The organism is Blastococcus sp. Marseille-P5729, assembly GCF_900292035.1.
In the GTDB taxonomy this organism is placed as follows: Bacteria; Actinomycetota; Actinomycetes; order Mycobacteriales; family Antricoccaceae; genus Cumulibacter.
Genome location: NZ_OMPO01000002.1, coordinates 228,083 through 285,141 on the forward strand (window position 1 = coordinate 228,083; position 57,059 = coordinate 285,141).

At 70.2% G+C, this 57,059-nt stretch carries 55 protein-coding genes and 1 pseudogene (2 of these 56 running past the window's edge); 17 read left to right on the plus strand and 39 right to left on the minus strand.

Translation table 11 applies throughout. The features are described 5' to 3' along the window. On the plus strand, nt 1–677 hold the end of the coding sequence (locus DAA40_RS09645; RefSeq protein WP_106849527.1) for a zinc-dependent metalloprotease. 781 nt of this gene lie to the left of the window's left edge; 677 of the gene's 1,458 nt are visible here — the last part of the coding sequence; the start codon falls outside the window, past its left edge; the stop codon is at nt 675–677. 14 nt (nt 678–691) lie between these two features. Here DAA40_RS09645 and DAA40_RS09650 read toward each other — a convergent pair whose 3' ends face one another. After that, entirely contained in the window at nt 692–1,270 is a 579-nt protein-coding gene (locus DAA40_RS09650) for a M48 family metallopeptidase (protein ID WP_106849528.1), read from the minus strand. 318 nt (nt 1,271–1,588) lie between these two features. Here DAA40_RS09650 and DAA40_RS09655 point away from each other — a divergent pair, with 318 nt between their 5' ends. Together DAA40_RS09655 and DAA40_RS09660 are read left to right on the plus strand one after the other, a co-directional pair. After that, nucleotides 1,589–2,665: a hypothetical protein gene (locus tag DAA40_RS09655; protein WP_106849529.1), complete on the plus strand. Its 1,077-nt coding sequence runs from the start codon at nt 1,589–1,591 to the stop codon at nt 2,663–2,665. A gap of 16 nt (nt 2,666–2,681) precedes the next feature. Then, complete coding sequence (locus DAA40_RS09660) at nt 2,682–3,998, plus strand: AarF/ABC1/UbiB kinase family protein (protein ID WP_106850107.1); 1,317 nt, start codon at nt 2,682–2,684, stop codon at nt 3,996–3,998. Between the two features lie 72 nt (nt 3,999–4,070). Here the strand turns inward: DAA40_RS09660 and DAA40_RS09665 are convergent, their stop codons facing one another. The 3 genes from DAA40_RS09665 to DAA40_RS09670 all read right to left on the minus strand — a co-directional run bounded on the left by DAA40_RS09665 (nt 4,071) and on the right by DAA40_RS09670 (nt 6,917). Beyond that, nucleotides 4,071–4,379: a WhiB family transcriptional regulator gene (locus DAA40_RS09665; RefSeq protein WP_234356325.1), complete on the minus strand. Its 309-nt coding sequence runs from the start codon at nt 4,377–4,379 to the stop codon at nt 4,071–4,073. Between the two features lie 104 nt (nt 4,380–4,483). Next, on the minus strand, nt 4,484–4,642 hold the full coding sequence (locus DAA40_RS16195; protein WP_158716353.1) for a hypothetical protein: 159 nt from the start codon (nt 4,640–4,642) through the stop codon (nt 4,484–4,486). Between the two features lie 199 nt (nt 4,643–4,841). Then, on the minus strand, nt 4,842–6,917 hold the full coding sequence (locus DAA40_RS09670) for an ATP-dependent DNA helicase UvrD2 (RefSeq protein WP_234356326.1): 2,076 nt from the start codon (nt 6,915–6,917) through the stop codon (nt 4,842–4,844). Between the two features lie 59 nt (nt 6,918–6,976). On the opposite strand from DAA40_RS09670, the gene DAA40_RS09675 reads away from it, so the two are divergent. Continuing rightward, a complete protein-coding gene (locus tag DAA40_RS09675; RefSeq protein ID WP_106850110.1) occupies nt 6,977–7,222 on the plus strand; it encodes a mycoredoxin in 246 nt (81 codons plus the stop codon). Here the strand turns inward: DAA40_RS09675 and nudC are convergent. Genes nudC through DAA40_RS09695 form a run of 4 tightly spaced genes read right to left on the minus strand, consistent with a single transcriptional unit; the run spans nt 7,219 to nt 11,705 of the window. Then, nucleotides 7,219–8,124: an NAD(+) diphosphatase gene (gene nudC / locus DAA40_RS09680; protein ID WP_106849530.1), complete on the minus strand. Its 906-nt coding sequence runs from the start codon at nt 8,122–8,124 to the stop codon at nt 7,219–7,221. The two genes, DAA40_RS09675 and nudC, sit on opposite strands and share 4 nt — an antisense overlap. A 15-nt stretch (nt 8,125–8,139) precedes the next feature. Then, nucleotides 8,140–9,471: a pitrilysin family protein gene (locus DAA40_RS09685; RefSeq protein WP_106849531.1), complete on the minus strand. Its 1,332-nt coding sequence runs from the start codon at nt 9,469–9,471 to the stop codon at nt 8,140–8,142. Beyond that, nucleotides 9,468–10,772 carry a pitrilysin family protein gene (locus DAA40_RS09690; RefSeq protein ID WP_106849532.1) on the minus strand — a complete coding sequence of 435 codons (1,305 nt, stop codon included), beginning with the start codon at nt 10,770–10,772 and terminating at the stop codon, nt 9,468–9,470. The genes DAA40_RS09685 and DAA40_RS09690 overlap by 4 nt, the downstream gene beginning before the upstream one ends. A gap of 30 nt (nt 10,773–10,802) precedes the next feature. After that, nucleotides 10,803–11,705, minus strand: coding sequence for a hypothetical protein (locus DAA40_RS09695; protein ID WP_106849533.1), 903 nt, complete (start codon nt 11,703–11,705; stop codon nt 10,803–10,805). A 117-nt stretch (nt 11,706–11,822) separates the two neighbouring features. On the opposite strand from DAA40_RS09695, the gene DAA40_RS09700 reads away from it, so the two are divergent. Next, complete coding sequence (locus DAA40_RS09700) at nt 11,823–12,683, plus strand: alpha/beta fold hydrolase (RefSeq protein ID WP_106849534.1); 861 nt, start codon at nt 11,823–11,825, stop codon at nt 12,681–12,683. Nucleotides 12,684–12,696: 13 nt separating this feature from the next. Here DAA40_RS09700 and DAA40_RS09705 read toward each other — a convergent pair whose 3' ends face one another. The 6 genes from DAA40_RS09705 to DAA40_RS09730 all read right to left on the minus strand — a co-directional run bounded on the left by DAA40_RS09705 (nt 12,697) and on the right by DAA40_RS09730 (nt 22,441). Next, complete coding sequence (locus DAA40_RS09705) at nt 12,697–15,882, minus strand: ATP-dependent DNA helicase (protein WP_106849535.1); 3,186 nt, start codon at nt 15,880–15,882, stop codon at nt 12,697–12,699. Further along, the gene (locus tag DAA40_RS09710; RefSeq protein ID WP_106849536.1) at nt 15,879–18,992 is read right to left on the minus strand and encodes an ATP-dependent DNA helicase; all 3,114 of its coding nucleotides are present in this window, start codon (nt 18,990–18,992) and stop codon (nt 15,879–15,881) included. Before DAA40_RS09710 ends, DAA40_RS09705 begins: the two co-directional genes overlap by 4 nt. 81 nt (nt 18,993–19,073) lie before the next feature. After that, nucleotides 19,074–19,376, minus strand: a complete 303-nt coding sequence (locus DAA40_RS09715; protein ID WP_106849537.1) for an MGMT family protein — start codon at nt 19,374–19,376, stop codon at nt 19,074–19,076. Nucleotides 19,377–19,389: 13 nt separating this feature from the next. Further along, nucleotides 19,390–20,535, minus strand: a complete 1,146-nt coding sequence (gene moeB, locus DAA40_RS09720; RefSeq protein ID WP_106849538.1) for a molybdopterin-synthase adenylyltransferase MoeB — start codon at nt 20,533–20,535, stop codon at nt 19,390–19,392. Between the two features lie 15 nt (nt 20,536–20,550). Then, entirely contained in the window at nt 20,551–21,468 is a 918-nt protein-coding gene (locus DAA40_RS09725; RefSeq protein ID WP_106849539.1) for a DUF3152 domain-containing protein, read from the minus strand. 7 nt (nt 21,469–21,475) lie between these two features. Beyond that, nucleotides 21,476–22,441, minus strand: coding sequence for an alpha/beta fold hydrolase (locus tag DAA40_RS09730; protein WP_106849540.1), 966 nt, complete (start codon nt 22,439–22,441; stop codon nt 21,476–21,478). 237 nt (nt 22,442–22,678) lie between these two features. Between DAA40_RS09730 and DAA40_RS09735 the strand changes: the two genes are divergently transcribed. The 5 genes from DAA40_RS09735 (at nt 22,679) to DAA40_RS09760 (ending at nt 27,620) form a co-directional block, all read left to right on the plus strand. Further along, nucleotides 22,679–23,356: a TetR/AcrR family transcriptional regulator gene (locus DAA40_RS09735; protein WP_234356327.1), complete on the plus strand. Its 678-nt coding sequence runs from the start codon at nt 22,679–22,681 to the stop codon at nt 23,354–23,356. A gap of 42 nt (nt 23,357–23,398) precedes the next feature. Continuing rightward, complete coding sequence (locus tag DAA40_RS09740; RefSeq protein WP_106849542.1) at nt 23,399–23,629, plus strand: DUF3107 domain-containing protein; 231 nt, start codon at nt 23,399–23,401, stop codon at nt 23,627–23,629. Nucleotides 23,630–23,790: 161 nt separating this feature from the next. Further along, complete coding sequence (locus DAA40_RS09750; protein WP_234356328.1) at nt 23,791–25,512, plus strand: DEAD/DEAH box helicase; 1,722 nt, start codon at nt 23,791–23,793, stop codon at nt 25,510–25,512. A gap of 21 nt (nt 25,513–25,533) precedes the next feature. Then, nucleotides 25,534–26,730, plus strand: a complete 1,197-nt coding sequence (locus tag DAA40_RS09755; RefSeq protein ID WP_106849543.1) for a hypothetical protein — start codon at nt 25,534–25,536, stop codon at nt 26,728–26,730. A gap of 23 nt (nt 26,731–26,753) precedes the next feature. Beyond that, nucleotides 26,754–27,620, plus strand: coding sequence for an alpha/beta fold hydrolase (locus DAA40_RS09760; protein ID WP_158716354.1), 867 nt, complete (start codon nt 26,754–26,756; stop codon nt 27,618–27,620). Nucleotides 27,621–27,625: 5 nt separating this feature from the next. Here the strand turns inward: DAA40_RS09760 and DAA40_RS09765 are convergent, their stop codons facing one another. From DAA40_RS09765 to DAA40_RS16435, 5 genes are all read right to left on the minus strand, one after another. Beyond that, the gene (locus tag DAA40_RS09765) at nt 27,626–28,789 is read right to left on the minus strand and encodes a pyridoxal phosphate-dependent aminotransferase (protein ID WP_106849545.1); all 1,164 of its coding nucleotides are present in this window, start codon (nt 28,787–28,789) and stop codon (nt 27,626–27,628) included. Between the two features lie 9 nt (nt 28,790–28,798). After that, nucleotides 28,799–29,674 (minus strand): PD-(D/E)XK nuclease family protein, encoded by an 876-nt coding sequence (locus DAA40_RS09770; protein WP_199849689.1) that lies wholly within the window; start codon nt 29,672–29,674, stop codon nt 28,799–28,801. After that, a complete protein-coding gene (locus DAA40_RS09775; protein ID WP_106849546.1) occupies nt 29,671–30,753 on the minus strand; it encodes a hypothetical protein in 1,083 nt (360 codons plus the stop codon). Before DAA40_RS09775 ends, DAA40_RS09770 begins: the two co-directional genes overlap by 4 nt. Before the next feature lie 68 nt (nt 30,754–30,821). After that, entirely contained in the window at nt 30,822–31,664 is an 843-nt protein-coding gene (locus DAA40_RS09780) for a PH domain-containing protein (protein ID WP_106849547.1), read from the minus strand. Nucleotides 31,665–31,683: 19 nt separating this feature from the next. Next, on the minus strand, nt 31,684–31,845 hold the full coding sequence (locus DAA40_RS16435; protein ID WP_199849690.1) for a hypothetical protein: 162 nt from the start codon (nt 31,843–31,845) through the stop codon (nt 31,684–31,686). A gap of 260 nt (nt 31,846–32,105) precedes the next feature. Here DAA40_RS16435 and DAA40_RS09785 point away from each other — a divergent pair, with 260 nt between their 5' ends. Together DAA40_RS09785 and DAA40_RS16675 are read left to right on the plus strand one after the other, a co-directional pair. Next, nucleotides 32,106–32,579: a hypothetical protein gene (locus tag DAA40_RS09785; RefSeq protein ID WP_106849548.1), complete on the plus strand. Its 474-nt coding sequence runs from the start codon at nt 32,106–32,108 to the stop codon at nt 32,577–32,579. Next, on the plus strand, nt 32,576–33,589 hold the full coding sequence (locus tag DAA40_RS16675) for an MFS transporter permease (protein WP_234356329.1): 1,014 nt from the start codon (nt 32,576–32,578) through the stop codon (nt 33,587–33,589). Before DAA40_RS09785 ends, DAA40_RS16675 begins: the two co-directional genes overlap by 4 nt. Before the next feature lie 12 nt (nt 33,590–33,601). On the opposite strand, the pseudogene DAA40_RS17030 reads toward DAA40_RS16675, so the two are convergent. The 6 genes and pseudogenes from DAA40_RS17030 to DAA40_RS09815 form a co-directional block, all read right to left on the minus strand. Next, nucleotides 33,602–33,898: pseudogene (locus DAA40_RS17030) on the minus strand (thiol-disulfide oxidoreductase DCC family protein); the annotation flags it as partial. Next, nucleotides 33,891–35,027 carry a DUF2332 family protein gene (locus DAA40_RS09795; protein ID WP_106849550.1) on the minus strand — a complete coding sequence of 379 codons (1,137 nt, stop codon included), beginning with the start codon at nt 35,025–35,027 and terminating at the stop codon, nt 33,891–33,893. The pseudogene DAA40_RS17030 and the gene DAA40_RS09795, both read right to left, overlap by 8 nt. 13 nt (nt 35,028–35,040) lie before the next feature. Beyond that, a complete protein-coding gene (locus tag DAA40_RS09800; RefSeq protein ID WP_158716355.1) occupies nt 35,041–35,532 on the minus strand; it encodes a hypothetical protein in 492 nt (163 codons plus the stop codon). Beyond that, entirely contained in the window at nt 35,529–36,935 is a 1,407-nt protein-coding gene (locus DAA40_RS09805; protein WP_106849552.1) for a wax ester/triacylglycerol synthase family O-acyltransferase, read from the minus strand. The genes DAA40_RS09800 and DAA40_RS09805 overlap by 4 nt, the downstream gene beginning before the upstream one ends. Nucleotides 36,936–36,981: 46 nt before the next feature. After that, a complete protein-coding gene (locus DAA40_RS09810; RefSeq protein WP_158716356.1) occupies nt 36,982–38,229 on the minus strand; it encodes a chromosome partitioning protein in 1,248 nt (415 codons plus the stop codon). Next, nucleotides 38,229–38,921, minus strand: a complete 693-nt coding sequence (locus DAA40_RS09815) for an SAF domain-containing protein (protein ID WP_158716357.1) — start codon at nt 38,919–38,921, stop codon at nt 38,229–38,231. The genes DAA40_RS09810 and DAA40_RS09815 overlap by 1 nt, the downstream gene beginning before the upstream one ends. Before the next feature lie 149 nt (nt 38,922–39,070). On the opposite strand from DAA40_RS09815, the gene DAA40_RS09820 reads away from it, so the two are divergent. Next, nucleotides 39,071–39,301 (plus strand): helix-turn-helix domain-containing protein, encoded by a 231-nt coding sequence (locus DAA40_RS09820; RefSeq protein WP_106849555.1) that lies wholly within the window; start codon nt 39,071–39,073, stop codon nt 39,299–39,301. Here the strand turns inward: DAA40_RS09820 and DAA40_RS09825 are convergent, their stop codons facing one another. Continuing rightward, nucleotides 39,302–39,868 (minus strand): hypothetical protein, encoded by a 567-nt coding sequence (locus DAA40_RS09825; RefSeq protein ID WP_106849556.1) that lies wholly within the window; start codon nt 39,866–39,868, stop codon nt 39,302–39,304. 100 nt (nt 39,869–39,968) lie between these two features. Here DAA40_RS09825 and DAA40_RS09830 point away from each other — a divergent pair, with 100 nt between their 5' ends. Next, on the plus strand, nt 39,969–40,712 hold the full coding sequence (locus tag DAA40_RS09830) for a LysM peptidoglycan-binding domain-containing protein (protein WP_106849557.1): 744 nt from the start codon (nt 39,969–39,971) through the stop codon (nt 40,710–40,712). Between the two features lie 18 nt (nt 40,713–40,730). Further along, a complete protein-coding gene (locus tag DAA40_RS09835) occupies nt 40,731–41,237 on the plus strand; it encodes an Rv3235 family protein (protein ID WP_106849558.1) in 507 nt (168 codons plus the stop codon). 58 nt (nt 41,238–41,295) lie between these two features. Here DAA40_RS09835 and secA read toward each other — a convergent pair whose 3' ends face one another. The 12 genes from secA to DAA40_RS09895 all read right to left on the minus strand — a co-directional run bounded on the left by secA (nt 41,296) and on the right by DAA40_RS09895 (nt 55,841). After that, nucleotides 41,296–44,190: a preprotein translocase subunit SecA gene (secA, locus tag DAA40_RS09840; RefSeq protein ID WP_106849559.1), complete on the minus strand. Its 2,895-nt coding sequence runs from the start codon at nt 44,188–44,190 to the stop codon at nt 41,296–41,298. Between the two features lie 136 nt (nt 44,191–44,326). Continuing rightward, nucleotides 44,327–44,983 (minus strand): ribosome hibernation-promoting factor, HPF/YfiA family, encoded by a 657-nt coding sequence (hpf, locus tag DAA40_RS09845; protein ID WP_106849560.1) that lies wholly within the window; start codon nt 44,981–44,983, stop codon nt 44,327–44,329. Between the two features lie 90 nt (nt 44,984–45,073). Continuing rightward, complete coding sequence (locus DAA40_RS09850) at nt 45,074–45,727, minus strand: ComF family protein (protein WP_158716358.1); 654 nt, start codon at nt 45,725–45,727, stop codon at nt 45,074–45,076. Nucleotides 45,728–45,731: 4 nt separating this feature from the next. Further along, entirely contained in the window at nt 45,732–47,441 is a 1,710-nt protein-coding gene (locus DAA40_RS09855; RefSeq protein ID WP_106849562.1) for an LpqB family beta-propeller domain-containing protein, read from the minus strand. After that, entirely contained in the window at nt 47,438–49,060 is a 1,623-nt protein-coding gene (gene mtrB / locus DAA40_RS09860) for an MtrAB system histidine kinase MtrB (RefSeq protein WP_158716359.1), read from the minus strand. The genes DAA40_RS09855 and mtrB overlap by 4 nt, the downstream gene beginning before the upstream one ends. Nucleotides 49,061–49,182: 122 nt before the next feature. Continuing rightward, a complete protein-coding gene (gene mtrA, locus DAA40_RS09865) occupies nt 49,183–49,860 on the minus strand; it encodes an MtrAB system response regulator MtrA (protein WP_106849564.1) in 678 nt (225 codons plus the stop codon). Between the two features lie 119 nt (nt 49,861–49,979). Next, nucleotides 49,980–51,449 (minus strand): adenosylhomocysteinase, encoded by a 1,470-nt coding sequence (gene ahcY / locus DAA40_RS09870; protein WP_106849565.1) that lies wholly within the window; start codon nt 51,447–51,449, stop codon nt 49,980–49,982. 66 nt (nt 51,450–51,515) lie between these two features. Next, on the minus strand, nt 51,516–52,742 hold the full coding sequence (gene manA / locus DAA40_RS09875) for a mannose-6-phosphate isomerase, class I (protein WP_106849566.1): 1,227 nt from the start codon (nt 52,740–52,742) through the stop codon (nt 51,516–51,518). A 66-nt stretch (nt 52,743–52,808) separates the two neighbouring features. Then, on the minus strand, nt 52,809–53,813 hold the full coding sequence (locus DAA40_RS09880) for a hypothetical protein (RefSeq protein WP_106849567.1): 1,005 nt from the start codon (nt 53,811–53,813) through the stop codon (nt 52,809–52,811). Between the two features lie 4 nt (nt 53,814–53,817). After that, on the minus strand, nt 53,818–54,015 hold the full coding sequence (locus DAA40_RS09885) for a Trm112 family protein (protein ID WP_199849691.1): 198 nt from the start codon (nt 54,013–54,015) through the stop codon (nt 53,818–53,820). 36 nt (nt 54,016–54,051) lie between these two features. Further along, nucleotides 54,052–55,416, minus strand: coding sequence for a phosphomannomutase/phosphoglucomutase (locus DAA40_RS09890; protein ID WP_106849568.1), 1,365 nt, complete (start codon nt 55,414–55,416; stop codon nt 54,052–54,054). 53 nt (nt 55,417–55,469) lie between these two features. Further along, nucleotides 55,470–55,841 carry a DUF3499 domain-containing protein gene (locus DAA40_RS09895; protein WP_106849569.1) on the minus strand — a complete coding sequence of 124 codons (372 nt, stop codon included), beginning with the start codon at nt 55,839–55,841 and terminating at the stop codon, nt 55,470–55,472. 78 nt (nt 55,842–55,919) lie between these two features. Here DAA40_RS09895 and DAA40_RS09900 point away from each other — a divergent pair, with 78 nt between their 5' ends. Continuing rightward, complete coding sequence (locus tag DAA40_RS09900) at nt 55,920–56,381, plus strand: metallopeptidase family protein (RefSeq protein ID WP_106849570.1); 462 nt, start codon at nt 55,920–55,922, stop codon at nt 56,379–56,381. Nucleotides 56,382–56,481: 100 nt separating this feature from the next. Here DAA40_RS09900 and DAA40_RS09905 read toward each other — a convergent pair whose 3' ends face one another. After that, nucleotides 56,482–56,718, minus strand: coding sequence for a WhiB family transcriptional regulator (locus DAA40_RS09905; RefSeq protein ID WP_199849752.1), 237 nt, complete (start codon nt 56,716–56,718; stop codon nt 56,482–56,484). Between the two features lie 262 nt (nt 56,719–56,980). Here DAA40_RS09905 and cofD point away from each other — a divergent pair, with 262 nt between their 5' ends. Beyond that, a protein-coding gene (cofD, locus tag DAA40_RS09910; RefSeq protein ID WP_234356330.1) for a 2-phospho-L-lactate transferase crosses the window boundary here: on the plus strand, nt 56,981–57,059 show its 5' end (the start). It continues 932 nt past the right edge of the window; only the first 79 of its 1,011 coding nucleotides appear in the window; the start codon lies at nt 56,981–56,983; its stop codon lies beyond the right edge, outside the window.

A 57,059-nucleotide genomic window follows, 5' to 3' on the forward strand; every position in this document is an offset into this window, starting at 1 on the left:
ACGTCCCGTGGCTGCGCAAGAAGCTGTTGAGCACGATCGAGGCATACGCCTCGGGGATCACCATCGACCGCGACGCGATCGAACGTTCGCTGTCGGAGATCTCCCCCGAGGACTTCCAGGCGAACCCGCAGAAGATCCAGGAGATCATGTCCAGCGGGGTCTTCGAGCCGCAGCAGACCGAGGCCCAGAAGCAGCAGCTCACGGCGCTCGAGACGCTGCTCGCGCTCATCGAGGGGTGGGTCGACCGCGTGGTGACCACAGCGGCGGCCGACCGGCTGCCGGGGGCCGCGGGGCTCGGCGAGATGATGCGCCGCCGCCGCGCCTCCGGCGGGCCGGCCGAGCAGACCTTCGCAACCCTCGTGGGCCTCGAGCTGCGGCCCCGGCGGCTGCGCGACGCGGCCGCGATGTGGGAGCGGATCGAGGACGCCGAAGGCATCGAAGGGCGCGACCGGCTCTGGGAGCACCCCGACCTGCTGCCGACCTCGGACGACTTCAGCACCACCACTGAGCACCCCGAGGGCGAGCCGCAGCTCACCGAGGCTGATTTCGAGGCCTTGCTGGCCTCGGACGGCAGCGGCGGGCCCAGAGAGCATCTCGACGGCGGCATCGACGGACGCCCCGACGACGAGGACGAAGACGACCCGGACAAGGGCGGCCCGGCACCGGCCGGCGCCTAGGTTCTGCTGCGTCGCTACTCGGGCTGCTCGTCGTCCCACCCGATCGGCAGGCCGGCCGCGTATGCCGCACCCTCCAGGAACCCCTCGGCACGTGCGGTGTCCGGATAACGTGCGCACAACTCACGGAACCGGGGGCCGTGGCCGGGTTCCAGCAGGTGTACCAGCTCGTGCACGATGACATAGTCGATCACCCACGACGGCATCTGCTGCAGCCGGTGTGAGAGCCGGATCTGACCGGTCGACGGGGTGCATGACCCCCAACGGGTTCGTTGGTTGCTCACCCACCTGATGCCCGCCGGCCGAGCCCGCCCCTCGAGGTATCGCTCCGACAGCGCGCTGGCCCGGCTCGCCAGCTGCTCGTCGCTTCGCGGGGTCGCCTGCTGCCTCCGGTCCTCCTTGGCCAGCACCCGACCAACCATCCGGTCGACCCATCCCTCCGCCTCGTCGGCGCTCAGCCGGGCGGGCAGCAGGACCACGACCTGCTCGCCGTCCCGGTAGGCCTGCACGCTGCGCGTGCGCCGGGTACTGCGCCGGATCTCGACCGGGACGCCTCCGACTGTGCGCCGCTCGGTAGCGGGCTTTCGAGCACTCACGCCGCCGAGACTAGCCGGGCCGCCCCGACCGCCACGACTCGATTCAGCTCGCGCGCCCCGAGGATCGTTTGTCCACAACCGCCGGGCGAGTCGGCATGCGTCGGTTTTCCCCCAGGTCACGAGGAGAATCGGTCAACGGTCGGCGGCCTGTCCACAGCCCGATCCACAGCTTTCCCGCTGGCTGCACCCCTGTCCTCCACAGCCAGCCGACGCGCTGTCCACATGTCGCCCGGCGGCCGACTCTGCCTGTGGACAAGTGTCCGGGCAGGTCCCAGCGATGTCAGAGTGCCTCACATCCGCCGCATGAGAGGAGGTCCGGTGAGCACGATCGTCCGCAGCGATACGTCCCTGCCGGAGTACCCGTGGCTGCCGCCGGTGCTGCGCCGCCTCTGGCGCGCCCCCGGGGTGCTGCAGATCGGCACCGACTCCGCGCGGGCGGTCGTCTTGCACAACGCCACCGAGGAGATTGCCGCGCTGATCGCCAGCCTGGACGGTCGCCGCCACCTGTCGACGGTGCTCGACCAGTGCCCCGTGAATGAGTCCACTGCTCGTGACGTGCTGGCGACGCTCGCCTGCGAAGGACTGCTGGTCGACCTCGCAGATGCCGCGGACGGCCCACCCGATCCCGCGGACCATCCCTCGCTCAGTGGGGCGCTGGCGCCGGAGCTACACGGCCGTGCGCTGGGCTCGCTCTCGGTCAGCCCGGCCGAGATCCTGCGGCTGCGGGCGCGGGCCCATGTGGTGATCGTCGGCGGGCCCCGGCTCGCGGCGGCGGTCGGCGCGCTGCTCGCCGCGAGCGGCGTCCGGCAGTTCGGACTCGTGCAGCGCGGGTCGGTGTGCGGCGCCGACCTGCTGCCGGGTGGTCTGCTGGCCACCGATCTGGGGCGAGACCGGCACGGCGCCATCGGCGATGCAATCTCCCGCAGCGCGCCCGGCACCACGGTGACCGCGCTGGGCACCACCGACCGGCCGAGTATCGTCCTGCTCGCCGACCCGGTGGATCCCGCCAGCGAGCGGGCCCGGATGCTCATGGCCACCAGGACGCCGCTGCTGGTCATGTCGATTCGCGAGCGCCGCGGCGTGATCGGGCCGCTGGTCGTGCCGGGCGAGTCCTCCTGCCTCGAATGCCAGGACGCCGTCCGTCGCGACCTGGACCGGCACTGGGGAGTGCTCAAGCCGCAGCTGCTGAACCATCCCGGTTCGGCAGGCGAGGGCGGCGAGACTGCCCTGGTGATGATGACAGCGGCGCTCGCCGCGACCCAGGTGCTGCAGTGGATCGACGGTGAACGACTGCCCGAGACGCTCAACGCCAGCCTCGAGATCGCGCTGCCCGATCTAGTTCTCGAGCGGCGATACTGGCCGCGGCACGCGGCCTGTGCGTGCCGGATCCGTTGAGGTGGTGGACAATGGCATGGTGTCCGACGATCCCGTTGTCCCTGATCGCCGCCGCGCCGCCAAGCTCGCCTCCCTTCCCTTGAGCGCAGCCGGCCGTGCCGCGGCGGGGTTCGGACGTCGGCTCACCGGGCAGAGCGCCGAGGAGGTCAGCGCCGCAAACCGCGAGCGGATGGCCGAGCAGCTGTTCGAGGTCCTCGGCACGCTGAAGGGCGGCGCGATGAAGCTCGGGCAGGCGCTGTCGGTGTTCGAGGCTGCCCTGCCCGACGACATGGCAGCGCCCTACCGCGAGGCCTTGGTCAAGCTGCAGGAGGAGGCGCCGCCGATGCCGGCGGCGACCGTGCACCGGGTACTGGACCAGCAGTTCGGCATCCGGTGGCGTGAGCGATTCACCTCGTTCGACGACCAGCCGGCCGCCGCAGCGAGCATCGGTCAGGTGCATCGCGGCGTGTGGCACGACGGTCGTGAGGTGGCGATCAAGGTGCAGTACCCCGGCGCGGGCCCCGCGCTCATGGCCGACCTCAACCAACTCTCTCGGTTCGCACGGCTCTACGGGATGGTGACGCCGGGGCTGGAGATCAAGCCGCTGATCGAGGAGATCCGCGAGCGCGTCGTGGACGAGCTGGACTACCGCAAGGAGGCCGACGCGCAGCGTGCGTTCGCGACCGCGTTCGCCAACGACCCGGACTTCCTGGTTCCCGCCGTCGTGGCCAGCGCACCCAAGGTCGTGATCGGCGAGTGGATCGAGGGCACACCGCTGCGCACGATCATCAGCGATGGCACGCAACACGACCGGAATCGCGCGGGCGAGCTGCTCGCGACGATGACCTTCGCCGGCCCTGCCCGGGCCGGGTATCTGCACGCGGATCCCCACCCGGGCAACTACCGGCTGACAGCCGACGGCCGCCTCGGCGTCCTGGACTTCGGCGCGGTCAAGGCGCTACCCGACGGCCTGCCGGAGTTCATCGGCGAGGCGATCCGCATGGTGATCGAAGGTCGGGCGGACGATGCGCTCATCGCACTCCGGCAGCACCGCTTCCTGCAGCCGCACATCGTGGTCGACGCCCAGGAGATCATCGACTATCTGCTGCCCATCCTGGAGCCGCTGGTGCTACCCCGATTCCAGTTCACCCGGGCGTGGCTGAAGGAGCAGGCTGCCCGGCTGACCAACCCCCGCGGCCCGGCCATGCGCTTCGGGCGGCAGGTCAACCTGCCGCCCGAGTACGTCATGATCCATCGGGTGTTCCTCGGCGCAATCGGCATCCTGTGCCAGCTGCGCGCCGAGGCGCCGTACGCCACCATCACCGAGGAGTGGCTGCCCGGGTACGCCGAATAGGCAGCCCGCCGAGCCCATCGACGAGCGGGTGAATCGGCCGGCGCGCCACGCTGCACCGCTCTGGGGCAGCACCTAGGCAGCGCCCTTGCGCGGCCGGCCACGGCCGCGCTTGGTAGCGATCACCGCGCCGCGCTCGAAGATCTGGCCACCCCAGACACCCCACGGCTCGCGCCGTTCGATGGCGCTGAGCAGGCACTCGGTGAGCACGGGGCAGCTCTGGCACAGCGTCTTGGCCAGCTCCAGCTCGGCCGGCTTCTCCGCGAACCACAGGTCGCCGTCCTGCTGACGGCACGGCAGGTCGTCGCGCGCTCCGAAGTCGGGGGCGAACAGGTCGATGTAGGGCGCCTCCTGCGCCTTGAGATCCTTCATCACTACGGTCATGTCGTCATCACCTTGGTCGGTCGGTGGTGGGCATGGGCCGGGCCACGCAAAAAGCCGCGAATCCCGGTCCGGGATTCGCGGCCAGCTCGCCGATGCGTCGTCGCCTAGGGCGAGCCTTGCATCGGGGGTACGAGATCCAGGGGGGTGTGCTTGTCCTGCTTGCCGAAATCGGTCGACCCGGTCAGGCCCGTCGGGCGGCAGGAGGCAGCAAAGAGCGCGCGATCGCGAGTGGCGATCGCGAACGTGGTAGCGATGTTGTCCACGACGGCGCTCCTTCCTGGTCTGGACGACATACGAACGGAATCGAGGCTAGAGCCCGGCCGGTACAGACGCAACTGATTTATTGCGGCCTCGCCGAAACTCGCGCGCCACACCCATCGGTCCGCTCGGCGCGATAGCGCCCCGCCATTGCCTGGTGCCCTACAGGCTCATCACCAACCGCGGCGCTGCATCGAGAAGATCTCAGCCGCGACCGGCGGAGATGACCTCGAGCACCTCCGAGCCGTACCGGCCCAGCTTTGTCTCGCCCACGCCCTTCACGCCCAGCAGCCCCATCAGGCTGGATGGCGCACGCCGGGCGATCGCTGAGAGGGTCTCATCGTCGAAGACGCCGTACGGCGGGCCCTCGTTCTCCCGGGCGCCGCCCAGCCGCCACTGCCGCAACCGTTCGAAGAGGTTCTTGCCGTGGGCCCGGCACTCGGCGCACGCCCCGGCCGCGACGTCGCCGGGCACCAGCGCCTGCCCGCAGCCGGCGCACCGGGTCACCTTGGCGCGGCGCCGGACCGAGGGCGCGGTTGTGCTGGACTGCCCGCCGCCGAAGGCGTCCAGGAACCTGCTCTGCTTGCGCGAGCCGCGGCCACCGGGCGCCCGGGAGAGGGAGAAGCTCAACTGCAGGTGCTCGCGAGCGCGGGTGATTCCGACGTAGAGCAGCCGGCGCTCCTCCTCCACCTGCTCGGGGGTGCGCGCGCGGCTGATCGGGACCATGCCGTCGTGCAGACCGACGAGGAACACCGCGTCCCACTCCAGGCCCTTCGCGGCGTGCAGGGAGGCCAGAGTGACGCCCTGGATGGTGGGCGCGTGCGCGGCCGCGGCCCGCTGGTCGAGCTCGGCGACGAAGCCCTCCATCGTCGTGGCCGGGTCGGCGGCCCGCATCTCCTCGGCGAGGCCGACGAGTGCGTTGATGGACTCCCAGCGCTCACGCGCCGCTCCCTGACCTACGCTGCCCTCGGGGTCCCAGCCGCTGGAGGCGAGGACCCGCCGCACCTGCTCGTCGAGGGCGAGCTCGGATCCTCCGGCGGAACGGACCGACGCGCGCAGGAACACGATCGCCTCTCGGATCTCCTCCCGCTCGAAGAACTTCTCGGCGCCGCGGACGACGTACGGCACCCCGGCGTCGGTGAACGCCGACTCATAGACCTCGGACTGGGCGTTGATGCGGAACAGCACCGCGATCTCGGCCGGTGAGGTGCCGCGGTCGATCAGCTCCCGGCAGCGGCGGGCGACGGCGGCGGCCTCGGCCGGCTCGTCGTCGAAGGTGCGCAGCGTCGGCGAGGGGCCGTCGGGGCGCTGGCCGACCAGCCGCAGGCGCGCCTTGGCGAGCTTGCCGCCGCTACCGGAGATCACCTTGTTGGCCAGCGCCACCACCTGCGGGGTGGAGCGGTAGTCGCGTTCGAGCTGGACGATCGTGGCCTGCCGGTAGCGCTCGCCGAAGTCGAGCAGGTAGTCGGGGCGAGCGCCGGTGAAGGTGTAGATGGTCTGGCTGGCATCGCCCACCACACACAGGTCGTCCCGCTCGCCGAGCCACGCGTCCAGCAACCGCTGCTGTAGCGGGTTGACGTCCTGGTACTCGTCGACGACGAACCCGCGGTACTGCGATCGGATCTCGCGGGCCACCTCGGGGACGGACTCGATCAGGTAGGCCATCGACATCAGGATGTCCTCGAAGTCGATGACCCCGGCGTTCTTCTTGATCGCGTCGTAGCGGGCGATCACCGCCGCTACCTGGGCGGCGGGCAGCGGCGTCTCGCGGGCCGCCTGGGTGGCCGCCTCCGGGTAGGCGTCGGGGCCGACGAGGCAGGAGCGCGCCCACTCGACCTCCGAGGCGAGGTCGCGGACCAGGTCCGTCGTGGTCGCGATGCGCTCGCGAGCGGCCGCCTGCCCGACCATCCGGAACTTCGAGGAAGCCAGCTCGGGCAGTGAACCGCCGACATGACGCGGCCAGAAGTACGACATCTGGCGCAGCGCGGCGGCATGGAAGGTGCGGGCCTGCACACCCTGTACCCCGAGCATTCGCAGCCGGGTGCGCATCTCCCCCGCGGCGCGGGCGGTGAAGGTGACTGCCAGCAGCTGCTGCGGCGCGAACTCGCCGGTGGCGACGAGGTAGGCGATGCGGTGCGTGATGGTGCGGGTCTTGCCGGTGCCGGCACCGGCAAGGATGCACAGCGGGCCACGCGGCGCCAGTACCGCCTCGGTCTGCTCCGGGTCCAGGCCGCCGATCAGGCGGCGTACGTCCGGAGTCAGGTCGAGGTGTTCGGTCACCGCTCCAGTCTCCCAAAGACCACCGACATCCGCCGTCCACCAGGACTATGGTGATCGCCATGACCCAGCAAACCTTCACGATGTACTCGACCTCATGGTGCCCCTTCTGCCGCAGCCTGAAGGCGGATCTGGACAAGGCCGGGATCGGCTACGACGAGGTCGACGTCGACCGGGACGCCGAGGCCGGTGAGCTCGTGAAGTCGCTCAACGGCGGGAACCGCGTCGTCCCGACACTGGTGTTTGCGGACGGGACGTCGATGACCAACCCTCCGGTCGAGGACGTGCTGGCGAAGCTCGCCGGCTAGCCGAGCTCGCCGTACGCCCACGCCTTCATCAGGTGGTGGGCGATCGAGATGGCGCCGGGCATCGATCGGCCGCCGGTGCGCTCGGCGGGATCCCCCCAGCCGTAGAGATTGCGCACCTCCTCGCGGGTGAACCAGTCGGCCTCGGCGATCTCACCGTCATTGAGCCGAAGCTCCTGCGGACCCTCGACCCGCGCCGTGAAGCCCAGCATGACCGAGGCCGGGAACGGCCACGGCTGGCTGCCGGCGTACTCCACGTCGGTCACCGCCACGCCGACCTCCTCCTGGACCTCGCGGACGACGGCCGCCTCCAGGGTCTCCCCCGGCTCGACGAACCCGGCGAGCACCGAGAAGCGACCCTCCGGCCATACCGCTTGTCGTCCGAGCACGCAGCGGTCAGCGCCGTCGTGCACCAGCATGATGACGGCGGGGTCGGTGCGCGGAAAGTGCGGCGACCTGTCGACCTCGCAGAAGGTGGACCAGCCCCCCTCGCGGTAACTGGTCGGCCCACCGCAGATCGGGCACATCTTGTGCCGGGCGTGCCACTGCGCCAACGCGACCGCCTCGACCATGAGGCCACGGTCGGCCACCGACAGCGCCTCACCGATGGTGCGCAGGTCCACCCACTGGTCGGCCTTGAGGTCGCGCCGCGCGGATACCGCGAAGTGCGGGACGCCGTCGAGAGTCCCGAGGTATAGCCGGTCGGCGTCCGCGGACACTGCGGACGAATCCCGCCAGGCGATCCGCGGGGCCCCGGCGCTTTCGTCGATGGGCGCCTCGAAGCGGTCGGTGAGCACCAGGACCTTGCTGCGGGAGAATGCGTCGTCCAGCCAGGCCTGGTCCTTGCGGTGCTCGCCGTCGCGGTCGTGCTCGAACTCCCCGAACAGCGGTGTCACTCGTGGCATACGTGCTCCTCCTCGCTAGCGCTCCAGCACTACGGTGCCCAGTGTGCCCAACGGTCCCACGATCTGCTCGGCATCGCCTACCACTATCACCCGCGCCGCGGCCGGCGTGATCTCGCGGGCCGCGAGCTCCAGGACCGCTTCGGCGGTGACGCCGGAGATGGCCTGCAGGTTGCGGCTCAGCCAGCCCAGGTCGAGCCCGACGACCTCGAGGTTGGCGCAGGTGCTGGCCAGCCCAGCCTGGGTGGACATCGCGATCAGCGAGGAGCCCACGAGGAACTGGCGGGCATCGGCAAGCTCGTCGTCGCCGACCCGGGTGCTGGACAGGCGCCCGAGCTCATACCGGATCTCGTTGACGGCCGCGGCCGTGAACTCCGTCGAGACATCAGCCGAGACGATGAGCACGGACGCCTCGCGACCGAGGTCCACCCCGGAGCGGGGCGTATAGGTGTAGCCCTTGTCCTCGCGCAGGTTGCGGACCAGCCGGCTGGAGAAGTAGCCGCCGAACAGCATGTTGGCGACCTGCTGCACGGGGTATGCGGGGTCGGTGCGTCCCACGGCCGGCATGCCGAGCCGGATCGCGGACTGCACTGATCCCGGGCGGTCGATCACGCCGATCTGCGGCGAATCCTCGAAGCGCACCTGCGGGATGCGCTGCTGCGTGGGCGATCCGCTCCACGCGCCCAGCGCCTCCTCGACCGCGTCCAGTGCCCTGCGCGGTTGCAGGTCCCCGACCAGTACCAGGACGGCGCCGTCGGGCAGCACGCGCGAACGGTGGTGCGATCGCACCTGAGCGGCTGTGACGGCGAGCAGCTCCGCCGGCTCAGGAATCGAATGGGCATACGGGTGCGAGCCGAACATCTTCGCGGCGATCGCCTTGGCGGCAGCCGTTCCCGCGCTCGAGCCAGCGACAACGAGATGCTCCGCGACGCGACCCCGTTCGTCCTGCACGTCACGCTTCGGATAGCTCGCTGAGGTCAGAACGTCGGCGAGCAGCGCGAGGTACCCGGCAAGGGACGTGGCAAGCACGCTCCCGCCGATCATCAGCTTGTCGCGGTCGGCGCCCACGTTGAGCTCGGCACCGAGCAGGCCCAGCTCCTGCTCGAGCTCAAAGCCGTCTCGTTGGGCGGTGCCCTTGAGCATCGTCTCCGCGAGCAGCGTCGTGCGGGCCAGCGCGGTCTGGCCGGCCATCGGCGCGGGAATCCGCAGCCGCACCTCGACCATGGGGACGGTGGGTCGGCGTACGGCGATCACCCGCAGCCCGTTGGCGAGCGTGCGGCGATGGACGCGCGGTGGGCGCGCGGTCGTGACCTTCCCGAGCCCGGGAATGGCTGGCTGCGGAGCGGTCATGCACCCTCCTTCACGCGGGGCCGCGCGGGGTCGAGCGCGACGATGGCGCGGGCCGATGGTGTGAGCCGCGCCGCGGCCCGCGCTACCTGCTCGGCGGAGACCGTCAGCAGCATCTCGGGTAGATCGTTGATCAGCTCCGCCTTGCCGTAGAGCAGCTCGAGCGTTCCCATGCGCAGGGCGCGCTCGGTGATGGAGTCGTACTCGCGCAGCAGCTGCGCGACCATGCGCGTGGTGACTCGCCGCAACTCGGCGTCGGTGGGGCCGTTCTCCACCAGGTCCGCCAGGATCTCGTCCACGGCGGCGATCGCGGGCGCACGCGTCTCGGCGTCCGCGTGGTGCATCTGGATCGTCACGGTGCTCGCAGCCCGCTGGTCGAAGGGGTCACCGAACATTCCGCAATAGGCGTAGGCGCTGATGGCGAGCTGCTTCTCGAGGACGATCTCGCGATGCAGCCGGGAGGCCTCGCCGTCGTACAGCACGTCGCAGAGCACGACCGATCCGAGGTAGTCGCGCAGGGCCCCGACCGGGTCGGGGCTCTGCCAGCCCAGCGCGGTCGCCGGCATCGGGGCGTGCTCGTCGGCGACGTCGCCGTACGCCGGCTCGGTGCGCTCCGGCTCTGCGAAGCCCGGGCGGTCAGGCACCGCCCGTGACGGGATGCCGGCGAAGTGCCGCCGGACGAGCGTGCGGGCCTCGGCGAGGTCGAAGTCCCCCACGATGGTCAGGACGGCGTTCGCGGGGGCGTAGTAGCGCTCGAAGAACTGGCGGGCATCGGCCACGGTCGAGCTCTCGAGGTCCACGAAGTCGCCGTACCCGTTGTGCGTGTTGGCGAAGCTCTCGAAGAGCACGGGCGGAAGCGCAAGCCACGGGAACCCGCCGTACGGCCGGTTCAGGACGTTGACCCGGATCTCCTCCTTCACGACATCGATCTGGTTACGCAGTGTGGCCTCGGTGAGCGAGGGCGCGCGCATCCGGTCGGCCTCGAGGAACAGGGTGCGCTCAAGCGCGTGCGGCGGGACCACCTGGTGGTACTCGGTGTAGTCGGGGTGAGTGGACCCGTTGAACGAGCCGCCGACACCCTGGATGAGGCGGGCGTGGTCGTGAGTGGGTACGTGCTCCGATCCCTCGAACATCAGGTGCTCGAAGAGATGGGCGAAGCCGGTACGGCCCTCCGGCTCGGACCGCATCCCTACGTCATAGTGCACCGCGACGCCGACCGCCGCGCTGCCCGGCGCCGGGGAGAGCACGACGCGCAGGCCGTTGCGCAACCGGGTCCGGTGGACGGGGTAGCTCGGGGATCTCACTCGATCGAGCCTACCCGGGCCCGGATGCGGCTACTGGTCGACCTTGATGGAGGCGATGACCTGCTCGATGAGCGGGTACAGCTCGGCATGGGTGTTGGGGAACGAGCAGTAGAAGAGCACCGGGGCGCTCTTTCCGGTGTCGATGAGCAGCAGCACTACCCGCTCGCCGGTCGAGTCATAGCCCTCGACGTCCCAGGTGAGATCCATCGATCGTTGGTAGGCGCGGTGGCCGTCGATCGAGACCTCCTGCTCGGCCTGGTTGGTGGGGGTATTCGGCTGCGGGTAGTAGTTGCCTCGCACGGAGTCCTCCACCTCGGCCAGCACGGTCGGGTACTGGTCGGGTCCTGGGGTGCCGAACTGAGGTCCAAGAGGGCCGGAGGTCACCTGGGCGATGAACTGGCCGCCGCTCGGGACACTGGGCTGGGTGACGATGTACTCGCCCACCGTGGTGGTGTTCTCCAGCATCGTGCCCATCGTCCAGTCCTTCCACCCCTCGCCGAGGTAGTCGTAGCTGATGCCGGACTCCTTGTCGATGATGCGCAGATTCTGCTGGCCGGGATCGTCCTGGGTGTACTGCCCGGTGGCCAGGTTGTCGCTCTCCGAGTCGTCGTTCTTCGCGGTGAACACGCCGGTGACGACCAGCAGGAGGATCACCAGGCCCGCTGCTACCAGGCCGCCGATCCCCCACAGCAGCCCCTTGGGGATCGTGCCGCGCCGTCGCGCGTCCTCCGGCCAGCGACCGGGCGGCGCCGGCGGAAGCTGGTAAGAGGCCCAGCGCTGGTGGGGCGGCACCTGGTCCGGGGACCAATGCGCGGGCTGCCCGGGGCCGTAGACCTGCGGCCCCGGGTGCGTCGACGGCGTGGCGGGGACGACGACCTCGTACTCCGCGTCGTCCCCGTCGTGGCTATGGCCTGGGTGCACTGGGGTGCTCACATGCTCTCCGGCGGTTGTGTCGATGGCTGCGGTTCCATTCTCGCAGCCAGGCGCGCAGTACGACGGATCTGGACGCGAGGGGGTTGCGCATGACGGGCGACCCGATAACGTTCGCTCATGTCCTTCGCATTGAGCCCATCGACCGTCACCGTCGCCACCGAGGACGCCGGCGAGCTGAGTTTCGACCTGTTGCGCAGCGATGCCGACGGGCCGCAGGTGATCGCGCTGCACGGTTTCCCGCAGGGCGCCCGCGCCTGGACCGGCGTCGCGGAGCTCCTCGCCGGCCAGGGCATCGGGCTGGTCGCAGTCGACCAGCGCGGCTACAGCCCATCAGCTCGGCCGGAGGGCGTTGAGCACTACGGGGACCGGATCCTGTCCGCGGACGTCATTGCGATCGCCGACGCGCTGGGGCTGGATCGCTTTCATCTCACCGGTCACGACTGGGGCTCGCATGTCGCGTGGGTGACCGCCGCGGCGCACCCGGACCGAGTTCAGACCCTGACCGCCGTCTCGATCCCGCACCCCACGGCCTTCTCCCGGGCCTTTCGTGAGGATCCCGACCAGGCGAGGCGCTCGGAGTACTTCCGGCTGTTCTGGCAGCCGGGTGTGGGCGAGCAGACACTCCTCGCGGACGACGCCCGCTACCTGTACGACGCGCTCGATGACGTGCCCCCGGAGGACAAGAAGCATTACGTCACTCGGCTGCAGCAGCCGGGCGCGCTCACCGCGGCCCTGTCGTGGTACCGCGCGATGGGCTCCGGTTCTCCGGTAGGGCCGGTCACGGTGCCGACCACGCTCGTCTGGAGCGACGGCGACCGCGCGGTCGGGCGGACGGCGGCCGCTCTGTGCGCGCAGTACGTCGAGGCCGACTACCGGCTGGTGGAGCTCGCGGGGGTGAGCCACTGGATTCCAGAGCGCGCGGCCGAGCCGCTGGCGGATGCCATCGCCGCCCGCGTCGGCTCCGCAGCACCTGCCTGATGACCCGGCCGTCCTAGGGCTGGCTCGAGGCCTCGGGGAGAGTCCGGATCAGATCGATCAGGGCGGCCTCGTCGAGCACCCGCTCCGGACGGTGCGTGATGCCGTCTGCGACGTAGAAGAAGCCCGCGCGAACCCGGTCGGGCGGTACACCCTTGATCCGCGCCCACGCCAGCCGGTACACCGCGAGCTGCACCTCGGCGGCGAGCAGTGCCTCGCCACTCGGGCGCCGTCCGGTCTTCCAGTCGATGACGTCGTAGTCGGCGTCGTCGCCGTCCCACTCGAAGACGGCATCGAGCCGGCCACGCAGCGGCACCCCGTCGACCATGAGATCGAACCCGGTCTCGGTCTCCAGCGGGCGTCGCTGGGCCCATTCGCTCTGCTCGAAGCCGGCGATGAGGTCGTCGATGCTCGCGTCGGCCTCGATGCCCTCGTCCCCCGCTCCGGGCAGCTCATCGATGTCGATCAATGAGTCGGATCCGAAGCGGTGCTCGACCCACGAGTGGAACAGCGTGCCGCGGTCTGCCTCGCGGGCGATCGCGCGCGGAACCGGACGCCGCACGTCGAGCGCGAACTGCACCGGATCGTTCTTGATGGCGACCAGCTGAGACGCGGACAGCCGGGCGGGCGCCTCGACCTCGACCACCCGCGTCTGCCGGTGCGCGGATCGCTCGGCCAGCAGGAGTCTGGTCGCCTCCAGCCAGGGATGCTCTTGCGCGTTCAGCGGCTCTCTCGCTGCCGGCGGTTCGAGCGGCGCGAGTGCGGCAGCGGCGTCCCTGGTGTCGCGTTGCTCGCGCGTCAGCCCACTCACCGGCCAGCGAGCTGCGACGATGTCGCCGAGTGCAGGATTCTCGTCGTCCTTTGTCTGTGCTTCGACCCATTCCACGATCTGCCCGCCGGTGCGCTGCGCGTGATCGCGCACGAGCTCCAGATACTCCGAGGGCGGCCGCGGAGTCACGGTGCTGGCCTTCCACTGTGCCCCGCTCATCCACAACCGGTGCCGGGCCCGTGTGATCGCCACATAGACCAGGCGTCGCTGCTCCTGCTCGTGCCGTTCGCGCACCAGGTCCTTGAACGGCTTGACGAACCCCGAGGCGACCTTGGAGGGGTCATCGACCTCCCCGATGGTGTTGGGCGGCAGGACGTCTCGATCCCCGCGGAGCTCGTACGGCAGCACGGCGCCGTCGCCCACCCAGCCCGCCGCAGGCCTCGGCTGCCCCGGCAGCGACCTCTCCGTCGCGCCCACGATGTACACGTGGTCCCACTCCAGACCCTTGGCCGCGTGCATCGTCAGGACCTGCACGGTGCCCGCCCGCGGGGTGACTCCCTCGATGACGATCCCGCGATCGGCTTCCTCCGCCGCCTCCAGGTAGTCGAGGAAGGCGTCGGCGGAGTCGACTCCGGCACCGCCGCCGAACGAGTGCGCGATGGCCGTGAACTGATCGAGCGCCGCGCGGGGTGTGGTGCCGCGTCGCAGATCGCGGACGGTCGACTCGACATCGACCCCGAGGGCACGTTCGATGGCGGCGACCAGGTCGGTGAGCGACTCACCCATCAACCCGCGCAGCTGGCGCAGCTCGAGAGCGTAGTCCCGCAACCGCTGCCATCCAGTGGGCGAGAAGGACTCGCTGGCGGCCTGCTCTATCCGGTCGAGCGCGTCGACGAGGCTGGCTTCATCAACCTCGTCTGCATCGGCGTCCTCGGCGACTCGTCGCCCGGCGAGCCGCCGGGCATAGGCCTGCAGCGCGACGAGGTCGCGCGCCCCCAGCCTCCAGCGGCGGCCACCGAGCAGCTGCACCAGGTCGGTATCGGCGTCCGGCCTGGTCAGCACGCGCAAGGTCTGGACGACCTCCCCCACCTCGGGCAGCGAGAGCAGACCCGACAGGCCCACCACCTCCACGGGCAGCTGCTGCTCGTAGAGGGCGTCGATCACGGCGCCGAACTCCTCCGATCGTGCCCGGCACAGCACAGCTACGCTCGCGCCATCGGTCTGCCATCGGCTGGCCACATCTGCAGCCACGGCGCGAGCCTCGCTGTCGACGGTCTGGAAGTACCCCGCGGCGAGCTCGCCTGGGCCGGCCGCCGGACCGGCACGCAGGACGGCGACCTCGGCTCCCGCCTTCAGCAGCGGCTCGGACACCGCATTGGCGAGCCCCAGGATGGCCTCGTCGTTGCGAAAGCTCGTCTGCAAGGTCATCAACGGAACGCGCTCGCCGCCGCCGAAGTCGCGACGGAACGCCGCGAGAGTGTCGGCGCTCGCGCCCCGAAAACCGTAGATCGCCTGACAGGGGTCACCCACCGCCGTGATGGGATGACCGGCGAACAGGCGGTGCAGCAGCAACGCCTGGGCGGTCGAGGTGTCCTGGTACTCATCGAGCATCACCACGTCATAGCGCGCTCGTTCGCCCGCCCCGACCTCGGGGAAGCGTTCGGTGATCTTGCACGCGGCCTGCAGCGTGTCCCCGAAGCTCATCAGGTCACCCTCCGCCTTTGCCGTCTGGAACCGCTCGACCAGCGGCGCAATCGCCAGCCGGCGGGTGACCCCGGCAATGTCAGCCCAACTCTTGAACGGCTTGCCGCTCGACCTCTCGATCGCCGCGATGTGCTCGAGCACCTGATGGCAATGGTCGAGCACTGCATCGACCCCGGCCAGGTGCGCGGCCATCTCGTCGGTGAGCGCGACCACGGCCTTGGTCAGCGCTGGGGCGCCCAACCCCACGCTCTCCAGGGGTCCGTCGTAGGCGGTCACCACGCGTTGGGCGAGCTGCCACAGCGCGGCGGCGTCGGCGGTCTCCACCGACGGCTCGATGCCTAGCCGCAGCCCGTGCTCAGTGACGATGCGCCGGGCGAACGCGTCGTAGGTGAGCACCGTCGGCTCGGCCCGCAGCATCGACTCGCGGTGGGCGCTCGCCAGGCCCGGGATGTCGCGCGCGGCCTGACGCAGCCGCAACCGGACTCGTTCGGCGAGCTCACCGGCCGCCTTGCGGGTGAAGGTCAGCCCCAGGACCCGGTCGGGATCGACGAGTCCGTTGCAGACCAGCCACACCACCCGCGCAGCCATCGTCTCGGTCTTGCCCGAGCCGGCACCGGCGACGATCGCGCTGGGTCCGAGCGGCGCGGCGATGACCGCGCTCTGCTCGGGTGTCGGCTGGTGCGCGCCGGTGTGCTCGGCGACTGCCTCGGGGCTCAGGAACTCGCTCATAGCTCGTCCTCCCCCACTGAACGGATCGCCGGACAGACCGAGCGGAAGTCGCAGTTGCGGCAGGCGCTGCTCGGCTGAGCGGTGAACGAGCCTGCTGCCATCCCCTCGGCCAGCTCGCCGGCCAAGGCGTGTGCCCACTGCGGATCCTCGTCGCGCGACAGCGCCGGCTGAGTGCGTCCTCCGCTGTTGCCGACGCGCGGGAAGAACAGCTCGGCACCACCGGACCGGGTTTGCGGTCCGAACGCACCGTGCTCCGCGGCCAGCTGATAAAGGCCTAGCTGCGGATGCCGCAGCGCGTCCTTGTGGGACGGCGCGGTACTGCCGGTCTTGAGGTCGATCGTGTACAATTCGCCGGTGTGCCGGTCCCGCTCGAGGCGGTCGACTGAACCACGGATTCGCGCCCGCCCGATCACGACGTCGAACTCGCGCTCGTTGCCTACCCATTCGGTGTCGCGGCCGAGCAGCCAGTCCGCCATCCGCTCGATCATCTGCTCCACGATCGCGCGCCACCGTCGGTCCTCCCAGGGCGATGGGATGTCGAGTGCCGCCCAGCCGTCGTCGATCACCGCCCGCATCGTGAGCACGAGCTCGGCGTGGGTGCGCCCGCGGGTCTCCCCGACCGCCTCGAACGCTGCGTGCACGAGGGTCCCGACCGTCGCGTTGATGGTCTGCGGCCGGCTGCCGACGCGACCGAGGAACCACTGCAGCTGGCAGGTCTGAAAGGTCGCCGCGGCGGACGGCGAGATCCTCACCGGCACATCCTCGGCGCCGATCGGTTCATCGGTCGAGACCTTGCGGACGGCGTACCAGTCGGCGGGCGCCGCGCCGGGCACGCCGGCCTCGGCCAACATGCGAAGCGACTGCGCCGCCGCTGCCCGGTCTGCCGGTCCGCTGGTGGGATCGACCAGGCAGGCGCGCAGCTGCGCAAGATGATCGATCATCGAAAGGCTTCGATCAAGTCGAGCAGTCTGTCGCGCCTGGCCTGGTGCTACACCTGCGTGCTCACACACCTCGTCGTAGAAGCGCGATGGTCGCTCCCCCGGCCCTTCGACCGCCGACAGGATCACCTGGCGGCGGGCGCGAGTCAGCGCCACATAGAACAGCCTGCGCTCCTCCTGAAGCAGTTGAGCGCGGCGATCGAGGACGACGCCGTCGAGACCGGACGCGAGGTCGGCCAGCTCTTCGGTGCGCAGGATCGTGTTGCGCGGCACCAGGTTGGGCCAGCCGCCGTCCTGCACGCCCACCACCGCGACGACCTCCCATTGCCGTCCCTTGGCGTTGTTCGCGCTCAGTACGCTGACGCGCTCCGCGGCCCGAGCAGCGCGTCCCAGCCGGTCGGCGGGCAGCTCCTGCTCCTCGATCTCCTTGGCGATCGTCTCGAAGTCGGCCTCGCGCAGCCGGCTGCTCAGGGAGGCCGCGACGGCGAACGCGGCGATCACGGCATCGAGTCGCTGGTCGGCGTCCGCGCCACGCCTGCCGCCGCTGAGCGCCTCGACCCGCCAGCGCTCCTGCGCGCCGGTCTCCCGCCAGGCCGCGTGCAGCAACTCTTCACCGCTCGCCCCCGCGGCGTCATCGGCACGAAGCCGGGCCAGGATCCGAGTCAGCTCACGCAAACCCGCCAGGTCGGCGTCCTCCGGGAGATCGGCTCGGCCGGCCACGATCTCGGCGAGCACTCGGGTCGAGGACCGACCGCCGCCGGCCGCCGTCTCCGCAGCACGCAGCGCACGCCGCATCCGCCGCAGCGTCAACGCATCGTGGCGGAAGTAGGGCGAGCGCAGCAGCTCCTCGACCGTGGCTGCGCTCGGTTCATCGGTGCGCGCCAGGCGGACCAGGTCCACCAGCGACCGGACTGCCGCACTCTGCCCCACCGGCGGCTCATCGCTACCGAGGTCGAGTGGTACGCCGGCAGCCGCGAAGGCGCGCTTCACCGCCGGCAGGATCGCGGCCGCCGAGCGCGAGATCACGCACATCTCGCTCCAGGGCACCCCATCGACCAGATGTCGCTCGCGCAGCAGGGCCGCAACCTCTGCCGCCTCGCGATAACCGCTCGCGGCGCGGACGGCGACCAGCGGTTCCATCTCGTCCTGCGCCAGCACGCACTGCGGGAGCACGGCACCCCAGGTGGCCGACCAGTTGCCGACCGCCTGAACCACCCCCGGGCTCGAGCGGTATCCGGTGCTCAGCGAGACTGTCGACTCGGGTGCGAAGTCGGCCAGCGCCCGGCGATCGGCCCCACGGAAGGCGAAGACCGACTGGTTCACGTCGCCCGCGAGGACGACGCTGGGCACTCCCTCGGCGAGCAGCTCGACCAGCTCGCGCTTCGCCGGATCGAGCTCCTCGGCCTCGTCGACGTAAAGATAGCCGAGCCGACGATGCTCGCGCAGCAGCTCGTCCGGGTCACCGCGCCACAGGTCGACGACGGCCCGTACCAGCTCGGCGGGGTCATAGGAGTCCTCCAGCCGCATGCCGGTGACGCCCGAGTACTCGGTGAGGAAGCTGCTCAGCGATCGCCAGACCGGTCGGTCGTGCTCGTCCGCCCAGCGGCGCAGCTGCCCGGCGCTGATCCCGTGCTGCGCGCAGCGCATCAGCGCATCGCGCAGCTCCCCGGCGAACCCGCGCGTCGACAGGGCGGCGCGGAGATCGTCGGGCCAGGTCGTGCGGCCCTCACCTTCGAGCGCGCCGTGCAGCAGATCGCGGATGATCGCGTCCTGCTCGGGGCCGGTGATCAGTCGCGGCGCCGACCATTCCGCCTGCCGCCGTCCGGCCCGGTCGAGCACGCCCCACGCATAGGACTCGAAGCTGCGCACGGGCACCTCGCGCAGCGCGACGGTCGTCTCGGCGACCAGCGCGTCGCGCAATGCTGCGGCGCTACGGCGGCTGAAGGTCAGCAGCAGCACCTCGCCCGCCTCGGCGCCCTCGTTGAGCCTGGCCGCCGCCGCCCGCGCAAGCATCGATGTCTTGCCCGAGCCGGGGCCGCCGACGACCCGCAGCCTGCCGCGACGATGCTCGATCGCTCGCTCGGCCTCGGCGTCGGGCAGCCACTCACGGCGCACGGAGCGAGCCGGTCGCACCAACCGCACCGGTGGCCGCGACTCGGTGGGCGACGCCATTGCTACCTCCTCAGCTCACATGCTGGATCCCTATGCCACCAGCACACCACGATGGGCTGACAATTCCCTGGCCGGACGACGTCAGACGGTCAGAAACGCCGTCCTCGGCACCCGGTCGCCGCGTACCGCGATCCCTTCGGCGCGCAGCCGGTCGCCCTGGCGGGTGGCGACCTCGGGCGCGAAGGAGCCGTCCGCACGCAGCACCCGCCACCAGGGGACGCCGGCGCCGAGGTCTCTCACCACCCGGGCTACCTGCCGAGGGCCGCCGCGTCCGAGATCCGCACCGACGACCGCGGCGATCTGGCCGTAGGACATCACCTTGCCGGCCGGGATCGTCTCGACGACCGCGAGGACGGCGTCGGCGTACTCGTCGATCTCGAGCATCAGATCTCGAGCATCAGTACGGCGTGAGCGAGGTGTCGACCTGGTCGATCCAGGCGAGGATTCCCCCGTCGATGTGCCAGACCCGCTCGTAGCCTGCCGCTCGGAGGGCCTTGAGCGCGTGCCCTGAGCGACCCCCGGACTTGCAGTAGAGCAGGACGTCGCGGTCGGTGTCGAGATGGACACCCGGCTGGTCGGTCAGCTGCTCGCGCGGCACCAGCACCGATCCCTCGATCACACAGATCTGCGCCTCGTACGGCTCGCGGACGTCGATCAGCTGCACGTCGCGGTGCTTGATCCACCTGGCTGCCTCGCGGGCGTCGATCGTGCGGTCGGCGATCGGGTCGGCCGCCTCCTGCTCGACGGGGGTGAGCTCGGTGATCGGGGCGCGTCCGCTCGGACCGAAGGCGACCTGGCGCATCCGCATGCTCAGCAGGTCGCAGATCAGCACCCGGCCAAGCAGCGGTTCGCCGATCCCGGTGATCAGCTTGATCGCCTCGGTCGCCATCAGGGAGCCCACGACACCGCAGATCGAGCCGATCACGCCCGCCTCGGCGCACGACGGGATCAGGCCGGGAGCCGGCGCCGCCGGGTGCAGGTCGCGGTAGGTGCGGCCCAGCCCGCCCGGCGCGTCCTGCCAGAAGACGCTGACCTGGCCCTCGAATCCCAGGATCGAGCCCCACACGTACGGAATCCCGGCGATCGCGCACGCGTCGTTGACCAGATAGCGAGTGGCGAAGTTGTCCGACCCGTCGACGACGATGTCGTACGACGAGACGATCTCGACGGCATTCTGCGCGGTCAGCCGCTCGGGGTGCTTGCGGACCGCGACGCCGGAGTTCAACCGGGTGACCGCCAGCGCGGCCGAGTCGACCTTCAGCGCGCCCACGTCGGGCTCGCCGTGGATGACCTGGCGCTGCAGGTTCGAGCGTTCCACACGGTCATCGTCGATGACGCCGAGGGTTCCGACCCCGGCCGCGGCGAGATACTGCAGCACCGACGAGCCGAGACCACCGGCGCCGATGCTCAGCACGCGAGCGCCGGCCAGGCGGCGTTGACCGTCCTCGCCGACGACGCCGAGCGCCAGATGCCGGGAATAGCGGATGCGATCGTCGCTGGTCAGCGGCAGTGCTGGGGAGACGATGGGATCGATCGGGCTCACCTCCTGCGGCTCAGGCTATGCCGGAGCGGTCGGGTTGTCCGCCGGACCGTTCGGGTAGGGCCAGGCGTTGATCGCGCACGGGAGCACTCCGAGCGTCTGCTGCATCATGACCGGCGCCTTCGCGCCGGGTGCCGGGCACTCGACGTGGGTGTGCCCGAGGTAGTGCCCGACCTCGTGGTTGACGACGTACTGGCGGTAATCCTCGAGGTATCCCTCGTAGTCGGTCACCCCGATCGACCACCGGGCCAGGTTGATGACGGCTCGATCGCCGTACCGACACGAGGTGAAGCCGTTGGTGTTGTATCCCGGGCAGAGGCCCTCGACGTGATCGGGGCTCACCAGGGCGACGTGGAAGTCGACGTCCCCGCTGCTGACGCGCTGGAAGCTCATCTGGCCGCCCGCCCCCCACGAGCGGGGATCACCGAGGATCTGCTCGACCTCCGCTGCGAACTGGGCGCCGTCGACGCCGATTCCGCCCTCGACCTCGACGTCGAAGGTGAGTACCGGCCCGCCGGTGCCGAGCACTGCGCTCTGCCCGGGCACCACGTTCAGGGAGCTGTCGCCGGCCTGCACGAACGACGAGGTCGGCGCGGCCGGCGTGTCGGTTGCCCCCGGCTCACCCTCGGTAGTGGCACTGCTCGGTGCCGACGAGTCGGACGGCGCCGCCGTGGCGCCTCCGAACCCGGCCGTCGCGATCTCGCCCCCCGCGGGCTGCGGAGGGTTGGCGACCGCGACGACCAGCGCGAGCACGGCGAGACCGGTCAGGACCGGCAGCGCCAGCGCGCGCCAGCCATGCCGGGCGATGAACCGACTAACGCGCTCGGGCCGGCGACGGGCGGCTGGAGCCGGCGCGTCGACGTCCGACGCGACGTCGTCCGGCGCGACGTCGTCCGGCGCGAGATGGCGCGGCCGATACTCCTGGTCGTCGGTCATCGGGACCTCAGGCCGCCGAGGCGTTGTCGCGCTCACTTTCGTTCACGAGAGACAACACTGCCTCAGCAGTGGCCTCGGGCACCTCAAGCTGTGCGGTATGTCCCACGTTCTCGAAGACGTGCAGCCGCGCGTCGGGGATGACGCCGGCGAGCTTCGGAGCGCGCTTGACCGGCACGAGGCGGTCCTTGTCACCCCAGATGACCGCCGTCGGCATCGGCAGGCCGGCGGCAAGCCGCCATGGGTTGTCCTTCTTGCGGTGCAGGTGCACCGCAACGATGGAGCGCAGGCTGCCGGAGAAGGCCGGAACGGCCCAGGGGAAGCCGGCACGCGCCGCGATCTCCTCCGCCTGCTGCTCGAGCCGGTACTCGGGAATGCTCTCGGGGTCGGCGAAACACAGCTCGGCCGACATCCGCGCGCGGGACAGGAAGTCCACGTCGTTGATTCGCTGCTGGATGCGTGAGCCGATATAGGGCAGCGCCAGCAGCGCCATCCGCGGATCGGCGTCGGTCGTAGCCTCGAAGCCGGGTACCGCCGGAGAGACGAGGCTGAGGGTGGCGACCTGCTCGGGTCGCTGCGCCGCCACCCGGATCGAGATCAGCCCGCCGAGCGAGTTGCCGACCAGGTGCACCCGCTGCGACGGCACCAGCGCCTCGATCGCCGCGCTCACCCAACGAGCCGCCGCGGCGATCGAGTAGTCGCCGTCCGGCGCCGGGTCGGACAGACCCCACCCGGGCAGATCCAGGGCGATGGAACGGAACCGGCCCCGCAGCGACGTCGCCAGGTCGGTCCAGTTGGATGCCGAACCCCCGAGACCGTGCACGTGCAGAAGCACCGGGGCGTCGTCCGGGCCGTCGGTGTGCCTGGCATGCAGGGTCGCCACGCGCTCCCCCCGCGGCGTCTGCACGGTGAGCCGGTGGAAGCGTCCCGGCCACGGCTCGGTGCGGGTGCGGTAGTCGATGAGATTCTCAGGCACGGTTGGTCATCCTTGGGTCCAGGGCGTCGCGCTCGCCCGGTCGGCAACAGATCGGTGGCCCGACCGGGAACAAATCCGGTGAAGCGCATCGTTCAGGATACCGCCGTTGATGTGAGGAAGCAGTCCAGTCGGCACCGAGGCCCGTGGGTTCTCGGCCCGTCGCCCGCCGGTCGGGTACCCATCAGTAGGCTGAGAGGTCGGGAGATGCGGTCAGCGGTATCGGTCGAGGGGAGCGCGATGACCAGCGAGCAGGACACCAGCGCGGTCGCGAACCAGGGGGAGCAGGACCCAGCGTCGACGATGTCCGCGAACGGTGCGCCGGCGAAGGGCAGGATGCCGCGATCGGAGCGGCGTAAGCAGTTGTTGGACGCCGCCCGGGAGATCTTCGTGTCCGCGGGTTACCACCAGGCCGCGATGGATGACATCGCCGAGCGCGCCGGGGTGAGCAAGCCGGTGCTGTACCAGCATTTCCCGGGGAAGCTCGAGCTGTATCTGGCACTTCTCGACCTGCACATCACCGACCTCGTCGGCCGGATCGAGGCGTCGATGCGCGAGACCGGCGACAACAAGCAACGGGTGCGCGCCGCGGTGGCCTCGTACTTCGAGTTCGTCGACTCCGGCAGCCAGGGCTACCGCCTGGTGTTCGAGTCCGACCTGCGCAACGACCGCCAGGTCGGCGAACGGGTGGCCGGCGCCCAGGACGCCTGCGTCGATGCGATCGCCCAGGCCATCGCCGGAGACACCGACCTCGGCCTGGCCAAGGCCCGGCTGCTCGCGGTCGGGCTCGTCGGAGTCAGCATCGCCAGCGCCAGCGCGTGGTTGGCCAGCCGCGACCAGATCAGCCGCGACGAGGCCATCGAGCTGATGACGGCCTTGCTCTGGCGCGGCCTGACCGCCTTCCCGTCCACCAAGTAACCAACCCCGCTCCGGCAACGACGGAGCACGCATAGGAGCATCGTGGAAATCAAGATCGGAATCACCCACTCCCCTCGTGAGATCTCCCTGGACACCAAGCAGGACGCCGAGGAGGTCCGCGCCAAGATCCTCGAGGCGCTGCGCGACGACGACAACGTCCTCGAGCTCGCCGACAAGCGGGGTCGTCAGTACCTGGTGCCGGTCGGGCGGATCGCCTACGTCGAGGTCGGCGAGGGCGACGCGCGGCGAGTGGGATTCACCGCAACGGACTGAGCCAGGCGGCCCGCGCGCTAGACTTCATGCATTGAGGTGCGCGGGCACTCGCGCCGGGACGAGCCTGGCGCATCGCTGACCCGAGTCGAGCGGTCACCATCCGCTCCTCGACACACCACCGGTGTCCGTGCGTGCTGAAGCCACGACACGAAGGACACCCGTTGACCGACACCCACGCCGATCAGGCCACCACCGACCAGAGCAGCGGCCAGCCGGCCACCGACCTGCACGTCGAGGACATCGCCGAGGAGACCCTCGACGTCCCCGAGCCGGACGCCGCCCCCGTGCAGCCGACGTTCGCCGAGATGGGTGCCCGCGCCGAGACAGTGGCGGCCCTGGAGAAGATCGGCATCGTACGCACCTTCCCGATCCAGCAGATGACCCTACAGATCGCGATGAGCGGTCACGATCTCATCGGACAGGCCCGCACCGGCACTGGGAAGACCCTCGGCTTCGGCGTCCCCCTGCTCGAGCAGGTCCGCAGCGAGGACGAGGGCGCCGACGGCACCCCGCAGGCACTGGTCGTCGTCCCCACCCGCGAGCTGTGCGTGCAGGTCGCCCGCGACATCAAGCAGGCCGGCAGTGAACGGCGGATCCGCGTCGAGGCCATCTACGGCGGCCGCGCCTACGAGCCGCAGGTCGCCGCCCTGGAGAAGGGCGTCGACGTCATCGTCGGCACCCCCGGACGGCTGATCGACCTCGCCGAGCAGGCCAAGCTGGTGCTCGGCAAGGTGAAGATCCTGGTGCTGGACGAGGCCGACGAGATGCTCGACCTCGGATTCCTGCCGGACATCGAGAAGATCCTGCGGATGGTTCCGGACCAACGCCAGACGATGCTGTTCTCAGCGACCATGCCCGGGCCGATCGTTACCCTCGCCCGGCAGTTCATGACCCAGCCGACGCACATTCGCGCCGAGTCGCACGACGACACGCAGACCGCGCCCACGATCCGCCAGATCGTGTACCGGGCGCACGCGCTCGACAAGCCCGAGCTGCTGGCGCGGGTGCTACAGACCCCCGGTCGCGAGCTGACATTGATCTTCACCCGCACGAAGCGGACCGCCCAGAACGTCGCCGACGAGCTGGAGTCGCGCGGTTTCGCGGCCGCGGCCGTACACGGCGATCTCGGTCAGGGTGCGCGCGAGCAGGCGCTGCGGGCCTTCCGCTCCGGCAAGGTCGACGTCCTCGTGGCGACCGACGTCGCCGCCCGCGGCCTGGACATCACCGGCGTGTCCCATGTGATCAACTACCAGACGCCCGAGGACGAGAAGACCTACGTGCACCGCATCGGCCGCACCGGGCGCGCGGGCAAGGAAGGCATCGCGATCACCCTCGTCGACTGGGACGACCTGCCGCGCTGGACGCTGATCGACAAGCTGCTCGACCTCGGCATCCCGGAGCCCGCCGAGACCTACTCCACCTCCACGCACCTCTACGAGGAGCTCGGCATCCCCGAATCGGCGACCGGGAGGCTCCCCCGCAGCCAGCGCACTCGCGAGGGCCTCGACGCCGAGCAGATCGAGGACCTCGGCGAGCGTCGCCGTCCCGGTCGCAGCGGGCGCGATCGCGACGAAACGGGCGAGCGTCCGCGCAAGCCTCGCTCGGGTGCTCCGCGGCGGCGCACCCGCGGCGCCAACCGCTCGACCCCCGCGCAGGACGGCGCTGCCGGCACCGCACCGAGTGCGGCAGACCGGCAGGCCGCCCAGGACTCCCAGGACTCCCGGAGCGGTTCGGACGGCGAGCGCCAGAGCCAGCCACGCAAGCGGCGCCGCCGCTCCCGCGGACGTCGCGGTTCGGGCGGCGGCCAGTCCGGCGCCGGCGACAGCAGCGCCACGCAGAGCGGTACCGCGCCCACCGAGCAGGCCCCGAGCGCGGACTCCTGACCGCGGCGCCGTCCTGCACCCATGACGCTGCCCACTGAGCGGCCTGACCGCCCGCGCCGTACGCCGCGCCCGTGGTGGTTCCGGCTGATCGGCTGGCTGGCGGCGCTCGCGGTGCTCGCCGGGGCAGTCGGCATCACACTTGCCCGGGGTTCCTACTCCGCGACCACGCACACCCTCGCCCAGCCGCCGCGTCCGGCCGACCAGACACCGCCGGCGCAGTCCGTCTCACCGATCGGCTCGTTCGATACGAACGGCCAGCTCGCCGGCCCGGTCGTCGCGGACCTTCAGCCAGGCGGAGTCATCGGGCGCGACCCGGCGTCCGGCGAGGAGATCTGGCGCTACATGCGCGAGGACTCCAAGACGTGTGCGCACCACGCGACGGCCGACCGGATCGTGCTGGTCTACCCCACCGGAGACCGCTGCGATCAGGCGATCTCGCTGTCGCCCGGCTCCGGCGCCCGGCAGTGGCAGCGCACCATCGAAGCCCACAGCGCCAACGAGATCATCTGGACCGATGGCGGATTCATCTCTCTCGACCCGCGCAAGATGATCAGCTACGAGATCAATCAGGGCTCCGAGCGGTTCACCGTGGACACGACGACCGGTCAGACCGCCTCGGTCGAGATGAGCCAGTGCGAGCACCTGGACGCGGCCGGGCACGCGAGCGTGGTCACCCTGCAGCGCTGCAGAGCGGACGCTGACTCACCCTGGCAGGAGCAGCTGATCGTCAACGTCGAGTCCGACGGCAAGCCGCGGGAGGTCGGCCGCACGTTCCTGTCCGGCGACGGCGAGCTCGATCTGGTGGACGCCACCCAGGACGGCACCGCATTCCTGCGCGCGACGGACGGCGCCATACTCGCTGTCCCGCCGGCGGCTCAGACGGCCGTCCCGATCCCGGGCCTTCCTCCCATGTCCGAGCAGACTCGCCTGATCACGACGCGTGGATCGGTCGTGCTCACCGACCCCCAGGTCACTGCCGGACTAGGCCCGGATCTTGCGAGCGTCGCGTGGAGCACCCCGGGGGTGGCGCCGGCGTCCTACTCGGTGACGAGCCTCTATGTCCCCACAACCGCGGGAATCGAGGTGCGCGCCGCTGACGACGGCGCGCTGCTGCGCACCATCGCGCTTCCCGAGCCGCTTCCGGCCGGTGCCGAGCTGACCGTGCACGGACCGCTCGTGGCGATCCGGGACGAGCCCAGCCTCACCGTCCTGCGCTGAGTCCCATGCGGCAAGATGGGCGCGTGGACGCCCCCCAGATCGCCCGTCAGACCACGCCGCACAACGCCGTCGCCCGAACGGTCACTACTGAGCGCGGCAGCTTCGCCGTTCTCGATGCCCTGCCGAGTGGTGACCCGATCGCCACCGTGCTGCTCGTACCGGGCTACACGGGCAGCAAGGAGGACTTCGCTCCCCTGCTCGATCCTCTCGCGGACAAGGGATTGCGCACAGTGGCGATGGACCAGCGCGGGCAATACCACTCTCCGGGCACTCCTGATCCCGCGGCCTACTCCATTCAGGAGCTGGGGGCAGACCTGCTCGCCGTTGCCGCGCAGCTTGGCTCCCGGCTGCATCTGGTCGGCCACTCATTCGGCGGGCTGGTCTCCCGGGCCGCGGCCATTAGCCAGCCGGACGCGTTCGCGACGCTCACGCTGATGTCCTCCGGGCCCAGCGAGCTGCCACCCGGCCCCCGCCGGTCCATCATCGAGGCGTCCCAGCCGCACCTGCACTCCATGGGCCTGGCACGGATCTACGACGCAGGGCAGGACGCCCTGGCGAAGGACCCCACCTGGAACCCGCCGCAGGAGCCACTGCGCGCGTTCCTGCGGGACCGGTTCGTGTCGAGCTCCCCGCACGCCCTCGAACACATGGGCGCCACCATGCTCACCGAGCCGGACCGGACCGAGCAGCTGCGCGCCACCCAGCTCCCGCTGATGGTGCTGTACGGTCGCGACGACAACGCCTGGTCCCCGGAGGCGCAGTCCGACATGGCGCTGCGGCTCGGCGCGCGCGAGGTCATCATCGAGAGCGCGCTGCACTCCCCCGCCATCGAGAATCCCGTCGACACGGCAGCCGAGCTGGTTCGGTTCTGGACCGACTACCCTGCCTGAGCAGATCAGCGCGCCAGGCTCGCCAAGCGCTCGCCGGCCTCGTCCAGGACGTCGTCCTTCTTGCAGAAGGCGAAGCGCACCAGGTGCTGCCCGTACTCGACGTTGTCGTAAAAGACAGACATCGGCACCGCCACCACGCCGCAGCGCTCCGGCAGGTCACGGCAGAGGCCCAAGCCGTCCTCATACCCGACGCTTCGCGCATCTGCCGACAGAAAGTAGGTTCCACGACACTCGTTGACCGCAAAGCCGGCGTTCTCAAGACCCGCCCGCAGCCGGTCCCGCTTGCGCTGAAGATCACTCGCGATGCTCTCGAAGAACGAACGCGGCATCGCCAGCCCCTCGGCGATCGCGGGCTGGAACGGTGCGCCGCTGACGTAAGTGAGAAACTGCTTCGCTGCCCGCACCGCGGCAACGAGGTCCGCCGGCCCGGTGCACCAGCCGATCTTCCATCCGGTGAGCGCAAAGGTCTTGCCAGCCGAGGAGATGGTCAGCGTGCGCTCCCACATCCCAGGCAGGGTGGCGATCGGGACGTGTGCCAGGCCGTCGTAGAGCATGTGCTCGTACACCTCGTCGGTGACGACGAGCAGGTCGTGGGCGATGGCGAGATCCGCGACATACCGCAGATCCTCGGCTCCAAGCACGGCGCCGGTCGGATTGTGCGGCGTGTTGAGCAGGATCAGCCGGGTGCGATCCGTGATGGCGGTCGCGAGCTGCTCGCGAGGCAGCGCGAAGTGGGGCGCCTGCAGGGTGACCGGCCTGCGGGTCGCCCCGGCCATCGAGATGGTCGCGGCGTACGAGTCGTAGTAGGGCTCCAGGACGACGACCTCATCCCCCGGCTCCAGCAGCCCGAGCATCGCGGCGGCGATCGCCTCGGTCGCACCCGTGGTGATCAGCACCTCGGTCGACGGGTCGGGCTCGAGGCCGTAGAAGCGAGTCTGGTGCTCGGCCACGGCGGCCAGCAACGAGGGCACGCCCGGACCGGGCGGGTACTGGTTCGCGCCTGCGTCGATGGCCGCCTTGGCGGCGTCACGCACCAGCGCGGGACCGTCTACGTCCGGGAAGCCCTGTCCGAGGTTGATCGAGCCGGTCTGCACCGCGAGTGCCGACATCTCGGCGAAGATCGTCGAGGTGAATCCCTCGAGACGAGAGGACATCAGGGGCCTACGCATCGTGCCAGCCTACGTGGGACGCTCGGTCGGCATCGTGGCGTTCTCGCCTGGGACGGCGAACCACGGATCCTTCAACCGGATCTGGCGGCCTTCCCGGCAGTGCGCCCAGAAGTCGCAGTGCCCGCACGCGGGGCTGACCCGCGCCGGGTAGGCGACGTCGGGGTCGGCGCCGGCCGCGAGCTCGCGCCGTGCCCGGTCCATGTCGTCGGCGGTGCTCGCCGCGCGCCGCATCTGCCGTTGGCGCGTCTCGCTGGTGATCTCCGCGGCGGCTATCGTGCCGGACGGGATGTGATGCAGCTCGACCCGCGCGCAGCGCGCTCGGAAGGTACGCTCCACCGCCACCGCGTAGACCGCGAGCTGCATCGACGCCCGCGCCTCGTGATCGGTGGGCACCGCCCGGCCGGTCTTGTAGTCGATGACGACCAGCGAGCCGTCGTCCAGCTCGTCGACGCGGTCGATGCGCCCCGAGATCGCCAGGTCACCGTACGGCGCTCCGACCGTGCGCTCGATGCCTCTGGGCTGGGTGCGCAGATCGACCTGCTCAGCGACGTACTGCGCGAGCTGGCCCGAGACGATCCGGAGCGCGCGTTGCGACTGCGCCGCGTCTCGAAAGCCCGCCGCGGGCCACATCGCCCGCAGGTCCGCGATGACGGACTCCACGCTGCGTCGCGACGGCGGGGTATCCCAGATAGCGCGGAGCGCAGCGTGCACGGCGGACCCGATGCCCGTGTGCGCCCATGGTGCCCCACGGGCAGGCGTCGGCCGGTCGAGGTAGGCATAGCGGAACCGACGCGGGCAGGAGTCGAAGGTGTCCAGCTTGGCTGGCGTCACCTGACGCAGCGGCGCCGGCATCCCGTCCAGGCCGAGCTGCTCCGCGGCGCTCAATCGTCCTCCGTGATCGAGCCGAGCAGCTCGCCCTCGTCGATCTGAGCGGTGTACCAGCCGGCGGGAAAGTCCCGTCCACCAGGGGAGAAGTACTGGGCACCGGGTCGGTAGTCGGGGTAGACCTGAACCGTCTGGTCGCCGATCACCACGGCCCGTTGGGAGCCGGCCCGCTCTCCACGCGCCCGCTCGACCTCACGCGGAGCGCTCGTCGGCAGACCGGCGCGCTTTCGGGCGTAGTGCGCCGCGTGCGTACCTTCGCGCGTCGCGCGCATCGCGGCGTCGAAGTCGGCGTCCGAGTCCGCATCTGCGAGGATGTCGGCCGCCGCGATGTGACGTTCGCGCGCGTCACTCAGCGCATGCTGGACATGCGGGCCACCGCCTTCGCCCACGGTGTCGATGTCACGGGCCAGCGCGTCCAGCGCCCCGGTGACCTCCTCGCGGCGAGCCGCATGCCGCGTCGAGCGTGCCTTCTGCCGGTTGCGCAGCCACAGGTACCCGCCGCCGGCACCGATCAGCAACGCGCCGAGGATCCACGGGATCGCGCTGCCGAAGCCACTCCCGCCACCCTCGGCGTCCGCGCAGTCGGCGTCGTTCGCGTCGGGCGCGTCCGCGACCTTGTCGACGTAGGCGAGGAGGAAGGCGCTCAGGTCGCCTCCGGATCGCGTGTCCGCCTGCTCCTCGGCAGCCTCGTCGAGCAGGGGCTGCGCGCGGTCCGAGCAGATGACGTTCGACTGCGCGATCTGCTCGGTGCCCGAGACGACCACGAAGGTCCCCTTCTGCTGCAGGCTGTTCTGCAGCTGGGTGAGGACGTCGGCGGGAGGGGTGTTGGGCGCGACCACGGCGATGTAGAGCGGGTCCTCGCCGATCTCGCCGGTCACGGCCGCGACATCGACCTGCTGCCCGGACTCGGGAGAGACGTAGACGTGCTCACCGTTGCCGAAGGCGGCACCGGCCGCGTCGGCCTCGGTCGCCGGATCCGCGATGGCCGGCCCGCGGGCGAGCAGCAGGAGTGCCAGCGTCGCGACGATCGTTGTTGCCAGGCGGGCCGCCGAGGAACGAGGGGCAAGGGTGGAGCGCACCGGTCCACGTTATCCCGCGGTGATCGACTCCGGCCGGAGGTCGGCCGCGTGCCTTGCGGATCGGGTGCTCAGAGCGGTCGGTGGTCGCGGATCGGACCGTCCGCTGGCGGTGCGCCAGCCCGTCTCGTGCCGCGGCCGTTCACACCCGCGAGCCGCTGCTTGAGGCGGCGTCCGGCGTCCGACGGCTCGTGGATGATGCTGTCGGCGTGCGGGCCGGCTGGTACGACGAGCCGGCCCGTCACCGGCCCGTCCTCGGGCGGAAAGGGTTCGAGGTCCATCCCGGCGAGCCGGGTCCCCAGGTCGGGGTCGGTCCGGGCGAGGTCGTCCAGGTCGCCCTGAGGATGGTCGACCGGCGGGTCGGTCAGCAGATCCGGCTCGATGACCGGGCTGGATCCGCCGAACAGCAGGTCCGAGACCTTCAGGTACAGCCGGTTGGCATGCGGTAGGAACTCGATGCGCGACATCGCCTGGTCCTGACCGGCCGATTCCACCACGAAGGTCCCGTAGCCGAAGATCTGCCCGATGAGCGGCTTCTCGAAGGTGAGGTCGGTGACCTTGCGCAGCGGCATCGCGGCGACGTGGCGGGTGATGACGCCGTGGACCAGCAGCGCGCGTTGGGTGGTGATGACGAACCGTTCCATCCGCCACTCGAGAACCAGGTACGCCAGCCGCACGAGCGCACCGAGCACGATCAGCAGGGTGATCGCCTCTACGGTCGGCACGTACGGCACGAGCAGCTGGATCATGAAGGCGCCCGCAATGAAGCCCAGAGTCTCCAGGAACGCCGCGGCCATCACCATGATGTGTCTACGGACGCCGACGACGACGGTCTCCTCAGGCAGCAGATAGGGCGCGGGGTCGCCCAGACCCCGCGCGATCACCTGCTGGCTGCGGTCGATGGTGGCCGGCATGGCTGCGTCTCGTCGCGCCCTAGGCGAAGACCGACCTGACGAAGTCCGCGAAGTTGCTCGCGGCGTCACCCAGTCCCGAGACCGCCGAGCGGACGATGCTCGAGGATTCCTGCGGGAAGCTCAGGACGTAGAAGATGACGAAGGCGACCAGCAGCAGGCCGACGATCTTCTTGACGTTCATGGTGCTGTCTCCGACTCGTGGGACTCCGGGGGAAGATCGGCGCGAATGAGTCACCACACACGCCACAGGTGTCACTTCGTTAACACGGTACCGGCTCTCACCACAATTCCCGTGCAACCGTGCCCAAAACGACATGGGCGGACCCACCCAGACCGACCCCGGGGTGTTGCCGGGACCGCTCCCCGGCCGTTCCCCGGGCGTCCGTCGGGTGGCACACTGTCCTGGCACCGCGCACCCCCAGCACCGCAGAGAGTCCGCCCTTGTCCCAGACCACGTCCCCGCCGCGTACGCCGCCGCAGGCCAGCCTGAGCCGCAGGGGGGTCGCCACCCGTCTCGCCCTGTCCTCGCTGGCATTACTGCTGCTGCTGTACGGGACCTTCTTTGGCTCCGACTCGGACTTCCCCTTCGGCCCGTTCCGCATGTATGCCACCCGCAACGCCCCCGACGGCACGGTCAACTCGCTGCGTCTCGAAGGGGTTACCAGCCAGGGCGAGACGGTCCCGATCAGCGCCGGCTCGCTGGGCCTGCGCCGCGCCGAGCTGGAGGGCTCGCTCCCGCGGATGAAGGACGAGCCCGAGCTCATGGAGGAGATGGCGCAGCGTTATGCGGTCAACAACCCCGACCTGCCGCAGCTGGTCGAGCTGCAGGTCGTCGTCCGGGTCTACCAGCTGAGGGACGGCAAGGAGACTGGAGAGTACGAGGACCGCATCGAGGCGGTGTGGAAACAGCCATGAGCACCCCACCGCAGACCGCCATCGAGCGCCGCTCCGGGGTGATGGGCTGGCTGTTCGAGCCGCTACCGCTGCACCGAGTGGCGGTCATGCGCGTGGTCGCGTACCTGTTCGTGCTGGTCGACATGTTCCTGACCACGGCCTGGGTGGCGCAGAAGGCCAATGCACCCCAGAGTCTCTACCGGCCGCTGCACATCGCCGAGCTGCTGTTCCTCCCGCACCCGAGCTTCGCCTATGTGACGACCTTGCAGTGGCTGTTGGTGGCGGCGGCGCTGATCGCGGCGACGGGCTGGCGCCCCCGGATCACCGGAACCGCGGTCGCCGTCCTGTACCTGCTGTGGATGATCGTCGGGATGTCCTACGGCAAGGTCGATCACGACCGGTTCGCCTACCTGGTGCTGCTGGCCGTGCTGCCGACCGCCGGGACCGCCCGCTGGGGTGATCGGCGCAAGACCGAGGCGGCCGGGTTCGCGCTGCAGACGGTCTTCGTGGCGGTGATGCTGACCTACTTCCTGTCGACGATCGCCAAGATCCGTTTCGGCGGCTGGGACTGGCCCACCGGCGCCACCCTCACCCGGGCGTTCATCCGCCGCGGCACGCCGCTGGTCGAATGGGTGCTCGACTACCCGTGGATGCTGGTCGCGGCCCAGCACGCGATCATCATCCTCGAGGCCCTGTCGCCGCTGATGCTGCTGTGCCGCTCGCCCAAGGCACGGATCCTGCTGGTCTGCGGGCTGCTGGCCTTCCACCTCTCGGTGTTCGCCTCGGTGACGATCATCTTCCTGCCGCACTGCGTCGCCGTCCTGGCGATCCTCCCGTGGGAGGTGTTCCTGCGCCGTCCCTCCGACGTCCCCCGCAGAACGGGATCAGCTGGCGGGGGACCCGTCGGCCTCGGACGTGCGCGGAGCGGTGGCGCTGGCGGCGCCGGGGCGCAGGTGCGCCGGCATCGCGCACGCCGGGGTACCGCCGGGGAGTCGGTCGCGGTTGCGGGCGATCCACTTATAGACGACTGAGGCTACCCAGGAGAACGGCGGCGTCTGCGCGAGGAAGGCGAGCGGCCGCCACCTGAGCCCGGTGGCCCTCAGCAGGTCACCGACCGCGATGTGCGCCGAGGTCACGCGCCCGTCGGGCTCGACCCACTGCACGGCCTCCTCGCACTCCTTCACCGTCAGTCCGAGGCTGTCGAGGTCGGCGTGCTGAAAGGCGACGATGTCCAGCTCGGCAGTGAGATGCCGCTCGACGAACCCGACGCACTTCGTGCAGATCCCGCAGTCTCCGTCGTACACCAGCACCGGCCTGGTTCGCGCTGCCCCGCTAGTCATGCATGCTCCCTATCCAGTGGGCGTTCTGGCCCGACGGCTCGGCGGAGGCCAGCAGCACCGACGTCCGCGACGGCCAGCTGTCCAGCCGCAGCTCGAAGCGGTGCGGGTCGATGCGGGCGGCGCCGCGGCGCAGGGATGCACCGACGGGGTCGTCGTACAGCAGTCGCTGGGCGCCCGCGGGCTCGAAACTGATCACGTGCAGCGGGGCCGCGTCGGTGGCGCGACCGGCAGCCCCCAGGATCTCGGTGGCCAGCTCGGTCCGTTCGGGCACCGCCATCTCAAGGACGACGTCGCTGTGCCACACGACGGACGCCGCGTCGGTACGCGGCCACGAGATCCCCCGGGGCAGCCACACCGACGAGGCCATCTGCTCCACCTGGATGCCGGCCCGATCGACCGCGGCGATGGCCTGCGAGATCCTCTCGAGCTCGGACGGCGTGTCCGGCCCGGCCCAAGCCAGTAGCTCAGCGCGGTCGGCGGAGCTGCTCGGATCAAAACCTACGAGGTCGCACCCGGTCGCTGCCAGGATCGGCGGGATGTCCTGGTGGTCGACCTGCGGCGCCACCGCCCAGGGGTGGCCGAGGTACACGGCGCTGTCGGCGGGCCCGACCGAGTGGCCGAAGAAGTCCTGGCGGAACATCGGGGCCGCCAGCGCGAACCCCGGCCCGGCGCCGACGTCGAAGATGCGCACCGGCTGGCCGCTGGACTGCCCGACGTACGCCAGCGCCGCAAGCAGCATCGCCCCGCGGGCGGGGTCGCTGCGGCGTCCCGGGCGGATCATCCGGGCGATGATCTCGCCAGCTCGCTCGGCGACGACGTCCCGGGCGACCGGCCAGATCTCGTGCAGGTTGCCGTGGCCCCCGGTGCTCGGGTACATGGCAGCGAGCTCCCTGCTGCCGGTCAGTGCAAGTGCGTGCACGGCCGCCGCGAACCGCGACGGTAGCTCGTCGGGCAGCAGTACCCGCCCGTTGCGCTCCCCTCGATCGAGCACAGCACGCAGCAGCCGCGCCATCACGCCGTCCGCCTCGATGTCCAGCGCGGCACCGCGCAGCAGCGACGCGTTCACCCGAGAGTCGCGCATCGCGCGCGCCGCCGCCTTGAAGGAGGCGGCCAGATCGACTCCTGCCATCTGTGCGCTGCCCCTACCGGTGGTGCGGGTAGGCCTCGATGAGCTGGTCGAGCTCGGCGGGGTCGTGCCACAGCAGCAGGCGGGTCTCCACCTTGCTGTACTGGTCGTCCGAGGGCTGCTTGCCCTGACGCACGAGCGTCAGCAGCGTGTTGACATCCTTCGAGGCGTCGAGCTCATCGACGTAGATCGCGCTGAGGGCCTCGCGCGGCAGCCTGTCGATCACGTAGTCGCCCTCGTCGTTGAGCACCGGAGCCTCCGACGAGACGCGACCGGCGAGGACGACGCGCAGCGGCATCTCCTGGGAGTCGATCAGGCGCTGCACGCTCAGCGCAGCCGCGTCGCACAACGAGTCGAACTCGGCCTGCTCGATGTCGTCGGCGGAGAACTCGGACTTCGGGAGGTCGCTGAAGCAGACCACGACATCGCGCAGCTCGTCGTTCTTGACCGCCTCGAGCGACGCTACGGTGGCGGGTGCGAACACGGTGATCCGGTGCGGCACGGTCATCTCCCTCTCTTCACGGCGGCGAGCAGCTCGGCGAGCGCGCCATCGACCATCGAGGCTAGTACCTCGAGGTCGACCATGCTGTCGCGATCGGCGTTGAGGCCGAAGTAGACCCGCCCGTTGTACGAGGTCACGCCGATCGCGAGCGCCTGCTTGTGCGACAGCGGCAGCAGCGGATACACCTCGACCAGCTTCGCCCCCGCGGCGTACATCGGCTCCTGTGGCCCGGGCGCGTTGGTGACGACGAGATTCGTCGCGCGCCCGACCAGATCCCGGCTCACCCGCGCACCGAGCGAGTGCAAGGTGGACGGCGCGAACCAGCCCAGAGACGCCAGCGCGTCAGCCGGGACGGCGCGCCGCGAGGTAGCGTGCGCCGACATCGCGTACGAGATCTGGCGCAGCCGCAGCGCCACCGCGTCCTCGCCGACCGGCAGCTCGACCGTCATCGACGACACGCGGTCGGTCGAGCCGAAGTGGGCGTCCTCGTCGAAGGCGTGCACCGACACCGGCACCAGTGCGCGGAGCACGGTGTCGCGACGTACCACCTCTCCGCGGGCGGTCATCCAGCCGCGCAGGGCGCCTGCGATGACGGCCAGGACCACGTCGTTGACCGAGCAGTCGCTGATGTTCTTGATCTCGCGGAAGGACTCCAGTGGGTGGTCGGTGAGCGCGATCCGTCGCTGGCTGCCGACGGAGACGTTCAGTGGACTGCCTTCCGCAGGGTCGAACACCCATCGGGCCGTGGCGCTGACGGCGAGCGCGGCCTCCAGCAGTCGCTCGCCGGCCTGCTTGAGGTTGGTGAGCGTGGTCCGGGTGTTGTCGATGACGGTCAGCGGTGAGGTGATGGCCTCCTTGGCGATCTCGAGCAGCAGGTCCATCCGGGAGGGCTCGGGCCGTGGGCTCCAGTCGTCCTCGACCTCGGCACGCGGAATGCGGCTGCGGTCCAGCAGCACCTCGCCGATCTCCATGCCGACGGCGGAGTCGATCATGGCGCAATGCGACTTGGTGATCATCGCGACCTTGCCGCCGGCCAGGCCCTCGACCAGGTAGATCTCCCACAGCGGCCGGTCGCGGTCCAGTCGGCGTGACATCAGCCGGCTGGCGAGCTCAGTGAGGGCCGCGGCGTCCCCGGGCTTGGGCAGCGCCGAGCGCCGCACATGGAAGCTGACGTCGAAGTCCTCGTCGTCCACCCAGCGGGGCGCGGAGATGCCGCCGGGCACCGTGACGACCTTCTGCCGGTATCTCGGGACCAGCGCGACGCGCTGCTCGATGAGGCGCGCCATCCGCTCGTAGTCGAACCCGGAGCGGGGCGGCTGCAGGATCATGATCGTGCCCACGTGCATCGGAGTCGTGAGCTCCTCGACGTCGAGGAATGCTGCATCCGCCGGGCTGAGCCGTTCGCTCACCGAGCCTCCTTCTCGCGCTGGACTGCACTGAGACTACGGGAGAGGCTCACCCGCGGCGCGGTCTCCTTTCCCGCTTGCGTGCGCGCGCTGGACGGGATCCCGTGAGGGCGTGCGCCAATCCGGTCAGCTGCTTGCGCAACGGGCTGCTCGGCGCGACCTCGGCGAGCATGCGTCCGCGCAATAGCGCGGTGTCGCAGCCTTTGCCATCCCACGGGAGCACCGCAGCGACCGGGACCCCGGCGAAGCGCTGGAAGGCCTGCTCCAGCTGGGCGGTGGGCTCGCCGTTGAAGACCCCCGCGCGCAGCTTGTTGACCACCACCCGCGGGGTGCAGGCCGGCAGCAGCTCGCGCAGCTCCTGCACTGCACGGATACCGCGAGCGACACCCACCGGGTCGCAGCCGGTGACCACCAGCACGTCGTCGGCGTGCTCGAGGACGGCGATGGTCGCCCCGTTGCGTCGGGGCGCGAAGGTGTCGTAGGCCAGCTCCTCGTCCTGCTCGATCGAGAAGCCGCAGTCCACGACGGTGAGTGCGGCGAGCTCGCGCGCCTGGGCGAGCACGTCCTGGACGGCGGCGGGGCGCAGCTGGGGCCATCGGTCGCTGCGGGAGATGCCGGTCAGCACGCGCGGCGCGGGGCCGCCCTGCAGGCACGTTCGGGCCAGCGCAGCCACGTCGAGCGTGCCGGCCCCAGCGGCCCGGCATGCGGCGGCGACCCCGGGTGACTCGTCCAGTAGCCCGAGCATGGTCGCGAGCGCCCCGCCGTAGACGTCTGCGTCGATCAGCAACGTCGGCGTACCGCTGCGCGCCGCCTCGTCGGCGATGCCCAGCGCGACCGTGCTGCGACCGGGCGCGCCCGCCGCACCCCAGACGCCCACGACCCGGCCCCGAGGCCGCGGCCGCCCCGCTCGATCCGGCGGCGGCGTACGCAACGCCGGCGGCACGCCGGCACTGATCAGGGCGGCGACCTGATCGACCAGCTCGGGGCCCGGTGTCGCCGCGTCGAGAACGACCGGGATCCGCAGGGACGCCGGCCAGGCGCTCGCGGGATCACCGATCGCGACCGGGGTGGCGCCGTAACCGAGGAGGGTGCCGACGAGGTCGGCGTCCAGTCCGGCGAAGCCCTCGCCGATCACCACGACGCGTGCCGCGCCACTGGCCGCGACCGCGAGCACGTCTGCCATCTCCACGCACCGGCGCACCACCGTGACCCGCTCGGGCTCACTGCTCAGCGCGCTCACGACGACGGCCTCGAGCGCCGGGTTGGCGATCGCCGTGACGACTCCGATCGCAGCCATCAGCAGACCGGCGGCGCCGCGGTGGTGCCGGTCACCTCGACCAGTGTCAGCACCTTCTGCACGGTGCCGTCGAGGATCTGACCCACGGCACAGGAGGGGACCTTGACAACGACCTGGAGCTCGCCGCTGCCGACCGACAACGCGCCCTGAGAGCGTTCGGAGACCTCCGCCACCGTGACCGACTCGACCACCAGGCTCGTCGAGGCGGGTTCCTGCTGAGCACCGGCGGGCGGCGCGGCCGTGGCGTACAGCGAGACGCGGTCTCCTCGAGAGACCGTTATCGGGACGTGCGACGCGGGGATGCTCAAGGCGAGCGAGACCAGCTCGTCCTCGTTCTGCACCGCCTTCACCGGCAACAGGTCCCCGGCTCCGACGTCCCGGGTGAGCGTCTTGCCCACCGGATCGCTGCTGGCCGCCAGGTAGATCACCGCGTGGTCGTCGAGCCGGACGTCGACCGTCTCGACGTCGGACTCCGTCAACATCGTGCCGGCCGCGAGGTCCGCAGTCACCGCCCACACCTTGACGGTCTCGTCGGACGCCGAGACGATTCGCGCCCCCGCCACCACGCAGGCCGCGACGAGCAGCAGCCCGATGATCATCCGAAGATCGAGCCATCGCGGGGTCCGGGAGCGCCGGGCCGGCGGTGAGGGCGGCAGGTCACTGGCTGTCGGGGCGACACGACTGGCGGTCATGCTTTCTCCCTCGGACGTCAAAGCACCGGGACGTGGTGAGAATAAGGACCAGTGGTCTCGGTTCAGTAACATGCACACACCCTGTGGACAACCCCGGCGGCGCTGGCCGGGGGCCCTACAGTGGTGACAGCCGACCGATGAGGAGTCTCATGGCACCCGCGCGCTTTCTCAAGCTGACCGACGTCGCCGACACTCTCAACATCTCGAGCGCCCAGGCATACGCTCTGGTGCGCAACGGCGAGCTGCCGGCGATCAAGGTGGGCGGCCGGGGTCAGTGGCGCGTCGAGACCACCGAGCTCGAGGCCTACATCCAGCGGATGTACGCCCGGACCGAGCAGCTGGTCGCCGAGAGCGCGCTGGACGAGTCTGCGGACACGTAGCTACTGCGCACTGCTGCGGCGCACGTACCGGATCGCGGTGATCGGTACCGAACGCGCGCCCTGCACATCCCGGGCTCGCCGCGGCTCGCCGACGGGGTGTACCGCAAGATCCACGAAATCGGCGCCCACGCGGTCGATCGTTCCCGCGATGACGCCGTTGCCGCCCAGACCGATCTGCACCGCTGACCGGTCCGCCGCGATGCCCCGCAGCGCGTGCCGCAGCCCGAGCCCCTCGTAGACCCGGCGGGCAGCCGCATTGAGCCCGGGCGCCGCGGGCCGCGGAAGGTCGGCGACCTGGACGACGTGGGCAGTGGCGATCAGCCAACTGGCCGGTCCTGACTCCAGCACCAGCCACCCGCTGCCCACCGCACTCAACGTGCCGGCACAACGCTGCGGCCCGTCGACCTCGATCGTCACGACGGTCCCCACGGCTGCTCGCAGCCTGCCCGCCATCGTGACCTGCCCGGTCTCGTGCCGGGCGCGCTCGGCCGCCTCACCCAGCATGTCGGCACGGTCCCGCGCCGCCTCGGCCGCCTCGATGTCGGCCAGTAACCGCTCCCAACGCATGCCTCGACCTTCCCGCACGGCAACGCGACCCGTCAACTTTCCACACATTGACGCACTTTATTGACATTTGATGCTGTTTGATGTTGTTTAATCTCATTCATTGCTGATCGAGGAGATAGGTGAGTTCCCGATGACCGTGCGGCTGACCAGGGTGGCCAGCGCCCTCGGCGTGCTCGCCGCCGTCGCGTGGCTGCTGGCGCCCAGCCCCGGCCTGCTGGTCTCGATCGCGCGCAATCCGCAGCGGTCGGTCGACGTCCTCGGCGCTGACGTCGTCGTTCTGACGATCTGCCAGCTCCTGGTGGTCGGGATCTGCTGCTGGGCGGCGTTGGCCATCGCGCTGTGCGTCGCCTCCGCGCACCATCCACACAGCCGGGCCGAGCGTCTGTCCCAGAGGCTCACTCCTGGTGGGCTCCGCCGTCCCCTCGCCCTCGCCATGGGCATTGGGACGCTGGCGATCGCCGGGTGCGGACAGAGCCACCAGCCCGCCGGCGTCCCACCGTCCACCACCCCGGCCTACGTGGCCTCGAGCGAGGCCTTCGACTGGCCGCGGGAGGCCGACTCAGCTCCCTCGAGCACTGCCCAGCCGCAGGCGGACGAGCCCGAGGCGCCCGCCACGACCACGCCGCCCGAGCCGGCCGAGCCCTCGGTGGATGCCCACTACGGAGTGCTGCCCGGCGACAGCCTGTGGTCGATCGCGCGTGCCCATCTCGGCGCCGCAGCGAGCACCGCGGAGGTCGCCTACCTGGTCGATGAGATCTACCAGGCGAACGCCGCGCTCGTCGGCCCGGACCCGGACCTGCTTCATCCCGGTACGACCCTGACGATCCCCACCCACCCGAGCTGACCCGACGAGGAGGTCGCCATGACCACCGCACCCGTGCTGATCACGCCGATTCCGCGTGCCGAGCCCGAGGCCTTCACAGTTCCGCAACCCGCCCGGCTGCGGCTCGTAGGGCCGCCCCCGCAACTGACGATCGACGACATCGACCAGGTCCCCTCCGCCGACGCGGCGCCGGCCGACCCGCTCAAGGACGATGACCGTCCCGGTGGCCCGACGCTCACCCAGTTCACCCGCCGGTTCTTCGTGGCGCTCGCCGAGGTGATGGTCGGCCGGCGGTCGGCCCACCAGCTCGCGAGCCACCTGGCCCTGCCGATCCAGCAATGGCTGCGCGCGCTTATTGCCAGCCGCGGTACAGCTGCCGGTCCGGCCGCGCCGCCGCTGGTGCGCACCGTGCACCTGTGCACTGTCCGGCCCGGCGTCCTGGAGGCCACGGCCGTGATCCAGCACGGGCCGCACGTCCGGGCCATGAACGGCCGGTTCATCGAGCTCGACGGCCGGTGGCAGTGCGTGTACCTCCATCTGGTCTAACCGCTGAGCCCCGCGGGCCGGGAACGTGAGGTTCCCGGCCCGGATATCGGTGCGGTTGCTACTTGGGGTCCGCGCCGTGGCAGCGCTTGTACTTCTTGCCGCTGCCGCACGGGCACGGCCCGTTGCGGCTCGGCCCGGACTTCTTGGCCGGGCCGGCGCCTGCCCGGCGGGTCTCGGTCGAGCCGTCCTCCGCGGGCCCGGAGAAGACCAGGTTCTGCTCCTCGGACTCGGCCTCGGCAGTGGCGACGGCGGCCTGCTGCTGCGCTGGGGATCCGGTGCGGCTCTGGATCACGCGGCGCTTCTTGCTCGGCTTGCGCGGCGCAGTCTTCGCCGGCGACGTACCGCCCTCCACGCCTGCGGTCTGCTGTGCGCCGTCCGCGGCCTTGAGCCGGCCCAGTGGCGACTGCCCGGCGAGCTGGGCCGCGGACTGCACGCTGACCTTCGGCGCGGCCGGATCGGCCGGTGCCTCGGGAGCCTCTACGTTGAACAGGTACCCGACCGACTCTTCCTTGATGCCCTCCAGCATCGTCGTGAACATCTCATAGCCCTCGCGCTTGTACTCGGTGACCGGGTCGCGCTGGGCCAGTCCGCGCAGGTGGATGCCCTCGCGCAGGTAGTCCATCTCGTACAGGTGCTCGCGCCACTTGCGATCGAGCACCGACAGGACGACGCCGCGCTCTATCTTGCGCATCTGATCGTCGCCGACACTCTGCTCACGCTCGTCGTACGCTGCCTCGATATCAGCCACGATCTCCTCGCGCAGCACCTTGGCGGTGAGCTTCTCCCACCCGCCGGCGTGCTCGATGACATCGTCCTGTGTGATCTTGACCGGGTAGAGGGTCTTCAGCGCCGTCCACAGCTGGTCGAGATCCCAGTCCTCCGCGTACCCGGTGGCCGTCGCCGCCTCCACGTAGTCGGTGACGACGTCGCCGATCATGCCCTCGATCTGCGGGCGCATGTCCTCTCCCTCGAGGACGCGGCGGCGCTCGGCGTAGATGACCGTGCGCTGCTGGTTCATCACCTCGTCGTACTTCAGCACGTTCTTGCGGATCTCGTGGTTCTGCTGCTCGATCTGGGTCTGCGCGGACAGGATCGAGCGAGTCGCCCACTTCGACTCGATCGGGACGTCGTCCGGCAGCCGCAGCCGGTTGAGCATCGCCTCGAGCATCTCACCGTTGGAGCGCCGCATGAGGTCGTCGTGCATCGACAGATAGAACCGTGACTTGCCGGGGTCGCCCTGCCGGCCGGAACGTCCGCGCAGCTGGTTGTCAATGCGGCGCGACTCGTGCCGCTCGGTGCCCAGCACGTACAGTCCGCCGGCATCGATCACCTGCTGGTGCTCGGCCGCGACCTCCTCCTCGGCGGCCGCGAGCTCGTCCTCCCACGCCTCCTCGTACTCCTCCGGCGTGTCGGTGGGGTTCAGGCCGCGGTCGCGCAGCCGCCGGTCGGCGATGTGCTCGGGGTCGCCGCCGAGCTTGATGTCCGTGCCACGACCGGCCATGTTGGTCGCGACGGTGACCGCCCCGAGCCGGCCCGCCTCGGCCACGATCTGCGCTTCCGACTCGTGGTGCTTGGCGTTGAGCACCTCGTGCGGGATCCCCTTGCGGGTGAGCATCTTGCTCAGCAGCTCGGACTTCTCCACGCTGGTCGTGCCGACCAGCACTGGCTGGCCCTGCTTATGAGCCTCGGCGATGTCGTCAACCACCGCGGTGAACTTGGCCGACTCGGTCTTGTAGATGACGTCGGAATGGTCGGCACGCATCATCGGCTTGTTGGTGGGGATCGGGACCACGCCGAGGCTGTAGGTCTGCGAGAGCTCAGCCGCCTCGGTCTGCGCGGTGCCGGTCATGCCGGCGAGCTTGTCGTACAGACGGAAGTAGTTCTGCAGCGTGATCGTCGCAAGAGTCTGGTTCTCCTGCTTGATCTCGACCCGCTCCTTGGCCTCGATGGCCTGGTGCATGCCCTCGTTGTAGCGGCGCCCCTGCAGCACGCGGCCGGTGAACTCGTCGACGATCAGCACCTCGCCGCCGCTGACGATGTAGTCCTTGTCCTTCTTGAACAGCTCCTTGGCCTTCAGGGCGTTGTTGAGGTAGCCGACGAGGGGGGTGTTGACCGACTCGTAGAGGTTCTCGATGCCCAGCTGGTCCTCGACGAAGGCCACGCCCTCCTCGGTGATGCCGACGGTGCGCTTGCCTTCCTCGACCTCGTAGTGCCGGTTCTTCTTCAGCAGCGGAGCGATCCGCGCGAACTCGAGGTACCAGCGGGGAGAGTGCTCGGCAGGGCCGGAGATGATCAGCGGGGTACGCGCCTCGTCGACCAGGATCGAGTCGACCTCGTCGACGATCGCGAAGTTGTGCCCACGCTGCACCAGACCGTCGATCGAGTGGGCCATGTTGTCGCGCAGGTAGTCGAAGCCGAACTCGTTGTTGGTGCCGTAGGTGATGTCGCACGAGTAGGACTCGCGGCGCTGGGCCGGCCGCTCGTTGGCCAGCACCGTGCCGACGGTCAGCCCGAGGAACTTGTGGACGCGGCCCATCCACTCCGCGTCGCGCTTGGCCAGGTAGTCGTTGGTGGTGACGACGTGGACGCCGTCCCCCGGTAGCGCGTTGAGGTAGGCCGGGAGGGTGGAGACCAGGGTCTTGCCCTCGCCGGTCTTCATCTCGGCCACGTTGCCGAGGTGCAGGGCGGCGCCGCCCTGCAGCTGCACGTTGTAGTGACGCTGGCCCAGCGTGCGCGTGGCCGCCTCCCGAACGGTCGCGAAGGCCTCGACCAGGATGTCGTCGAGGGTCTCGCCGTCCTCGAGCCGCTCCCGGAACTCGTCGGTCTTGGCCCGCAGCTCGGCATCGGTCAGGTCGGTGAAGTCGTCCTCGATTGCCTCGACAGCGTTGGCGATGGTCCGCAGCCGACGAAGGATCTTGCCCTCACCGGCGCGGAGGATGCGTGCGAGTACCACGTGCGTCTCAGTCTCTCGTTGGCGTCAGATGGACGGCCCCGGGCACGACGATGGCCGGGCGGGGTGCCGCCCGACCATCGTACGTCGCGAAGGATGCTGCTCCTCGTGATGTTCGCGCTAAACGCGCGACAGCCCGCTACTGCGCGAGTGCCGCGTCGTCCAGCCGGATCACGCCGTAGTCGTAGGCGCGCCGGCGGTACACCACCGTCGGCTTGCCCGAGTCGGCGCAACGGAACAGGAAGAAGTCGTGCCCGACCAGCTCCATCCTCTCCAGTGCCTGGTCGACCGTCATCGGCTCGCCCGGGTGAGTCTTCTCGCGGACGATCTGACCAGGCAGGTGGGTCTGCTCGGCCTGGCCCTCCTGCTCGCCGTTGTGCTCGGCGGCGTAGGAGGCCAACAGCGCATCGATCTCGGCGGAGGCAGCCGACACGGCGTGCGCCTGGGCCTCCGGGTCGCGCAGCGACTGGCCGTTGCGGCCGTGGTGGTTGCGGCGCCGCTCGGCGCCCTTGCGCATCCGCCGCTCCAGCTTTGTGGCGGCATCATCCAGCGCGGTGTAGAAGTCGCCGGAGGTGGATTCGGAGCGGATCACCGGACCCTTGGTCTTGACGGTGATCTCGACCCGCTCGATCTTCTGGGAGATGTCATCGCCCTTGCGGTTCTTCTCGTGCGAGAGCTCGACGTCCACGGTCATCAGCTTGCTGTCGTAGCGGCCCAGCCGCTCGAGCTTCTCGGCGACATGCTGCCGGAAATGGTCGGGTACCTCGACGCCGCGTCCGTGAACGATGATGTCCATGACGATCCTCCGTAGGTGTTGAACGGGTGCAACGATGACGGGAGAGATCCCGTCCCGTCTCCACCGTATCCCCTGCAGGTTGCCTCCGCTTTACCGCCCAGCCACTTGCCGCTCGGTCTCGGCGACCACGGCCGCGCGGACTCCGCGGGCCCCCAGCGCGATGACGATCTCCCCCGCCCGGGCCAGTGTCGCGCCGGTTGTCACGATGTCATCGACGAGCAGGACGTCACGCCCGGCGACCAGCTGCTGCGTCCCACGGCGGGCGTACATCGCCGCCCGCCGGGCCCGCTGCCTGCCGGTCGCCGACAGCTCGGCGGCATCCCGCTGCGCACGGCTGCCCAGGGCGGTCGCGACCCCGCGTTCGGGCAGCGTTCGCCGGACCAGGTGCAGCATGTGGTCTCCTCCGCGCTGCCGCACAGCGCGCGACGAGCTGGGCATCGGGATCACGACGGGATCGTGCAGGCCGTGCTCGGCAGCGGTGACGGACGCGGCGAGCAGCCGGCCCAGCGCGGCGGTGAGGTCGCGCCGTCCGCGCTCCTTGTAACCCAGGAGCGCCTCCCGGACGGCGCCGTCGTAGCTGCTGGCCGCGACCACCTGCAGCCCGCCGTCCAGCTCGCGCACCCGCAGGTCGAGGGCCTCCCGTTGGCAGGGCGGGCACCACGCAGTCGCTCGTACGCCGCACCCCACGCATCGCACCGGCAGCACGAGGTCGGCCGCCTGCCTCAGCCAGGAGCTGCCGCCCACCGCGCTACCCCGGGTAGAACGGCCTGCTGCCGGTGACCGCGATGCCGCCGACCAGCGAGACCCACGCGGAGTCCTGCAGCCGCAGGATGTTCTGGTTGATCGAGCACAGGAACGGCCGGTCCGGGGCGGCGGCGATCGCGAGAGTCTCACCCGACAGCACCGGCGCCGGCAGCACGGAAAGCGACGAGTTATCGATCAGCAGGGTGAACGGCAGGACGCTCCCCGGGGTGGTCGGGCGACCCAGGACCGCCAGGGTGCGCGCATCACGCCAGACGACCGCCGACACGTCGAGGTTCGGCGCCAGCGGCACCGGCTGCAGCAGCGAGACCGAGTCCGCCGAGCTCTGGACAGTGGCCAGGTAGAGCCGCCCGGGCCCACCGGGCTGACCGGCGAGCACCGCCAGGCGGACGCCGTCGCGTGACAGCGCGATCCGGCGGATCTGCCCGACATCCGTCAGCCCTTGGGTACTGACGATCTTGGGAGCCCCCTTCGCGGACACTCGCATGATCTCGCTGCCATTGCGGACGATCCAGAACTCCTCGGACGACGGCCCCCAGGTCGGCGCGCTCAGGCTCGTCGTACCCGGCAGGTCGATCACCGACAGCTGCTCATTGATGGCTCCCGTGCGCAGCACTGGTGGCGTGGATCCCGCTGAGACGGCTGCGATCCGAGTCCCGTTGATCGACACCGCCGCCTCGGTGATGCTGTACTCCCCGGTGCCGGCCGGGCCGGGCACCTTCTCGGCGGTGTCGGTCAGCACCGCCCCGCCGTCGATGTAGTAGGCGGTGGCATTGAACGGGAGGTGATTGGGGTCGAAGTCGGCCCAGTCGGAGATCTCCTGGGTCTCCCCGACTCCGGCGATGTCGAGCGGCTCGCCGTCGTTGGTGATGCGGGCGGTCTGCACGCCGAGGTCCTGCAGGGTCCACATGATCTGGGCCGAGGCCACCCGCAGCTGCGCCTCGGTCTTCTGCCCCAGCCCGGACAGATCGATGGTGATCGGGTCCTGACGGTGATTGACGGCTGAGCGCAGCTTCGCGGCGCCGCCGAGCTCGTTGCGCACGCCGTCGGTGAGCGTGCCTACGGGCCCATCGATGAGCGCCTGGATGAGCCGGTTGGCGCGCTGCTGAGGGTTGGTGCGGAAGTACCGGACGTCGGGCACCAGACGGCCACCGCTGGGGTCGGCGAAGTAGATGCTGGCGTCCTTGTAGAGGCTGCCGAAGCTGTTCTGGTCGATGATCAGCTCGGCCGGCGGGTTGGTGATCCGCCACTGGCCGGCGACCTGGACCAGCTCGAAGTCGTAGTCGATGGCGCCGGAGTCCACGTGGTAGACCCCTCGGACGTCGACCTTCGCCACGCGGGTGGCCGCGAACTGGACACTGCCCTCCTCGACGCCGGGGTTGGCGACGTTGGACGGCTCGATGATCGTCACCTCCTCAGAAGGTGTCCACGACTTGGCGACCTCGGGGGTGAGGAACTCGCGGGCGACCGCGTACGTGGTGTCGGTCGCGGTGAGCGCCTTGATGAAGCCGCGGACGATGGCGTCGCTGGAGGCGTCGCGGTCGGGTCCGCCGGGCTGGATGCCATTGCCCTGATCGGCCTCGTCGCCGGGGGCCGGAGCGGGTCCGACCACGACGGGGTCGCTGCGCTCGGGGATCCCGGAGCAGCCGGTGAGCACGAGCAGGCAGGCCATCAGCAGGAGCAGCAGCTTCCTCATGTGTGGGCCTCCCGGCGCTCGTCATCGTCGAGGGTATCCACGGACGGGACGGCGGGGGTGGGCAGTATGCGGGGGACGCCGCCCGCGGCGCCGCCGACCTCACCGGCCGGCACCAGCCGGAGGGTCGAGTGGGTGACCGGCCCCCCGGCGCGGATCGGGAGGGTCATCCGGAAGCACGTGCCGCGGCCCGGAGCGCCCCACACCTGCAGCCAGCCGTCGTGCAGACGGACGTCCTCCAAGGAGATCGCCATGCCGAGCCCCGTGCCGCCCAGCTTGCGCACGCGGGACGGGTCGGCGCGCCAGAACCGGTCGAAGAGGTGCTCGGCCGCGACCTCGTCGATGCCGACACCGTGGTCGCGCACGGCGAAGGCCACCACCTCGTCGTCCGCCGCGACGTCGACCTCGACCGGCTCGCCCATGCCGTGCTCGAGGGCATTGGCGATCAGGTTGCGCAGCACGCGTTCGACCCGGCGCACGCTGATCTCGGCCTCCTCGACGCTGTCGTCGACCCGCACCACGAGCTCGCAGCCCTGCTCCTCGGCGAGGGTCTCGAAGGCCTCGCACACCCGCAGGACGAGCGCCGGCACGTCCTCCAGCTCGGCGTCGAGGGCCAACCCGCCGGCGTCATACCGGGAGATCTCCAGCAGGTCCTTCAGCAGTGCCTCGAAGCGGTCGAGCTCGGTGTGCAGCAGCTCGGCGCTGCGGGCGGCGACCTCCGGGAAGTCCTCTCGGTAGTCGTAGAGCATCTCGGCGGCCATCCGAACAGTCGTCAACGGCGTCCGCAGCTCGTGCGAGACGTCGGAGGAGAAGCGCTGCTGCACCTGCGAGAGGAGCTCCAGCCGGGTGATCTGGCTCGACAGCGAGCCCGCCATCTCGTTGAACGAGGTCGCCAGTCTCGCGAGATCGTCCTCGCCGCGGACGTCCATCCGCTGATCGAGCTCGCCGTCGGCCAACCGGCCGGCGATGTTGCTGGCCTCGCGGACCGGAAGCACGACGAGCCGGGAGACGAGCAACCCGACGCCGGGGATCAGCACCATGAAGGCCAGCGCCGCGGCGACCACGGTCTGCGACACGAAGGTCATGACGTCGATCTCGTTGTCGAGCGGGAAGGCGTAGTACAGCTCGTAGCCCGTGCGGGTGGCCGGGACCGTAGAGCCGACGAGTAGCACCTGTCGCCGCTCGTCTTCGATGGACAACGTCGTGTACTGGTGGACCAGGCTGCCTTCCTGCACACGCTCCTGCAGCGAGTCGGGTAGCTCTCGCGGGTTGACGGTGGAGCCCAGCTGGACGCTGCGCGGATTGGCGCCGGCGTCGCGCACGAGCAGCAGGACGTAGAACTCGCCGGCCGACGTGCCGCGCTGCTGCAGGAACTCGACGTTCGCGTTGACGGTGTCGCTGAGCGAGGACTGGCCGCTGGAGCCGACGATGTCGATCTGGTTGGCCATGCGCCGGACGCCGGCGCTGGCCTGGGCCACCGCGGCGCGCTGCTTCTCCCCCAGCAGCTGGTCGCGGATCTGGGTGACGAGGATGTAGCCGATGATCGCCACGACGGCGGCGGTGAGGGCCAGGGTGAGCGCGACCACCCGCAGCTGCAACGACTTGCGCCACCGCGTTATCACCTTGTTGGCGATGACGCTGACCCGCTGGCGCGTCAGGTCGAGGTAGTAACTACCCAGCGCGCGCAGTGACCGCTCGGGAACGGCCTCCCTCCCGGCCGACTGGGGAGGCTCTGGTGGGGTGGTTACGGCGGACCTGCCTTGTAGCCGACACCGCGGACGGTCAGCACGATCTCGGGATGCTCGGGATCGCGTTCGATCTTCGAGCGCAGCCGCTGCACGTGCACGTTGACCAGCCTGGTGTCGGCGGCATGCCGGTAGCCCCACACCTGCTCGAGAAGCAGCTCGCGGGTGAAGACCTGCCGGGGCTTGCGCGCGAGGGCCACGAGCAGGTCGAACTCCAGCGGGGTGAGTGCGATGTGCTGGCCGTCGCGGGTGACCCGGTGGCCCGGCACGTCGATGGTCAGGCCCGCGATCTGCAGCTCCTCGGCCGATTCCGGCTCGACGCGACGCAGCCGGGTGCGGATGCGGGCGACGAGCTCCTTGGGCTTGAACGGCTTGACCATGTAGTCATCCGCGCCCGACTCGAGCCCGAGCACGACGTCGACCGTGTCCGCCTTCGCGGTGAGCATCACGATGGGGACGCCCGACTCACCGCGGATCGACCGGCAGACGTCGATGCCGTTCATACCCGGGAGCATCAGATCGAGCAGGATGAGATCCGGCTTGAGCTCGCGGTAGGCCGAGATCGCGCGGGCGCCGTCCGCGACGAACGCGGGGTCGAAGCCTTCGTTGCGCAGGACGATGCCGAGCATCTCGGCAAGTGCGGGATCGTCGTCGACCACCAGGATCCGCGGCTTCATCTGCTCGGCTCCACCCTTCGTCGCACCGCCGCCCGCGATGGACAGCTCGTGGTGAGTCTACGGTCGCGACCGCGACTTGCCCGTGACCTTCGCCGCCCGGCGTTGCGGCCCGGCGGCTGTCAGTAGCGGTAGTGGTCGGGCTTGTAGGGCCCGGCGACGTCGACGCCGATGTACTCGGCCTGGGTCTTGCTCAGCTCCGTGAGCCGCACGCCCAAGGCCGCGAGGTGGAGCCGGGCGACCTTCTCGTCGAGGACCTTGGGCAGCACGTAGACGTCCTTGTCGTACTCCGAGGACTTGGTGAACAGCTCGATCTGGGCCATCGTCTGGTTCGTGAAGGAGTTCGACATCACGAACGACGGGTGCCCGGTGGCATTGCCGAGGTTCAGCAGGCGGCCCTCGGACAGCACGATAATCGAGTGGCCGTCGGGGAAGCGCCATTCGGCGACCTGCGGCTTGATGTCGATCTTCTCGATGCCGGGCGTGCGGGCCAGGCCCACCATGTCGATCTCGTTGTCGAAGTGGCCGATGTTGCCGACGATCGCCTGATGCTTCATCTGCACCATGTGCTCGGCCATGATGACGTCTCGGTTGCCGGTCGTGGTGATGAAGATGTCGGCCGTGTCGACGACGTCCTCGAGCCGGGCGACCTGGTAGCCGTCCATCGCCGCCTGCAGCGCGCAGATCGGGTCGATCTCGGTGACGATGACGCGGGCACCCTGGCCGCGCAGGGACTCCGCGGAACCCTTGCCGACATCGCCGTAGCCGCACACCACCGCGACCTTGCCGCCGATGAGGACGTCGGTGGCGCGGTTGATGCCATCGATCAGCGAGTGGCGGCAGCCGTACTTGTTGTCGAACTTGCTCTTGGTGACCGCGTCGTTGACGTTGATGGCCGGGAACAGCAGCTCGCCGGCCTTGGCCAGCTCGTACAGGCGGTGCACGCCGGTGGTGGTCTCCTCGGAGACGCCGCGGATGTCGGCGGCCATCGTCGTGAAGCGCGTCCGGTCCGCTGCCAGGCTGGCCCGCAGCGTTTCCAGGATGACGCCGTACTCCTCGGGGTCGGATTCCTCAGTCTGCGGCACGGCGCCGGCCTGCTCGAACTCCACGCCCTTGTGCACCAACAGCGTGACGTCGCCGCCGTCGTCCAGGATCATATTCGGACCGGCGTGGCCCTCCCACCGCAGCACCTGGTCGGTGCACCACCAGTATTCCTCGAGCGTCTCGCCCTTCCAGGCGAACACCGCGACGCCCTGCGGATCCTCGACGGTGCCGTTCGGGCCGACGACGACCGCCGCCGCGGCGTGGTCCTGGGTGGAGAAGATGTTGCAGGACACCCAGCGCACCTCGGCGCCCAGCTCGACGAGGGTCTCGATCAGCACGGCTGTCTGGATGGTCATATGCAGCGAGCCGGTGATCCGGGCGCCGGCTAGGGGCGCAGCGTCGCGGTACTCCTCACGAAGCGCCATCAGACCCGGCATCTCGTGCTCGGCCAGGCGGATCTCGTTGCGGCCGTAGCCGGCCAGCGACAGGTCGGCGACTTTGTACTCCAGACCGTTCGCGGCGCGGTCGACGGACAGGTTGATGCTCATGAGGCTCCTCGAGGACGGCCGGTGATGGCCACGGACGGGCGGCTGCCCGGTGCAACAGTCTACGGCTCAGCGTGAGCGCGGGACCTGGCCGACGGTGATGTGCGCCAGCCGGCCGTCGCCGGTGGCGGTGATCGGCGGCTCGTACGCCGGGATGTAGGCCGACTCGCCCCTGCGAAGCACGATCTCGTCGTCCCGGCTACGCAGCCCGACCTCCCCCTCCAGGCACAGCACGATGCTGGGCCCGACCGTGCGCAGCGTGCGGGGCTGCTCGTCGACGTCCCAGTCAAACAGCGCGAACTCACGTGCGGGCACCGGCCAGGTGCGCGCGCCGTCCCACAGCCCACTCGCATCGCTCATCGGCTGCGGCTCGATCACGGGCTCATGGGTGGGTTCGAAATCGAGAATCCGCAGCAGCTCGGCGACATCGACGTGCTTGGGAGTCAAGCCGCCCCGGAGGGTGTTGTCGGAGTTCGCCTGCGCCTCCAGCCCGGCGCCGTGCAGGTAGGTGTGCATCATGCCTGCCCCCACGAACACACCTTGACCGGGCTGCAGCTTGATCAGGTTCAGCAGCAGCGACAGCACAGCGCCGACATCACCCGGGTAGTCCTCGCCAAGCCGGACTGCCCATCGGTAGGCGTCGATGTCCGGCCCGGTCTCCCCCGTATCGATGATCCGGCGGCACTCCTCCACGACCCGCGCAGCGAGCTCCTGTCGCGCGGCGACCGGCATGCTCAGCAGCGTGGTGACGACGACCCGGAACCCGTCCGCCGCGCGTCCGGTGTGCAGGGAGGCGATGTACGGACCGAGCGTCGAGATGCCGAGCCTGGTGAGCATGTGTGCCGCATCCGAGGCGGGGCGAAAGCCGCACAGCACCTCGCACTCGGTCAACGCGACGAACAGCTCGGGCTTGGCGAAGCTGTCGCGGTAGGACCTGCGCGGATCGTCGATGGGCACGCCGCGCTGCTGCTCGTCGGCGAACCCTGCCTTCGCCTGGGCCGCGCTCGGGTGCGCCTGCAGCGACAGCGGCTGCTCGGCCGCGAGCACCTTGAACAGGAACGGCAGCCGCGAGGGGTACTCGGCATGCACCAGCTCACCAAGATGGCGACCGGGATCGCTCTCGATCTGGTCCTTCAGGGTAGGTCCGTCGACACCCAGTCGCGATGACCCGGTGGGGTGTGCTCCCAACCACAGCTCGGCCTCCGGCTCGGAGCCGCTGTCGCGCCCAAGAAGCGCGGGGATGAAATCGTGTGATCCCCACGCGTAATGCCGTGTCTGGTTCTGGAGGCGATACATGATGGCCCCCAGCCTAATGGGTGGGACCTCGGCTCGGGCTCACGCTCGACCGTCCGCGTGTGCGCTCTACCGGTCCGTGAGATCTCGGTAGGCCCCGGCCAGCTGGGCGAGCAGCACGGCATGGACGGCGCTCCACGGCCCGCTCAGGTCAGGGGTGTGAATCGCCAGCACCGGGCCCAGGTGCTCAGCGACGCGTGCGGCCGCATCGGACCGCGCGACGTCCCCCGCGTGCGGCAGGAGGACCGGCCGCCACGTGCGCGCACCAGGCCCGTCGATCTCGGGATCGTAGAAGATGTCGTGGGCGCCAGCGGACGCCCTCGCCAGCCGGCCCAGCACGGCCGTGCCACGACGCAGGTCCACTGCCCGCACCGGCTGATCGGCGCTCGCGAGCTCGCTCTCGAGCAGGCGCGCCAGCAGCATGGACGGGAGGTCGGTGGCCAGCAGCAGCGCCGGGTCGCGCATCGCAGCCAGCTGCTTGGCCGGGTTCCGGTAGGTCGCGACCACCGGCCCCATGGACGCCGCGGCCTCATCGAGGTCCTCGGCGAGCTCGTTCAGTGCCGGTGCGCCGCGCCACAGCCCGAGGCATGCGGCGTACGCGGCCCACCAGGCGCCATCGCCGGCGTCCTCGGCCGAGTCGGTCTCACACAGCAGCGCGCGTCGTTCGGCCGCCACCGCCGCGATGGGGCTGCCGGCCGGAGCGATGACGGTAACGCTCGACCCTCGCGCCGCGGCGATCTGAACAGCATCGAGCAACGCGCGTTCGGCGCCCGATGTGCTCACAACGACCACCGCGTCCGCGGAACGCGGAAACCGGCCACCTGGATCCAGTCCGGCCATCGACGTCGCGACCGGAGCACCCAGGTCAATGAGAAGCTGCGCGAGTGCATCGCCGTACGCCGGATCAATGACTTCGCCGGTGATCACCCCGCAGGCCCCTACCTCGACGCCGCTGAGTAGCGGAGCGCCGGGCAGATCGGCTCGTTGCACGGCGCGGACGACGGCTCCGCTGCCGGCCACTGCGTGCAACCGACCGGGTTCTGCACTCAGTGCCACCGGGTCGTCGAGGTCCATCCCTCTAACGCCGTTCGATCGCCTCGTCGAGCAGCAGCACGGGGATGCCCTCTCGGATGGGGAAGCTGCGGCCGCAGTCGGTGCACTGCAGGGCGCCCTCCGCCGCGGCAGGATGCTCCCCCGGCGCGAGCTCGCGCAGCGGCGCGTGCTGCTCGCACGGGCAGGCGAGGATCTTCATCAGCTCGGGATCGATCAACGGCATCCGGTCATCTCCCAGTGTGTCGGTTCGTCGGCCAGCCTATCGCCGGATCACCGCGAGCAGCTCGTCGCGCAGCTGCTCCATGCGCGCCGGGTCGGCGGCCTCGACGTTCAACCGCAGGAGGGGTTCGGTGTTGGATGCCCGCACGTTGAACCAGGCGCCGTCCCCGAGCTCGGCGGTAATGCCGTCGAGCCGATCGATCTGCGCGTCCATCCCCGTCGCGTGCTCATGCACCGCGCGTAGCGCACGTTCGGCGTCGTCGACGGTCGAGTTGATCTCGCCGCTGGCGGCGTACCGGTCATAGCGCGCGACCAGCTCGGACAGCGGACCGACCTGCTCGCCCAGCGCCGACAGGATGTGCATCGCCGCCAGCATGCCGGTGTCGGCGAAGTAAAAGTCGCGGAAGTAGTAATGCGCCGAGTGCTCGCCGCCGAAGACCGCGTTCTGCTCCGCCATCCTGGCCTTCATGTTGGAATGGCCGACCTTCGTGCGGCTCGGCGTACCGCCGGCAGCGCGCACCACCTCGGGGACCATCTTCGAGGTGATGACGTTGTGCACGATTGTCTCGCCCGGCGAGCGCATGAGCTCGCGCTCGGCGATCAGCGCGGTGATCGCCGAGGCCGGGCCCGGCCCGCCGCGCTCGCCGACGACGAAGCCCGGGTCCGCGCCCCCGGCGAAGGCCAGGCGGAGTGGGGCGGCCCCCGCGCGGACCCGCCGCTGCAGGTCGACCAGGTTCGCGGGGTCGAGCGGATCGGCAGGGTGGTTCGGGAAGGATCCGTCGAGCTCGAAGTACAGGGGCGTGATCCGAAGGGCCGAACGACCCAGGACCTCGGGGACTGTCAGGCCAGCCATGCCGTTCCCGGCGTCCACGACGACGCTCAGCGGCCGGATCTCCTCCAGCGGAACCAGCGAGTGCAGGTGATCGGCATACGCCGACAGAGTAGCCACCTCGGTGCGCTCCCCGCGGCGGGCAGCCGGCTCGAGCTCCTGGGCCGCCAGGGCCTTGATCTCGTTCAGACCCGTCTCGGCGCCGATCGGCGCGGCCATCGCGCGGCACATCTTCATGCCGTTGTACTGCGCCGGGTTATGGCTGGCGGTCACCTGGATGCCCGGCAGACCCAGCCACCCCGAGGCGAAGTACAGCTGATCCGTCGAGCTCAGCCCGGCGACCACGACGTCCAGCCCCTGCTCGCAGATGCCGTCCGCGAGCGCGTCGATGAGCCCGGGCGTGCTGGGCCGCATGTCACCGGCCAGCACCACCTTCTCGCCGAGCCGGTTGGTTGCCAGCCAGCGCGCGAATCCGGCGCCGACCCGGCGCGCGATCGGGGCGGACAGCTGCTCAGGGCACAGGCCGCGCACGTCGTAGGACTTGAAGATCGTGTCGAGGACGCCGGTGATGGGCATGGCAGGACTCTTCCAGGCGGGCGCGGAGGCCAGACGTGGTGCTCGGGGCTGGCTCAGCGGGAGGGCGGGACGACTCGTAGATGACCGCGCCGGCCCTTTGCGGCCGGGCGCTCCGGCTGCGGTGCCGACGGCATCTCCGGCAGCGTGGGCTGTGGGCGCGCCGCCTCGCGGACGGCGTCGGCGAGCGCGAGCAGATCGTCGGTGCTCGGCCCGATGTCGGCGGGGTCCACCTCGTGACGCAGCACCTCCCAGCCACGCGGGACGGTAAGTCGGGAGGCGTGCGCCTCGCACAGGTCGTAGCTGTGCGGCTCGGAATAGGCCGCCAGCGGTCCGACCACGGCCGTCGACTCCGCGTAGATGTAGGTCAGCGTCGCGACGGCAGGGCGAACGCACTCCGGCTTGCTGCACCTGCGGACGGATTTCACATCAAGCAGCCTAACCGCGTGAGCGTGCGGTGAGGCGCAAGCGGCGGCCGTGGCGACGCGTGTCGCTACTCTCGGGGCATGTACCGACCGCAGTATCCGCGAGCCCGCGACCGGCGGGGGCGGGGGCCGCGCGGGGCGCTGTTCCCCTCGACGGTTCCCCTGCACCGCTCGCGCGCCGAGCTGTTCGACGACCTGGTGCTGGACATCGTCGACGGGCTCGACCCGCGGTGGCAGCGGGTGCTGGAGAACGTCGAGCTGGCCGTGGAGGACGTTCCCGCCGTCCGCCACGCGAGCATGGACGACGTCGTCCATCAGCCGAACGTGATCGAGGACGCCAGCGTCCCCCTCTCGCGGCTGGTGCCCGGCCGGGTCGACGGGCTCGGGCGCGAGCACCTGCCTCGGATCGTGATCTATCGGCGTCCGATGGAGGTGCGCGGCAAGTCCGCCGCCGACCTGCAGACGCTCGTGCACGATGTCGTGGTCGAGCAGCTGGCGAACCTGCTGGGCATCGATCCGTCGGAGATCGATCCGCAGCTGTGAGCCGCTTTCCTGCGCGCGAGCGGCGGGCAGTGGGATTCCCGTGGAACCCGCACGAGCCCACCGCTCGGTGACACGCGGCGTCGGCTGCGCGGGCTGTCGGCTAGGAGGCGTTGCGGCGCTGGCTCTTGAGGCGCCGGCGCTCACGCTCCGACATGCCACCCCAGATGCCGAAGCGCTCGTCGTTGGCTAGGGCGTACTCGAGGCACTCCGCGCGCACCTCGCACCCGACGCAGATCTTCTTCGCTTCGCGCGTCGAGCCGCCCTTCTCCGGGAAGAAGGCTTCAGGATCAGTCTGGGCGCACAAGGCGCGCTCCTGCCATTCCTGCTCTTCCTCCACGCCGGCACCCCAAAGATCGTGGGTGAATGCCTGCGGTTCGGTCACAGTGTCGGCCCCTTCCCGTGTCGACCAGGTGTGTGTGAGTCCCATGCTCGGCTGTACGCATCTGACGAGGTCAGAAGATGTCCTGGACGAAAAGACATCGTTGTAATTACACGTGTGTCGCTGCCGCTGAGTCAAGTCGAACGGTGATATTCGACGAAAATCAGCCGACCCATACCAGACCGGTCCCGCGCGATCGGGAGGTGGCACGATGGACCGCGTGACCGACCCTGCACCCGCCTCCGACCCTCCCGCCGAGCGTCCCGGCCCCCACCTCGTCGTCCTCGCCGGCGGTGTCG

Coding starts and splice junctions, on each gene's coding strand:
- DAA40_RS09710 (WP_106849536.1), bottom strand. CDS start 18,992: ATGGCGTCGCCCACCGAGTCGCGGCCACCGGTGCGGTTGGTGCGACCG.
- DAA40_RS09660 (WP_106850107.1), top strand. CDS start 2,682: ATGGTGTCCGACGATCCCGTTGTCCCTGATCGCCGCCGCGCCGCCAAG.
- DAA40_RS09725 (WP_106849539.1), bottom strand. CDS start 21,468: ATGACCGACGACCAGGAGTATCGGCCGCGCCATCTCGCGCCGGACGAC.
- DAA40_RS09715 (WP_106849537.1), bottom strand. CDS start 19,376: ATGCTCGAGATCGACGAGTACGCCGACGCCGTCCTCGCGGTCGTCGAG.
- hpf (WP_106849560.1), bottom strand. CDS start 44,983: ATGGACATCATCGTTCACGGACGCGGCGTCGAGGTACCCGACCATTTC.
- DAA40_RS09810 (WP_158716356.1), bottom strand. CDS start 38,229: ATGGCTGCGATCGGAGTCGTCACGGCGATCGCCAACCCGGCGCTCGAG.
- manA (WP_106849566.1), bottom strand. CDS start 52,742: ATGTATCGCCTCCAGAACCAGACACGGCATTACGCGTGGGGATCACAC.
- DAA40_RS09820 (WP_106849555.1), top strand. CDS start 39,071: ATGGCACCCGCGCGCTTTCTCAAGCTGACCGACGTCGCCGACACTCTC.
- DAA40_RS09885 (WP_199849691.1), bottom strand. CDS start 54,015: ATGCCGTTGATCGATCCCGAGCTGATGAAGATCCTCGCCTGCCCGTGC.
- DAA40_RS09685 (WP_106849531.1), bottom strand. CDS start 9,471: ATGACCGCTCCGCAGCCAGCCATTCCCGGGCTCGGGAAGGTCACGACC.
- DAA40_RS09815 (WP_158716357.1), bottom strand. CDS start 38,921: ATGACCGCCAGTCGTGTCGCCCCGACAGCCAGTGACCTGCCGCCCTCA.
- DAA40_RS09705 (WP_106849535.1), bottom strand. CDS start 15,882: ATGAGCGAGTTCCTGAGCCCCGAGGCAGTCGCCGAGCACACCGGCGCG.
- DAA40_RS09765 (WP_106849545.1), bottom strand. CDS start 28,789: ATGCGTAGGCCCCTGATGTCCTCTCGTCTCGAGGGATTCACCTCGACG.
- nudC (WP_106849530.1), bottom strand. CDS start 8,124: ATGCCACGAGTGACACCGCTGTTCGGGGAGTTCGAGCACGACCGCGAC.
- DAA40_RS09665 (WP_234356325.1), bottom strand. CDS start 4,379: ATGACCGTAGTGATGAAGGATCTCAAGGCGCAGGAGGCGCCCTACATC.
- DAA40_RS09900 (WP_106849570.1), top strand. CDS start 55,920: ATGTACCGACCGCAGTATCCGCGAGCCCGCGACCGGCGGGGGCGGGGG.
- DAA40_RS16435 (WP_199849690.1), bottom strand. CDS start 31,845: ATGAACGTCAAGAAGATCGTCGGCCTGCTGCTGGTCGCCTTCGTCATC.
- DAA40_RS09835 (WP_106849558.1), top strand. CDS start 40,731: ATGACCACCGCACCCGTGCTGATCACGCCGATTCCGCGTGCCGAGCCC.
- DAA40_RS09755 (WP_106849543.1), top strand. CDS start 25,534: ATGACGCTGCCCACTGAGCGGCCTGACCGCCCGCGCCGTACGCCGCGC.
- DAA40_RS16675 (WP_234356329.1), top strand. CDS start 32,576: ATGAGCACCCCACCGCAGACCGCCATCGAGCGCCGCTCCGGGGTGATG.
- DAA40_RS09735 (WP_234356327.1), top strand. CDS start 22,679: ATGACCAGCGAGCAGGACACCAGCGCGGTCGCGAACCAGGGGGAGCAG.
- mtrA (WP_106849564.1), bottom strand. CDS start 49,860: ATGAAGCCGCGGATCCTGGTGGTCGACGACGATCCCGCACTTGCCGAG.
- DAA40_RS09880 (WP_106849567.1), bottom strand. CDS start 53,813: ATGGACCTCGACGACCCGGTGGCACTGAGTGCAGAACCCGGTCGGTTG.
- DAA40_RS09700 (WP_106849534.1), top strand. CDS start 11,823: ATGTCCTTCGCATTGAGCCCATCGACCGTCACCGTCGCCACCGAGGAC.
- DAA40_RS09825 (WP_106849556.1), bottom strand. CDS start 39,868: ATGCGTTGGGAGCGGTTACTGGCCGACATCGAGGCGGCCGAGGCGGCG.
- DAA40_RS09855 (WP_106849562.1), bottom strand. CDS start 47,441: ATGAGGAAGCTGCTGCTCCTGCTGATGGCCTGCCTGCTCGTGCTCACC.
- DAA40_RS09675 (WP_106850110.1), top strand. CDS start 6,977: ATGACCCAGCAAACCTTCACGATGTACTCGACCTCATGGTGCCCCTTC.
- DAA40_RS09800 (WP_158716355.1), bottom strand. CDS start 35,532: ATGACCGTGCCGCACCGGATCACCGTGTTCGCACCCGCCACCGTAGCG.
- DAA40_RS09890 (WP_106849568.1), bottom strand. CDS start 55,416: ATGCCCATCACCGGCGTCCTCGACACGATCTTCAAGTCCTACGACGTG.
- DAA40_RS09795 (WP_106849550.1), bottom strand. CDS start 35,027: ATGGCAGGAGTCGATCTGGCCGCCTCCTTCAAGGCGGCGGCGCGCGCG.
- ahcY (WP_106849565.1), bottom strand. CDS start 51,449: ATGAGCATCAACCTGTCCGTCGACCGCGCCGCGAACGGTCTGGAGTAC.
- DAA40_RS09780 (WP_106849547.1), bottom strand. CDS start 31,664: ATGCCGGCCACCATCGACCGCAGCCAGCAGGTGATCGCGCGGGGTCTG.